The sequence below is a fragment of the Candidatus Gracilibacteria bacterium genome, from assembly GCA_041658685.1.
Taxonomy (GTDB): Bacteria; Patescibacteriota; Gracilibacteria; order UBA1369; family UBA12473; genus JBAZZS01.
The window spans coordinates 115,343-173,013 of sequence record JBAZZS010000002.1; the positions used below are offsets into that span (position 1 = coordinate 115,343).

Annotated in this window: 44 protein-coding genes, 2 tRNA genes and 1 pseudogene (2 of these 47 running past the window's edge); 24 read left to right on the forward strand and 23 right to left on the reverse strand. The window is 43.8% G+C overall.

Translation table 25 applies throughout. The features are described 5' to 3' along the window. The 3 genes from WC882_02985 to WC882_02995 all read left to right on the forward strand — a co-directional run. Positions 1 to 637, forward strand: partial view of a formyltransferase family protein gene (locus tag WC882_02985; GenBank protein ID MFA5842614.1) — the 3' portion only. It extends 485 nt beyond the left edge of the window; only the last 637 of its 1,122 coding nucleotides appear in the window; the start codon falls outside the window, past its left edge; it ends in the stop codon at positions 635 to 637. A 552-nt stretch (positions 638 to 1,189) separates the two neighbouring features. Beyond that, positions 1,190 to 1,999 carry a transketolase gene (locus WC882_02990; protein ID MFA5842615.1) on the forward strand — a complete coding sequence of 270 codons (810 nt, stop codon included), beginning with the start codon at positions 1,190 to 1,192 and terminating at the stop codon, positions 1,997 to 1,999. A gap of 2 nt (positions 2,000 to 2,001) precedes the next feature. Next, a complete protein-coding gene (locus tag WC882_02995; protein ID MFA5842616.1) occupies positions 2,002 to 2,922 on the forward strand; it encodes a transketolase C-terminal domain-containing protein in 921 nt (306 codons plus the stop codon). Positions 2,923 to 2,966: 44 nt separating this feature from the next. Here the strand turns inward: WC882_02995 and WC882_03000 are convergent, their stop codons facing one another. Genes WC882_03000 through WC882_03015 form a run of 4 tightly spaced genes read right to left on the reverse strand, consistent with a single transcriptional unit; the run spans position 2,967 to position 7,725 of the window. Next, positions 2,967 to 4,262, reverse strand: coding sequence for a nucleotide sugar dehydrogenase (locus WC882_03000; protein MFA5842617.1), 1,296 nt, complete (start codon positions 4,260 to 4,262; stop codon positions 2,967 to 2,969). Next, a complete protein-coding gene (locus WC882_03005; protein ID MFA5842618.1) occupies positions 4,246 to 4,638 on the reverse strand; it encodes a hypothetical protein in 393 nt (130 codons plus the stop codon). The genes WC882_03000 and WC882_03005 overlap by 17 nt, the downstream gene beginning before the upstream one ends. After that, on the reverse strand, positions 4,628 to 5,002 hold the full coding sequence (locus tag WC882_03010; protein ID MFA5842619.1) for a hypothetical protein: 375 nt from the start codon (positions 5,000 to 5,002) through the stop codon (positions 4,628 to 4,630). The genes WC882_03005 and WC882_03010 overlap by 11 nt, the downstream gene beginning before the upstream one ends. Positions 5,003 to 5,004: 2 nt before the next feature. Then, positions 5,005 to 7,725, reverse strand: coding sequence for a hypothetical protein (locus WC882_03015; GenBank protein ID MFA5842620.1), 2,721 nt, complete (start codon positions 7,723 to 7,725; stop codon positions 5,005 to 5,007). A 59-nt stretch (positions 7,726 to 7,784) separates the two neighbouring features. Between WC882_03015 and WC882_03020 the strand changes: the two genes are divergently transcribed. Both WC882_03020 and WC882_03025 read left to right on the forward strand, forming a co-directional pair. Continuing rightward, on the forward strand, positions 7,785 to 9,116 hold the full coding sequence (locus WC882_03020) for a DUF2142 domain-containing protein (protein ID MFA5842621.1): 1,332 nt from the start codon (positions 7,785 to 7,787) through the stop codon (positions 9,114 to 9,116). Positions 9,117 to 9,124: 8 nt separating this feature from the next. Then, positions 9,125 to 9,748, forward strand: coding sequence for a hypothetical protein (locus WC882_03025; protein ID MFA5842622.1), 624 nt, complete (start codon positions 9,125 to 9,127; stop codon positions 9,746 to 9,748). Here WC882_03025 and WC882_03030 read toward each other — a convergent pair. From WC882_03030 to WC882_03045, 4 genes are all read right to left on the reverse strand, one after another. Beyond that, positions 9,696 to 10,655 (reverse strand): NAD-dependent epimerase/dehydratase family protein, encoded by a 960-nt coding sequence (locus WC882_03030; GenBank protein MFA5842623.1) that lies wholly within the window; start codon positions 10,653 to 10,655, stop codon positions 9,696 to 9,698. The genes WC882_03025 and WC882_03030 overlap by 53 nt on opposite strands. 8 nt (positions 10,656 to 10,663) lie before the next feature. After that, a complete protein-coding gene (locus tag WC882_03035; GenBank protein ID MFA5842624.1) occupies positions 10,664 to 12,031 on the reverse strand; it encodes a UDP-glucose/GDP-mannose dehydrogenase family protein in 1,368 nt (455 codons plus the stop codon). A 117-nt stretch (positions 12,032 to 12,148) separates the two neighbouring features. Continuing rightward, positions 12,149 to 15,958: an S-layer homology domain-containing protein gene (locus WC882_03040; protein ID MFA5842625.1), complete on the reverse strand. Its 3,810-nt coding sequence runs from the start codon at positions 15,956 to 15,958 to the stop codon at positions 12,149 to 12,151. Positions 15,959 to 16,194: 236 nt separating this feature from the next. After that, positions 16,195 to 16,270: transfer RNA gene (locus tag WC882_03045), tRNA-Glu, on the reverse strand. A gap of 652 nt (positions 16,271 to 16,922) precedes the next feature. Between WC882_03045 and dnaJ the strand changes: the two genes are divergently transcribed. Together dnaJ and WC882_03055 are read left to right on the forward strand one after the other, a co-directional pair. After that, the gene (gene dnaJ / locus WC882_03050; protein MFA5842626.1) at positions 16,923 to 18,062 is read left to right on the forward strand and encodes a molecular chaperone DnaJ; all 1,140 of its coding nucleotides are present in this window, start codon (positions 16,923 to 16,925) and stop codon (positions 18,060 to 18,062) included. Positions 18,063 to 18,094: 32 nt separating this feature from the next. Further along, a complete protein-coding gene (locus WC882_03055) occupies positions 18,095 to 18,652 on the forward strand; it encodes a hypothetical protein (GenBank protein MFA5842627.1) in 558 nt (185 codons plus the stop codon). Between the two features lie 88 nt (positions 18,653 to 18,740). Here the strand turns inward: WC882_03055 and WC882_03060 are convergent. Continuing rightward, a tRNA-Lys gene (locus WC882_03060) sits at positions 18,741 to 18,815 on the reverse strand. Between the two features lie 172 nt (positions 18,816 to 18,987). Between WC882_03060 and WC882_03065 the strand changes: the two genes are divergently transcribed. Both WC882_03065 and WC882_03070 read left to right on the forward strand, forming a co-directional pair. Further along, on the forward strand, positions 18,988 to 19,512 hold the full coding sequence (locus tag WC882_03065; protein MFA5842628.1) for a hypothetical protein: 525 nt from the start codon (positions 18,988 to 18,990) through the stop codon (positions 19,510 to 19,512). 5 nt (positions 19,513 to 19,517) lie between these two features. After that, complete coding sequence (locus tag WC882_03070) at positions 19,518 to 20,225, forward strand: hypothetical protein (GenBank protein MFA5842629.1); 708 nt, start codon at positions 19,518 to 19,520, stop codon at positions 20,223 to 20,225. On the opposite strand, the gene WC882_03075 is transcribed toward WC882_03070, so the two are convergent. Beyond that, positions 20,208 to 22,679 carry a hypothetical protein gene (locus WC882_03075; protein ID MFA5842630.1) on the reverse strand — a complete coding sequence of 824 codons (2,472 nt, stop codon included), beginning with the start codon at positions 22,677 to 22,679 and terminating at the stop codon, positions 20,208 to 20,210. The two genes, WC882_03070 and WC882_03075, sit on opposite strands and share 18 nt — an antisense overlap. 109 nt (positions 22,680 to 22,788) lie before the next feature. Between WC882_03075 and WC882_03080 the strand changes: the two genes are divergently transcribed. Beyond that, entirely contained in the window at positions 22,789 to 23,355 is a 567-nt protein-coding gene (locus WC882_03080) for a sigma-70 family RNA polymerase sigma factor (GenBank protein MFA5842631.1), read from the forward strand. Beyond that, the gene (locus tag WC882_03085) at positions 23,348 to 24,238 is read left to right on the forward strand and encodes an Ig-like domain-containing protein (GenBank protein ID MFA5842632.1); all 891 of its coding nucleotides are present in this window, start codon (positions 23,348 to 23,350) and stop codon (positions 24,236 to 24,238) included. Before WC882_03080 ends, WC882_03085 begins: the two co-directional genes overlap by 8 nt. Here the strand turns inward: WC882_03085 and WC882_03090 are convergent. The 6 genes from WC882_03090 to WC882_03115 all read right to left on the reverse strand — a co-directional run bounded on the left by WC882_03090 (position 24,231) and on the right by WC882_03115 (position 30,000). Continuing rightward, positions 24,231 to 25,493 (reverse strand): DUF4147 domain-containing protein, encoded by a 1,263-nt coding sequence (locus WC882_03090; protein MFA5842633.1) that lies wholly within the window; start codon positions 25,491 to 25,493, stop codon positions 24,231 to 24,233. The two genes, WC882_03085 and WC882_03090, sit on opposite strands and share 8 nt — an antisense overlap. A gap of 4 nt (positions 25,494 to 25,497) precedes the next feature. After that, entirely contained in the window at positions 25,498 to 26,475 is a 978-nt protein-coding gene (locus tag WC882_03095; protein MFA5842634.1) for a D-glycerate dehydrogenase, read from the reverse strand. Between the two features lie 66 nt (positions 26,476 to 26,541). Further along, complete coding sequence (locus WC882_03100; GenBank protein MFA5842635.1) at positions 26,542 to 27,756, reverse strand: pyridoxal phosphate-dependent aminotransferase; 1,215 nt, start codon at positions 27,754 to 27,756, stop codon at positions 26,542 to 26,544. Between the two features lie 72 nt (positions 27,757 to 27,828). Next, complete coding sequence (locus WC882_03105; protein ID MFA5842636.1) at positions 27,829 to 28,779, reverse strand: transketolase family protein; 951 nt, start codon at positions 28,777 to 28,779, stop codon at positions 27,829 to 27,831. 10 nt (positions 28,780 to 28,789) lie between these two features. Then, positions 28,790 to 29,650, reverse strand: a complete 861-nt coding sequence (locus tag WC882_03110) for a transketolase (protein ID MFA5842637.1) — start codon at positions 29,648 to 29,650, stop codon at positions 28,790 to 28,792. A gap of 38 nt (positions 29,651 to 29,688) precedes the next feature. Beyond that, complete coding sequence (locus WC882_03115) at positions 29,689 to 30,000, reverse strand: hypothetical protein (protein MFA5842638.1); 312 nt, start codon at positions 29,998 to 30,000, stop codon at positions 29,689 to 29,691. Here WC882_03115 and WC882_03120 point away from each other — a divergent pair. Further along, entirely contained in the window at positions 29,999 to 31,246 is a 1,248-nt protein-coding gene (locus tag WC882_03120) for a Glu/Leu/Phe/Val dehydrogenase (GenBank protein ID MFA5842639.1), read from the forward strand. The two genes, WC882_03115 and WC882_03120, sit on opposite strands and share 2 nt — an antisense overlap. 148 nt (positions 31,247 to 31,394) lie before the next feature. On the opposite strand, the gene WC882_03125 is transcribed toward WC882_03120, so the two are convergent. Further along, complete coding sequence (locus tag WC882_03125; protein MFA5842640.1) at positions 31,395 to 32,180, reverse strand: hypothetical protein; 786 nt, start codon at positions 32,178 to 32,180, stop codon at positions 31,395 to 31,397. A 106-nt stretch (positions 32,181 to 32,286) separates the two neighbouring features. Between WC882_03125 and ppdK the strand changes: the two genes are divergently transcribed. Then, positions 32,287 to 34,974, forward strand: a complete 2,688-nt coding sequence (ppdK, locus tag WC882_03130) for a pyruvate, phosphate dikinase (protein ID MFA5842641.1) — start codon at positions 32,287 to 32,289, stop codon at positions 34,972 to 34,974. Positions 34,975 to 35,604: 630 nt separating this feature from the next. Here the strand turns inward: ppdK and WC882_03135 are convergent. Then, positions 35,605 to 35,781 (reverse strand): annotated as a pseudogene (locus tag WC882_03135) (helix-turn-helix domain-containing protein). A 159-nt stretch (positions 35,782 to 35,940) separates the two neighbouring features. On the opposite strand from WC882_03135, the gene WC882_03140 reads away from it, so the two are divergent. Next, on the forward strand, positions 35,941 to 37,590 hold the full coding sequence (locus WC882_03140; GenBank protein ID MFA5842642.1) for a hypothetical protein: 1,650 nt from the start codon (positions 35,941 to 35,943) through the stop codon (positions 37,588 to 37,590). A gap of 3 nt (positions 37,591 to 37,593) precedes the next feature. Here WC882_03140 and WC882_03145 read toward each other — a convergent pair whose 3' ends face one another. Beyond that, positions 37,594 to 38,478, reverse strand: a complete 885-nt coding sequence (locus WC882_03145; protein ID MFA5842643.1) for an NAD(+)/NADH kinase — start codon at positions 38,476 to 38,478, stop codon at positions 37,594 to 37,596. A gap of 45 nt (positions 38,479 to 38,523) precedes the next feature. After that, positions 38,524 to 39,756 carry a glycosyltransferase family 1 protein gene (locus WC882_03150; GenBank protein MFA5842644.1) on the reverse strand — a complete coding sequence of 411 codons (1,233 nt, stop codon included), beginning with the start codon at positions 39,754 to 39,756 and terminating at the stop codon, positions 38,524 to 38,526. A 112-nt stretch (positions 39,757 to 39,868) separates the two neighbouring features. On the opposite strand from WC882_03150, the gene WC882_03155 reads away from it, so the two are divergent. The 8 genes from WC882_03155 (at position 39,869) to WC882_03190 (ending at position 53,236) form a co-directional block, all read left to right on the forward strand. Beyond that, positions 39,869 to 40,609 carry a hypothetical protein gene (locus WC882_03155; GenBank protein MFA5842645.1) on the forward strand — a complete coding sequence of 247 codons (741 nt, stop codon included), beginning with the start codon at positions 39,869 to 39,871 and terminating at the stop codon, positions 40,607 to 40,609. A 28-nt stretch (positions 40,610 to 40,637) separates the two neighbouring features. After that, a complete protein-coding gene (locus tag WC882_03160; protein ID MFA5842646.1) occupies positions 40,638 to 40,922 on the forward strand; it encodes a hypothetical protein in 285 nt (94 codons plus the stop codon). Between the two features lie 192 nt (positions 40,923 to 41,114). Further along, positions 41,115 to 42,122, forward strand: a complete 1,008-nt coding sequence (gene recA / locus WC882_03165; GenBank protein ID MFA5842647.1) for a recombinase RecA — start codon at positions 41,115 to 41,117, stop codon at positions 42,120 to 42,122. A 96-nt stretch (positions 42,123 to 42,218) separates the two neighbouring features. After that, entirely contained in the window at positions 42,219 to 42,773 is a 555-nt protein-coding gene (locus WC882_03170) for a regulatory protein RecX (protein ID MFA5842648.1), read from the forward strand. Between the two features lie 74 nt (positions 42,774 to 42,847). Then, on the forward strand, positions 42,848 to 44,158 hold the full coding sequence (nusA, locus tag WC882_03175; GenBank protein ID MFA5842649.1) for a transcription termination factor NusA: 1,311 nt from the start codon (positions 42,848 to 42,850) through the stop codon (positions 44,156 to 44,158). 219 nt (positions 44,159 to 44,377) lie between these two features. After that, the gene (locus WC882_03180) at positions 44,378 to 50,125 is read left to right on the forward strand and encodes a right-handed parallel beta-helix repeat-containing protein (protein ID MFA5842650.1); all 5,748 of its coding nucleotides are present in this window, start codon (positions 44,378 to 44,380) and stop codon (positions 50,123 to 50,125) included. Positions 50,126 to 50,344: 219 nt separating this feature from the next. Further along, the gene (locus tag WC882_03185) at positions 50,345 to 52,228 is read left to right on the forward strand and encodes a GspE/PulE family protein (protein MFA5842651.1); all 1,884 of its coding nucleotides are present in this window, start codon (positions 50,345 to 50,347) and stop codon (positions 52,226 to 52,228) included. 48 nt (positions 52,229 to 52,276) lie between these two features. Then, the gene (locus WC882_03190; protein ID MFA5842652.1) at positions 52,277 to 53,236 is read left to right on the forward strand and encodes a hypothetical protein; all 960 of its coding nucleotides are present in this window, start codon (positions 52,277 to 52,279) and stop codon (positions 53,234 to 53,236) included. Here the strand turns inward: WC882_03190 and dprA are convergent. Continuing rightward, complete coding sequence (dprA, locus tag WC882_03195; GenBank protein MFA5842653.1) at positions 53,233 to 54,123, reverse strand: DNA-processing protein DprA; 891 nt, start codon at positions 54,121 to 54,123, stop codon at positions 53,233 to 53,235. The two genes, WC882_03190 and dprA, sit on opposite strands and share 4 nt — an antisense overlap. Positions 54,124 to 54,397: 274 nt before the next feature. Here dprA and WC882_03200 point away from each other — a divergent pair, with 274 nt between their 5' ends. Continuing rightward, entirely contained in the window at positions 54,398 to 54,859 is a 462-nt protein-coding gene (locus WC882_03200) for a PPC domain-containing DNA-binding protein (protein MFA5842654.1), read from the forward strand. Next, positions 54,820 to 55,725 (forward strand): DMT family transporter, encoded by a 906-nt coding sequence (locus WC882_03205; GenBank protein MFA5842655.1) that lies wholly within the window; start codon positions 54,820 to 54,822, stop codon positions 55,723 to 55,725. The genes WC882_03200 and WC882_03205 overlap by 40 nt, the downstream gene beginning before the upstream one ends. On the opposite strand, the gene purM is transcribed toward WC882_03205, so the two are convergent. Both purM and WC882_03215 read right to left on the reverse strand, forming a co-directional pair. Further along, a complete protein-coding gene (gene purM, locus WC882_03210; protein MFA5842656.1) occupies positions 55,726 to 56,823 on the reverse strand; it encodes a phosphoribosylformylglycinamidine cyclo-ligase in 1,098 nt (365 codons plus the stop codon). 138 nt (positions 56,824 to 56,961) lie between these two features. Continuing rightward, a protein-coding gene (locus tag WC882_03215) for an ATP-binding cassette domain-containing protein (protein MFA5842657.1) crosses the window boundary here: on the reverse strand, positions 56,962 to 57,671 show its 3' portion. Its footprint extends 109 nt past the window's final position; 710 of the gene's 819 nt are visible here — the last part of the coding sequence; its start codon lies beyond the right edge, outside the window; its stop codon occupies positions 56,962 to 56,964.

Below are 57,671 nucleotides of genomic sequence, written 5' to 3' on the forward strand. Positions count from 1 at the left end.
TTACAATGTTCTTCTGGAATTATTTAAAAAAAACTGGCCCCTTATTAAGTCAGGGAAAAATCCACGTCTTTCACAAAAAGGGTTGCCGAGCTCTTTTCATCTCGGGAAGCAAGTGGACACTTTGGATCCCATTGATCTCGATAAGACTTATACCGGTCGAGAATTTCTCAATCGACTTCGTGCCCGCAATTATCCAGGCCGCACGTTTTCTTATTTTGAAGAGAATGGAAAGCGAGTGTATATCCACTTAGATCTTTCTTACGATTCTAAACGCAATTCATGATTAAGACGCGATGTGCTATTTGCGATACGTTTGGGAATGCGACCCTTTTATATCAAGCTCGCTTCCCTCAAGGGGGTGTCGATTCGTCGGTTTATGCTCCTCGAAGAAAACGGGATGGCGTGCATTATCAAATGGTGAAATGTAAAACATGTGGCCTCGTCCGATCAGACCCGATTATGGGAAAAACCCAATTGGCCAAACTTTATTTGAAAAGTGTCTGTGATTATACAGATAAAGACGAAAATAAACCTCTTCGAAGAACCTATGGGTATTATTTGAGCCAGTGGATTAAAAATTATAAAGTCAAAAAAGGCTCCCTTTTGGATATTGGTTGTGCGAATGGCTTTTTTTTAGAAGAAGCGCTAGCGCAGGGATTTAAAAAAGTATCGGGAGTAGAACCCAGTCGAAGTGCGATTCAAAAAGCTCATCCTAACGTGAAATCTTCTATTTTAGAAGGTATGTTTGATGAAAAGACGTTTCCTCCTGAACAGTTTGATGCAGTGACTTTTTTTCAAACATTGGATCATGTCCCGGATCCCAATATTTTTTTGCAAAATTGTTTTAAAGTTTTAAAAAAGGGCGGATTTATTTTTGCGATCAATCACAATATTCAATCTTTCCCAGCGCGCTTGCTTAAAGAACGATGTCCGATCATTGATATTGGGCATGCCTACCTTTATGATTTACATACGATGCGTTTAATTTTTCAAAAAAATGGTTTTTCAGTGCTTGATGTTTTTAGAGCAAAAAATACGGTCAGTTTAAATTATTTTCTTCAACTTTTACCTCTTCCTTTCTTTTTTAAATCGTTCCTGCAAACATGTTCTCGTTGGCTGAATCTCGACGCTCTAACTTTTCCTATTTATCTCGGGAATCTTGGAATCATTGCTCGAAAACCCTCTTCTTATGAAGAATGAAAAACTCTCAATTCGAGCTTGTGCCATTCGAAAACATATTCTTCGAATGGTTTCTTCTGGGCAAAGTTCTCATGTGGGCACTGCCCTTTCTTGTGCGGACATTTTGACGGTTTTGTATTTTTCGATCTTAAATATTGACCCTAAAAACCCTGCAGACCCTGACCGTGATCGATTTATTTTAAGCAAAGGTCATGGGTGCACCGCTCAATATGCTACACTCGCTGAACGAGGATTTTTTAATCCTAAGATCCTAGAAACGTATTACCAAAATGGTGGTTTGTTGGGTCATGCCACCTGCAAAATGGTCCCAGGCATGGAAGTCAGCACCGGATCTTTGGGTCATGGATTGGGCCTAGGAGTGGGAATGGCTTATGCGGCCCACCTCGATGCAAAAAAATATCGTGTTTTTGTGGTGATGGGAGATGGAGAATGCAATGAAGGCAGTGTATGGGAAGCCGCCTTGGCTGCCCCTCAATGGGGCTTGGATAACTTAGTGGCAATAATTGACTACAATCAACTCCAGGGCTGTGGAAAGACCCAAGAAATCCTTAATCTTGAACCCTTTAAAGCCAAATGGGAATCTTTCCGTTGGGCCGTCAAGGAAGTGGATGGGCATGATACGGATGCCTTGTTGAAGGTTTTTCAAAAACTCCCTTTTGAAATAGGGAAACCCAGTCTTGTTATTGCTCATACGACAAAGGGAAAGGGAATTTCTTTTATGGAAAATCGGGTGGAATGGCATTACAAATCCCCCAATTTCGAACAACAAACGCAAGCTCTTAAAGAATTATCTTCCTAATTATGCGTATTTTTTTTACCGAAGAGCTCTTAAAACAGGCCAAACAGAACTCGAATATCATCCTTTTGACCGCCGATCTTGGATTCTCGGTGTTTGAAGAATTTGCAGAGGCTTTACCTAATCAATATTTAAATACGGGATGTTCTGAGGCCAATACCGTGAGTATGGCCGCAGGCCTCGCTTTATCCGGGAAAAAGGTTTTTATTTACTCCATCGTCCCATTCATTACGATGCGATGTTTTGAACAGATTCGAGTGGATGTTTGCATGCACCAAGCGGATGTGACTCTCGTTGGAGTGGGAGGAGGGCTTGCGTATGGTCAACTGGGGCCCACCCATCATGCGATTGAGGATATTGCGATTCTACGTGCGCTTCCGAATATGAAAGTGGTCTGTCCCGGAGATCCAATGGAAAGTCGTTTGGCCACCCGGGCCTTAATTCAAGCCCGTGGACCTGCGTATCTTCGTCTCAATAAGAAAAATGATCCTCGTGTCCATCCCCATGAATTCCATTTTGAAATCGGTAAAGCCATCCTTCTTTGTGAAGGCAAAGACGTTACTTTAATCTCAACGGGGTCCATGCTCCCTCGGGCAATTGCGGTCGCCACTCTTTTAGAAGAAAAAAATATTAAAACGACGGTTCTTAGCATGCCCACGGTAAAGCCTCTCGATACGGGAGCGATTGATCGAGCGATCAAAACTACTTCTGCCATTTTTACACTGGAAGAACACAGCGTAATTGGAGGGTTGGGAGGAGCGGTTGCGGAATACCTCAGCGAATCGCCTATTCGGCCTCGGGTGTTTCATCGTTTCGGGATTCAAGATCGATTCACACGAGAGTGCGGAGATCCTTTATATTTGCATCGAATTCATGGACTCACTGCAGAACAAATCACCGATTCAATTGTGAAATTATATCATTAAAAGTTCTTAAATTTGAATGGCATAAGGGCTGTATTTTTACTGTTTTAAAGACAACAATAGATCATATTTTTCTTATTTTTTAATTGATCTCTCAATATTCCTTTAATATCCATAAATACACAGGCGTTTTTTGCGATTTTTTCAAGGGCTCCAACTTGTTTTAAAATTTCTTTGTGCGGTGAAGCCAGGATGATCCCGTCGTAAATTTTCTCTCCCTGAAGATTTTTTACGGCTTTTACTTTGAAATATTTTTCAATGTCCGAAGCCTTGATGATGGGATCGTATGCATGGACTTCAATCCCATATTTTTTTAAAGCCTGCGCCAAATCCGCCACTTTTGAATTTCGAATGTCCGCCACATTTTCTTTAAAAGTAACACCCAATATTAAAACTTTGCTTTTGGAAATGCATTGATCGCCATGCTTAGCCAAACTTTGGACCAGCCATTCTATGGCTTGTTCCGCCATCCCGTCATTCACGCGGCGCGCGGCGAGAATCACTTGAGGATGATAACCCAACTCTTGAGCTTTATAAGTCAAATAGTAGGGGTCTACTCCAATGCAATGCCCTCCCACCAAGCCGGGACGATAATGATGAAAATTCCATTTGGTTTCCGCGGCTTTTAAAACCTCTTGAGTCTCAATGCCCATGCGGTGAAAAATCATCGATAATTCATTGATCAAGCCGATGTTCAGGTCTCTCTGGATGTTTTCAATAACTTTTGCCGCTTCCGCCACTTTCATGCTGGGGGCTTCATAGATACCGGCCTTGATGATACTCCCGTAGGCTTGGCTTACTATTTTAAGAGTTTTTGCATCGCTTCCTGAAACGATTTTTATAATATTTTCAATGGTGTGCTCTTTATCTCCGGGGTTGATGCGTTCAGGAGAATAACCGAGTGTAAAATCTTTTCCGAATTTCAATCCGGATGTTTTTTCAATGATTGGCGCACAAAACTCCTCGGTCACTCCTGGATAAACCGTGGACTCAAAAACAACGATGGCTCCTTTTTTTAGATTGGCTCCAATGATTTTTGAGGCAGAATCCAAGGGGCTTAAATCCGGAATATTCGCCTCATCCACCGGAGTGGGGATTGCAGCGATGATGATGTCTGCTTTTTTAATGATTGAGGGATGGTCACTGAATTCGATTTGAGTGGCCCCCATTTCTTCTTCGGAAATTTCTCCATTGGGATCAATTCCTTTTTTAAGAAACGCAATTTTCCCTTTATTTAAATCATATCCCAATGTTTTATAAGGGCTTCGGCCAAAAGCCACGGCTAAAGGAAGGCCCACATATCCCAAGCCGACGATGCAGATCGTTCTATTGTTTTTTTTCATGTCTTAGTTTTGAAATAATAAAAATAATAAAATTAAAAAATATCCCGATTAAAACAGGGATGCCAACAGCCATGATAATAAGCCTATCTCCCATACTTTCAAATAAAAATTTTCTTAAAATAGAAGCCGTGATCACGGTTAAGAACATGGAAATTAAGACAGAATAAATGATTCGGATAAAAAGATCTTTTCTGAAAAAGGGAATATTTTGTGTCCATATCCATCCGGGCAACAAAGTCATCAAAGGGATGACGATCAATCCGCGTAATACCGTTAAAATATCCATTTGTGTGAGTGCGCTCATCCCAAGCAATAATAAAAAAAATCCAATGGCACTGTATAAAATTTTCTTTTTTTGCTGTGGATTAATTTTCATTTTCTCCATAAAGAATTAAAATCATAAGAGATAAAAAGAACAAAGCGCATAAAACACCCAAGACTAAACTCGTCATTGAGCTGGTGAGCTCTTGAAATATAAAAAACATCATAAAACCAATCCCCAAAGCAACACTCATCAAGATTTTCAAATCCGATGTTGATTCCATCTTCTCTTCCAAGTGAAAAAGGCTTGAGAAATATTCTTTTTTTAAAACCAGGATACATCCCCCCAAGAAAGCACTTCCAATGCAAACGGCTTGTATAAAAGTGGGTTGCCCCCCTTCAAGGATAAATGCAAGAGTGACGGTTATGCTAAAACTCAACAACCAGTACCCTATATATTTTATTAAAAATGAATTCATGTTTATAAAAATTCAAGGGTTATATTTTTTAATTTCCACCAAAATTCCTTTTCCCCATTGTGAGAAGAGAGAGTCCATTGCAACATGGTATCCCCTCCGATGTCAAAAATTTTACTCAAAATCAAATCCCCTTCTTTTTCTTCTATTTCAATAGACTCTAAGACCGAATCTTCAATTAAAATATACTTCGTGGCCGAGGTAACATGATCGGTGACTTGATTTGAAAAAGGCGATCGCTCCCCTTCCAATGCCTCGGGCTCCGCCCCCTGAAGTTCATCGCTATCAAGAACCCAAAAAGGGCTATTTACGGTTATAGAATTGATCTCGTAAGCTACTGAAACGTTGGAATTAAAATAAGTCACTTCTCCAGGAATTCCTTCTATGACTACCTCGTAAAGGCCTGAGTTTAAATGATCCATTTTAAATGAAAAAGTTTGATTCTGAATTTGGTCATAAAATCCATAATTGATCTCTTCTTGTTCTTGGGTAATTAAATTGCCCGAGGAGTCAAAAAGAGTCATTTGTAAAAATTCCCCTCCTAAAGCGCTGTTGGGAAATTTTTTAATGTGGAGGTCCAGAGAAAAAGTTTCATCCATCACTTCGGTGTAAAATTTATATTTTTGATTCCCTGCGAGAGGGACATCCCATTGGGTTTGATTCCCGGAAGGAATTTCTTCCCCCTCTTCCAAAAAGGAAGTTTTTAAAGAGCTGTTTTGTTGAAGGGAAAAATCGGCAATCGTATTTTCTTCAAAAATATGATTTTTTATAAAAGTTTTAAAATCCGTGTCTTCTGCCGAAGCCGAGAATGTTTTACTGTTTGGGTATCGATAAATCGCCATCCCGTTTTTTTCGTCATGATAAATCAAACTCAATTCATTCAAGCGTGGAATATAAAAAAGGGCATTTTCTTTTTGTGAGGGGTTGCGGTTCAACAGCTGAAAATCTATTTCTTGGCCTGCGTTAAGCGTCATACTGACCTTTACCTGCTGAGTTGGAAAGCTCCCATTTCTGGAATCAAAGGTAATCAAAGCGTCGCTAAAACTTAAAATTTCAGCATCCTTACCCACGTAATAGGCTTGAAGAGCATTCCCGCCTCTATCGGTTAAAGTAATTTCTTGCGCTGTGTCCCATTTGGAAGCGGCCCAATAAAACAGAGTGTCGCTCGTAAAAGTGGCATAAAGTCTGGAAAACGCCCAAAGTACGATAAAAACAACAGGTAAGATTTTTAAGCTCCATAAAATGATTTTCCCAAAAGGTTCTTTGTATTCATTGAATATGTTTGGAATCGGTTTTGATAATAAAAGGCCAAAAAATCCAAGATAAAGCCCTACTAAAGGGATCCACTGCCCTTCTTTTAAGAAGAAAAAAAGATAAAGCCAAAGGATGCCGGACCCCACAAATAATCGTCCTGTCCATTTTGTTAATTCTTCTACATTGTGCTGTAAATATTGCCCTATTGTATTTTTTTGAAAAGGAGCGAGTAAATAAATCCGACCTCTCGCGACTAAAACAAGGCTACTCACCCAGTAAAGCCCAAAATAAATTTTAAAAAGGCTTACAGGAATTCCTTCAATTTTAAGAAAACAAAGAACTTCCATCATCAACCCAAAGCCTAAAAGAATCCAAACACAACTCCATGTGAATTTTTGTGGTTTTTCTTTAATAAAAATTTTTAAGAAAAAAATCACGAGCCCCAGGGAAAAAAGGGGGATCAGTCCTCCCAGAAAAGTCATCCCCTGTGTAAGCGTTATGAAGTCGAATTGTCCCTCCCGTGATGCCTTAGATCCTTGATTATTGATTCCGTTTATATAAATTCCTATTGCTTGACTGTTGCCCAAAGCCATAGTTCTTTCAGCGGATGGGACAAGAAAAAAATCTGGGCTTATAAATAAAATTTTCTGTAGATTTGCATCCTCCCCGAGACAGACCCATTGTTTTACCAAGGCATTTTCACTCTCTCCCGGATAATTATAAAAACTTTCGTTCGTGCAATTCCCAAATTGCGCAATTCCTTTTTCATCATTGATATAAGTGAAATGATCGGGATCTATTAGGGTGAAATTTTCTGGCTTTTCCAGCGTCGACGTGACTTCAAATGCAACATTAAATTCTTGGGCAATGGATTGATTTCCCAAAATGATAAAATTCAACTCTTTATCGATGGCGTTTTGCAAGAGGCCTTCCGACGTTTCGCCCCCGGTATCAAGGGCGGTGACGAGACAAAATGCATTTAAATCAAATTTTTTGTATTCTTTTTTAAGGGTTATATTTTCTTTATTTTCTCCTGTTGAAGGCGTTTGAGTCCATTTCCATTGATAGTTTTGATCGAAAAAAGGAGGTTTTAATATTAAGGTAAAATCATTCCCCTCATTTAGGGTTGCCAGAGGGGTTTCGATTTCATTGTCGTCCTCGGGGATCACGGCAATGACAATCGTTCGATTTTGCATGTCCCCCGCTCCTTCAAATTGAAGCTCAATTTGTTGTAGATCTTCTAGTAAGCCCAAGTCTCCCAAATTGAGTGAATACCATTGATTTTCTTGTACCTCTTTTAGGGTTTCCTCGGTGGATTCACCTAAAACACAAGGATACTCCACCACGTTGAATCCTTGGGCTTGAAAATAAGCCTCAATATTATTTCCTTCTTTTTCAACCCCTTGTGTTGTACAGGGAAAAACAATTAAAAGTCCGATCAACGAAATGATTGTCCCTAAAATCTTTTTCATTTGGCACAAAATGGATTAAAGTTTGTATAATAGATATTGTTTCTCACTTTTTCTATTCTATGACGAATACAGGTAAAATAAAATACTTTCTTGGCTTTTTCTTGGCGCTGGGACTTTTATGGAGTTTTTTGTTGCCCCCTTTCCAAGGCCCGGATGAAGCGTTCCATTTTTCCCAGATTAAACTATGGGAATTTTCCTTGTTGAATGGTTTCCAAGATTCTTCCGAGGCAACAACCCTCTGCTTGGAAGACCTTCATTTACTTTCCGGCCATTATCGTAGCAACGATGTTCGCGCCAACCCTTTAAGCTCTTTTGCGGCTCCGGTTGAACTCAGACATCATTCTCCTGATTATTTTTACGATCCAAGTTGTAAAATTTTTGCAAAGACTCCTCTTTATTATATTCTTAGCGTTCCCCTTGTCTTAATTCCCGGGTTCAATGTGGATGCTCAATTTTATGTGGTGCGTCTTTTTTCGCTTTTTTGCGTTGTTTTTTCTCTTTTTTGTATTTTCAAGATCGCCTCTTTACTTTTTAAACATTCTCCGCAAGCAACCTTACTCCCTGTTCTTATTGCCCTTACTCCAACATTTTTTATTGTAAATGTTTCCATTAGCTATGATTCCCTTATTAATTTATTATTTATTTTTTGTTTTTGGGTCTCCTTTTCTTTTATTTTAAGAGAGGGGCCTTTTTCGTCTCTCCGTCGATTCCTTGCCATCGCCATTCTTGTCAGCCTCGCTGGCTGCTTTATCAAAATCACAGGTGTTTTCTTGCCCATTTTTTTCGCCCTAGCCTTCCTTTTCTCCAAACGAGTTAAATTTCTTTATTCCTTTTTATTTTTACTGACTTTTTCTTCTTTAGCACTGGGAAAGCTTTTATCCATTTTAAGTCTCCCTTCATTGACCTATTTAAAATTGTTTTCCGATCCGTCGTATCTTTATACTTTTTTTATTGAACGTTGGGTTCTCCTTTTTAAAGGATTTTGGGGCGGCAGCGGCGCTGGCTGGATTGACGTTTATATCCCCCCTCTGTTTGTTTATTTTTTCGCCATTTTCACGTTCATTGGCCTTGGGATGAGTGTATGGAAGATTTTAAAATATAAACACGACGCTTTAATTCTTGTTTACTGTTTTCTAACGATTCTCTTCTTTGAATTAGGCTCTTTGATTTATAATGCTCTTTATGTCTCCGATCTTTTGCAATTCGGAGCCCTCCAGGGCCGTTATTATCTAGTCCTCCTTCTTCCTCTTTTTATTTTGATCTTGGAAGGATGGCGCTTTTTAATACCTTTTCGTCTTAATCGTTTCTTTTATGTTTCCGCGATTCTGATTTTTATGTTTATTCATTTTTTCTATCTGGGTAGCGTTTTTGTCCCCCGTTTCTATTTTTAATTTTTCGTATGCGTCGTATCTTTATTATTTTTATTTTCCTTGTCGTTATCGGTCCTTTTTTGGTTAGCGTTTATTTGAATTCCAATATTCTCCAAACCGAACGTTTAAACCTTCAACGCAACCCGGCTTTTTTCTCTGTAACGCCTTTTAATCCCCCTGTTATTATGTTCGAGGCAAAAAAAAATTTCTTGTCAGAAATTCATATTTTCATGCATTGCCCTGACCCCATTTTTCCTTCGAGGGATCATTATATATTTCTTGTTGAGAATAATAAAACCGGAGAAGAATATGCTTCTTTTGACTTGAGCCCCATTGATTTCTGGAATGACATCGCCACACTGAAATTCACCCCCATTCAAGACTCGCAAGGTCAAACGTTTACAATAACCATCCGGGCAGATACCTCCAATACTTCTATGATTCAAATGGCTATTCCAGCAACGGGTTCTTCGGAATTCATTTCCCAGCCTTATTACGAACAAGATACTTCTTTTTTTGAAGCCCTTTATATTGTCCTATGGGAACGACTTTTTTGGCGTATTTTACCTGTTTTCCCTCTGTTTTTCTTTCTTTGGGCCCTTATTCGGAAAATCATTTTACCCCCTTTTGATACCATTCAATCGTCCTCTTAAGCCCTTCCTTAAAGGGAACAATCGGTGTGTAACCAAATGTTTTTTTTGCTTTAGAAATATCAGCTAAAGAAAACGGCATATCTCCGGCGCGTGTTGGAGTGAATTTCTTTTTAATCTCCATTTTTGTGATTGCTTCAATGCTTTCCCAGACCGTCTTAAGGCTAACGGTCTCGTTACAAGCAATATTAAACATCTGTCCCGCCACTTTTTCATTCGGGGCATCCCCAGCCAATAGATTGGCATGCACCACATTATCAATATAAGTGAAATCTCGGCTTTGAGTACCGTCTCCGTGAATTTCCGCTTCCGTATGGTTCAATGCCGCGGCAATAAATTTAGGGATAACTGCTGCGTATTCCGAGGCGGGATCTTGTTTGGGGCCAAACACATTGAAATAACGCAAACTCACGGTTGTAAGTCCATAAATTTCATGAAAAATACGACAATATTCTTCCGCTGTATACTTACTTAAGGCATACGGGGAAAGGGGTTTTGCCGGAAGCGTTTCAACGCGAGCCTCTTGCCCTTCCTGTGCCCCGTAAGACGATGAAGAACTGGCATAAACTACTTTCTCAACGTCGCAATCTCGTGCCGCGACAAGGACATTCAATGTGCCTAAAATATTGGTTTGAGCGGAACCGATTGGATCTTTAATGGATCGAGGGATCGACCGCATGGCAGCTTCGTGAAAAATACATTTTACGTCTTGAAAAGTTTTTTTTAATAATTCTAAATTTTCAATGGATCCATTTACAATTTCGATATGATCTTTCATGTTTTTTAAGTTTTCACTGCTCCCTGTTGAAAAATCATCAACGACCACCACTATTTCCCCTCGTTTTACGAGTGCCTCCACGATGTTAGATCCTATAAATCCAGCCCCTCCGGTTACAATATATTTTTTCATATATTTTTTTATAAAATAAAATCGTTTCCTATCCCGACATAATCAATCCCTTCTCTTTTTACTTTTACTTTATCATAAAAATTCCTCGCATCAATCAGCACCGGATTTTTCATTTGTTTTTTCAATGTGTTTAAAGGAATTTTCTTAAAGGCGTCCCACTCGGTCAAGACCAACAAGGCATCCGCGCCCTTGAGGGCTTCTTCCGGAGTTCGCATATAAAAAATATTTTTTGAAGAAACTGTTTTTCTTAATTTTTCCATTCCCTTGGGGTCAAAAACGCGAACTTCGGCTCCCTCTTCCAACAGACGAGAAAGGATCTGAAGCCCGGGAGCCTCCCTCAAGTCATCGGTTTCGGGTTTAAACGTCACTCCCCAAATCGCGATTTTAAGACCTTTTAAAATCGGATAAACCCCTTTTATTTTTTGAATCAAACGTAAAGGTTGTGCGATATTGATCGCATCCACAGCTTTCAAGAGCTTAAATTCGTATTTCTTATTTTCCCCTTGCTGAATGAGGCTGCGCACATCCTTGGGCAGACAACTCCCTCCATATCCAATCCCGGCCTTTAAATAATTTTGGCCAATGCGAGGATCCCATTTCATCCCTTTTTCAACTTCTCGAATATCGGCTCCCGAGAGTTCGCAAAAATTGGCCATTTCATTGATAAAAGAAACTTTGGTGGCCAAAAAAGCGTTGGACGCGTACTTGATCATTTCCGCGGTGCGAAGATCTGTGAAAAGAATGGGATAACCTTTTTTTAAAATCGGCTCATATAATTTTTTCATTTTGAGGCGTGCACTCGACGCATTGACTCCCACTACAATTCGATACGGTTTTAAAAAATCTTCAATGGCCGTGCCTTCGCGTAAAAATTCCGGGTTATGAACAATGGAAAAAAGTTTGGAGGCGTTTAAGTTGCTGATCCCGCGTTTCTTTAATGTTTCCCGGATGAGCCCTTCCATGACCTCCGTGGTCCCGACCGGGACCGTTGATTTGTTCACAAAAAGAGTCTTCTTGGACACGAATTTACCGAATTCAAGCGCCACATCATAAATGGCGTTCAAATCAATTTGAGGGCCATTTAAATTTAAAATTTCCGGAGTCCCCACCGCATTGATAACCATCTCTCCAAATTCCATTCCTTTTTTAAAGTCGGTTTCAAAATGAAGTTTCCCTTTTTTTTGATTACGATTCACTAATTCTTTTAATTCGGGTTCGTAAATGGGGATTTCTCCTTTTTTTAAAATTTCTATTTTTTTAGTATCCTTATCTATACCCAAAACTTCATGACCTATTTCAGCCAAACAAGCGGCGGTCACAATCCCCACATATCCTGTCCCGATGACGGTGATTTTCATGCGGGCATTGTATCGCATGGAAGGATTCGGATACAAATAAAAAGCCGTATACGCAAAAAGAGGACCCCCCTTTCGGGGAGCCCTCTTTAGGGTGAAGATCACTTTAATGTGTCTTCCTCGTAATTGATCAATCTACTACTCAGCAGATCTCAAAGTTGTGGTCGGTAACGTCTCGAGCTTGTAAGCATTGGTCCAGTCCGTAGTTAACGTTGTATGACTGGCAGCTGAGCGATCAGACCAAACAACCTTCCCTGTGATACTGGCAGCAGCGACGTTTGCTTCGTAAGCCGTATCTTGTTTGAGAGATACACTCAAGCTTGAAGTATCCGTGCTGTCCGTATAGGTGATCGGGGCTTGAACCACATAGTATGCGGTTTGGCCTTCAGCGATCACTTCTTCAGCGGTGAAAGTGATGGCCACGGCATTGGTAGCCCATGTCCCACTTCCGAGCGAAGAACCAATCAAACCGGAAGAATCGTATTCCGTGATGGTCCAACCATTCGTAACTCCGAGTTGGCCCGCGGCGGTCCCTGTATTCAAGAGATTCGCGCTGGCATCGAAGTTAAGTTTATAAAGAGCAACTGCTCCGCCGGTAGCGGTGACACTGAAGCAGTAAACTTTATCCGAGGTTGTCCCACTCAAAGATCCGGAACATTGAGCTGTGCTGGAATGATAGGCAAAGGTCGGCAACGCTTGGTAAAGCGCGATTTCATTTGCATCCACATCCGCAGCCATTCCAAGTCCGCTTGAAGAGGCGTCCGTGATGGTGGTTTGAGAACCAGCTCCAATGGCTTTGAAGCCCGGAGTGCTGGAGTCAAAATCAAAATCCATTTCGAGTTGAGATCCGGAAGAAAATGCTCCTGTAGAACTGAGTTCATTTGTGACAACGTAGACTTCTACATTGATGGCATTTTCATCGGTGTTGCTGGATTTTGGAACGGCGATGTTGAGCCCTGTAAATGAGGCGACTCCGTCGAGCAAAGTCACTTCAGAACTTCCACTCAAAGTATCTGAATCGGTAAGTGATTCCGGGTACTTCAAGATGACAGTGGAAATGGCATCGCTGTCTTCATAGGTATTATCAGCACCTGAATCGTTCTTGAATTTCATTTCCGTTACAGTGAAAGCTTCGTTGTTAGCATAGATCTTATAACGAGCCACCAAGAGAGGATCCGTGTTTGAATCATTCCCTGCAATGGCCGCGTCGTCTAAGACCGGGCTGAGTGAAGAAGCAACTGTGACCGTTCCCACATTTTGAACGGTTATCACTGTATTGGGGGACGTGCCTCCATTCTTAGCATCTCCTGTTGCGGTCACCGTATGACCATCTTCGTCTTCACAAGAGATATCGGCGGATACGTCAGTAAGGTCTAAAGCAATGGTTTCGACCGTGCTGTTGTAATACGCGCTGGAGCTGATATCGATGACCGGAACCAATCTTGCGGTGGTTCCTTTGGCAATGAGCCAATCAAGACTTGAGAACGTGACTGTTCCGGAAGAATTGAATACACCCGATGTGGTGGTGATTAAAGTCCCATTTCCATCATAAAGTGTAATGGATTCAACGACCTCATCGATGCTAACGCTGTTGCTGGTTGCGCCATAAGCATAAGAGATTCCGGTTCCATCTTCATCCACATACCCTGTAAGTTTGATGCTGGAAACCGTGATGTCACTGGCGGATCCCGCTGTTAAAGCGAATCCAACAGCTTCGACATCATCGTTCCCCTTCACTACGGTTTGATCGCCCGGAGCGGAAGAGAGAGAAACGGCAAGGCTGGGAGATTTAACAGACATGGTATTTCCGGTCAATGCGGATGACGGAACGATGTCGGTGACATAGTCTCCAGTATCCACATCTCGAATTCCTTCGCTGGTACTGACAGCACTCATTGTGACGTAGACTGTCTGTCCGGCTAAAGCGGAATTGTTTGCAATATCCAATTTAACAGCAAGATTACGGATTTCTCCGGCATCGATGCTGAAAGTATCGGTGTAATTGAAAGTTTGAGCCGTATCACTGCCGGTGATGGAAACATCTTGAGTGGATCCTACGATCGTTCCCGTATCCATATCCACGATCTTGATGTCCGTGAAGTTGGCGGTGGCGGCATCCTCGATAAGACCTGTGTCTCTGGCGACTTCAGCGGTCGAAGCCGTCAATGTGAAGGTCAATTTTCGAACTTCAACATCCGCCTGTGCGGCCATTGAAAATTCAAACATGGACACATCTTTTTCATTGACTCCAACATCGCTGGCGGTTGGGCCATTGAAGGAAACGGTCACTTGACCCCCTTCAACGGTGGTACAAGAAGCATCTTCCCAAGTTACAGTCGTACAGAGGGTGGACGAAGCTCCATCTGTATTTCCATCGTAGCTGGTGGAAGTAACTCCGGAACCAAATCCGTAGACTTCTCCGATGGCAACGACATCCGCATTCTCATCGAGGTCGACAAGAATGGTATCTGCAGCATCGGCGGAACCGATATCGGCTTTCACAGTGAAAGTTTCGGTGTCTCCGCTTGCAATCTCAATCGGAGTGTCCAAAACAAACACCATAAGATCACTGCTGTTCAAGCTTTCAGTTGATGCAACTTCATCACTTCCATTATAGAGGACGAAATTTCCAATGAGTGAGCCTGAAATGCCTCCTCGAACACGAAGAGAAATTTGGTTGAGCCAAGTGTCTTCCGTGGCGGCGGTGATTTGGAATTTAGCAATTTCAGCGCCTTGTTCTCCAACGGTGACATTGGAAAGACTTCCATATTTTGCAATAGTGACTGTTCCCGCATCTTGTCCGGCGATAGAGAATTCTTCGCTGGAAAGAGGGAAATCTCCTTCTGTCGCAACTCCATTATGCGTGACCGCATCGGCGCTTTCGACTTGGAAGTAATCACTGTTGGCAGAATGCCCATCGGCATAGTCCACCACCAAAGTTAAAGTAACTGTTTCCCCTGCCGCAACATCCACATCCAAGCTGGAGAATGTGACTGTATTGGTTGAAGTGCTGATCGTGCGACCTGTGGTCAAGCGATCCGCTCCGTCGTAGAGGTAAAGACTTGTAAAATCCGCAGCAGAACCGACACCCTTACGAGCGACAACAAGGTCGGTCACTGTGATGTCTTCATCGCTACCCGTAAAGTCCACATTCATGATTTCAACATGAGTGGCTTGTTGGGGAACGGAAGTTCCTGTGATTTCATCTCCAAGGGCAACCGTTAAGGTTCCGGTGGAAGTTACGACCGGGTCAACAACCGGGTCGACAACTGGGTCGACGACTGGGTCAACGACTGGGTCGACAACCGGGTCGACAGCGACCGGGTTCTTGGCCTTATAAAGCATAACGGACACTTCGCAACGAGAAACATTTTGGCTTGGGAGATAAGTCCCGTCTCCTTGACCGACAACCACACTATTTTCATAGAGAGTCTCGATGTAAGGAGCATACCAAGCGTCAACGTCGGCCACATCGGAGAATACATCTCCTGTGGGGGTGACCAATTCAAACCCGGCGGCTAAAGCAACCATTTTGGCAGCTTCGGCGCGATTGACGTAAGCGCTCGGGCGAACGGTTCCGGTGAGATCCCCATTGGCATCCGTGTCTCCGGTCATGACCCCGTTTTGGGCCAATACATTAATATATACTGCATACCAAGCACCGGCCACGACGTCGGAGAATCCCGCGTCATAATCGGTACTGTCGCCTAAGCCGAAAGCTTCAGCAACCATTTTGGCAAAATCGGCGCGTTGAGAGCTCTCGTTGCAGCGAAACGTATCCGCCACATCGACAACCCCATCCGCAACGAGCTGTTCAACAGCCGCGTATGCCCAATGGTCTTCTGAAACATCGGAAAAAGTTGCAGCCTGAGCAACCGCACTGAAGCCAAAAGAGGCAATCAACGCAGCCAAACTCACGCTTGCAATAAGCTTGCGTAGCTTTTCCATGTTAAAAGAGGTTAAAAAAATGAATAAAAAAAGAGAGTAAATAACATAAAAACAGAAACAAAATCACAAATTATTCGGGACAAACCCGACGAATCGGCCCTGTCCAACACTTAATCCCTATTTTTCAAGGAGCCTCATAACTCATCTATTATCGTACAACACTTGATAACGCGAATGTTTCACATTTGTTTCAAACTTATCCGTGACAAACCTTGTTTTTATTTTCTTACCTTTTCTGGTAGTCCCAACGGGAGTCGAACCCGTGTCTCCACCGTGAGAGGGTGGTGTCCTGGGCCGCTAGACGATGAGACCATAACTTGCGAAACCTTATAGTATTCTGAAATTTGATGCAATACCTTTTTCGCAGAAGAAAGCCAAAACTAGCCCCTAAAAACGTTTTTTTATGACTGGTTAATTAACCAACATATTATTTTACGACTAACCAAATATCTAAATTTGTTTATTTTAAGCCATTTATCATCGCTACACTTTAACACCCCATTTAAAATCGACTTATCAACAAGTTATCTACATTTTTTACACATTTGTTGACTACCCAACACATAACATCCTCACCCATCCCTCGACTAATCAAATCTCTATTTCTCTTTTATTTAAGACTATTTTCCACCTATTCATTTTCTACTTATTTGACTAATCAATTTGAATTGTTGCGAAATATACTTTCGGTTCGCCTATTCATTCCAAATGATCAACTAATCAACGCTGTTTTCCGACTACCCAAAGCGTTTTTTTGCTCTTTTATACCTTAATAAATGCATTTTTATTCTTCTTTTTTATTTTTTCGGGTACTCAACACTCTTTTTTACTCTTAAATAAGGCAATAATCCTATCTTTAAATTATTTTTTAAGTTTTATTTACAATCTTCTATTATTATTTTATTGTATATATCTTCCCAAATGCACTGGTTGTTTTTACTCTTTCTGATAAAATACGACCATTATGGAAAAAGATTTGTATGCCATTTTAGGAATTCCCAAGACCGCAACAGATTCGGAAATCAAGCGTGCCTATCGAAAATTGGCCCAAAAACATCATCCGGATATGAATAAAGGAAATGCCGAATCGGAACAAAAATTCAAAGGGATCAATGTGGCGTACGAAATTCTTTCGGATAAGAAAAAACGGGCTCAATACGATCAATTTGGGATTGCGGGAGGACCGGCGGGTGGGCAAGGAGGATTTGAAGGGTTTTCCGGGTTTGATCCTTCTAACTTCGGCGGTGGATTTTCAGATATTTTTGAAACTTTTTTTGGGGGAGGATTTTCAGGCGGAGGACGGACTTCCAAAAAACAAGGCCCTGTTCCCGGAAACGATATTGAAAGCGTTCTCTCTTTAACGTTGGAGGAATCCGCGTTTGGGGCTGAAAAAATATTGGAAATCAATAAATCCGATACCTGCGCACGATGTAAAGGAGAAGGAGCCGAGCCCGGGACTCAAGTTGTAACCTGTTCGGAATGCCACGGCACCGGACAAGTACGCACCGTTCGACAAACCATTTTAGGACAAATCCAGGCGGTTCGAACCTGTTCCAAATGCCATGGGGAAGGCCGTATCCCGGAAAAGCCCTGTTCCGAATGCCATGGACAAATGAGAACGCGCCAACGGAGCAAGCTCACGGTTAAAATCCCTTCCGGGATTGAAAATGGCGCCACGATTCGTTTGCGTGAAAAAGGAGAAGCCGGAGTTAAAGGAGGAAGGCATGGAGATCTTTATCTCCATATTCAGGTTATGCCACATTCCGAATTTCAACGACAAGGTTATGATATTTATTCTTTGGTTAAATTGCATGTTTTAGAGGCAATCTTGGGAACAACCTTATCCGTAAAGACCCTACACGGCTCCATGAAGCTTAAAATTCCAAGCGGGACTCAACATGATCAGGTGTTTAAGATCAAAAATCATGGTGTGCCTCATATTAGAGGAGAAGAAAAAGGAGACCATTATGTAAAAGTCCAGATTGAAACCCCTAAACGCCTGAGTCGAAAAGAACGAGAGCTGTATCAGGAAATTGCCAAAGAAAGCGGGCTGAACATTGATGAGGACGGAGGATTGCTGTCTAAGTTGAAGTTTTGAAATTAGACATTTCCAATAACTCATTATACGATATACACATGAATATTACGTTGTCGTGGGATCTTTTTATCTTCGTTTTCTTCTGCATCATCATTGCGTACAGTTTTATTGTGGGCCGAAATCAGACCCTTAAGATCATTATTGGAACTTATATTGCAGCCCTGACCGCGGATGGAGTGGCCAATTTGGTTGAAAAATATCTTGGAGGGGAAACCGCTCCTCTTAAAATCTTGGCGGGACCGGACAGTGAACAAGTCCTTATTATTATGAAAATTGTGATTTTTATTGTGGCTGTGGTGGTATTGGCGGTAAAAGGTGGATTTGAGGTTGGGATGCTCACCGAACAACAGACGGTGATGCGTATTTTGACCACTTTCCTGTTTGGAGTATTGAATGCCGGATTGATTGTGAGCACGCTTCTTTTATACGTGTCCGGCCTTTCCTTGATTGGTTCAGATCAAATCCAAGCCGCCTCCATGGTTGGGAGTGACTCTACGATGGTGCAATTGATGATTGAAAATTATAATCTGTGGTTTTCATTGCCTGCGATTGCGCTCGTGGTACTGAGTTTTTCGCAAAAGCCGGATCCTCAATAAAGGGAGGATTTATCAGATTGGGAATACGGAAAGGAAAAAAAATGCGAAATACAAAATACAAGAAAGAAAAAACGCAAAGCGTTTTTTCTGGTGGGTCAGGTGGGTATCGAACCCACGGCCATCGGCTTAAAAGGCCGCTGCTCTACCACTGAGCTACTGACCCGCACGGACATTATACGGATAACTTTTATTTCGCCAAGTCTTTTTTAATATTTTCAATAAAGAACGACTGATAACCCTTTTTTTGGCTTACACATTTGATAAATCGAGTCTTGATTAGTCGCGCTACATACGGTATAAATCGTGTTGAGTAATCAACATTTTGGTTAATCAACATGACTTCCGGCCAATACATAAGCCTTAAAGACGCCTCTCTGCTCACGGATCGTTCTCCCCAAACGATTCGCCGGCTTATCAAATCCAATCAAATCCGTTATCGCAAATACAAAACGCCACAAGGTTTTTCATATTTGGTTGAAAAAACCAGCCTTCTCGATCATTTTCGAGATGAAGAGGTGCGTGAAGAAGAATTTGATCAAGAACTGGTTGAATTGGGCGAAACCGAAGCTGAACTCATTGAAGAATTCACTCCGAATCCGTCTTTTCAATCTCGTGCCTCGGCAAAAGTAACTCAAACTCATATCGAATCGGAATCACCACTTCCTCCTCCACCACCCCCATCCCCTGCGTTCCCTACCATTATCAATGAATTGATCCGCCAACATCGCGAAGATAAAGATCGCCTATTCGAACTCTTGGAAACCTTTCAAAAACGAATTTTGACGCTCGAAGACCACATCCGACAGATTGAAGCGCCGAAACAAGCGAAACGAAAGTGGTATCAAATCTTTAAAAGATAATAATTATGTCTGAGACGGCATCATCCTCTTCTTATTTAGAAACCCCAAAAGGCCAAATAGGGCACCGAGCTGTTCAAGAGGCCCTAAAAGCCTATGGCCTACCCCCCAATGCGGATCCTTTTCTTGTGGAAGCAACATTTGGGCCACTCGTATTGGGTGTTACGATCGCAGTTGATAATCTCTTTTTAGATCTTCAAGAGCACCTAGACGGTCCTCAATATGAATTCCCGGATTCAGTTGATTCATTTGATCTATCTGGAATCTTAAGTGGTGCGGATTTAGATGCGCTCTCGAGAGAAGAAGTTGTGGCACAATTAACTCGATTTACCAACTCTGATTCTCTTATCGTTGAACTTTCTCCGGTTTCAGGCCAATTGGTTATTCGCGAACCCGACTCTGAGAGAGGTTTTGTTTTATTGAAACTCTCTTGTGTCCCCCTTAGATATTCTCCCGCCTCTCAAATGGCTCTTCAAGAAATCGAAGCAAAATACCCAATTTTAAAAGAGCTTATGGCACAAATCGATCAATGGCGAAACGAAAAACGTCCCATAGCCCTCAACGGGACAAATCCACTTACAATGGTAGTAAATCACGAAGGACAATTGCCTAAACCTGTTCTCCCACCTGTTGACATTGACATAGCCTTTCCGGAATACACTCCTTTATCTCGATTAAAGGCTCGATTCTTGGACTTATTATCTAAAATGTATTAAAACGTTTTTTAATTCGCTTTGAACATTCCCATAATGCTTTCCCATAGGCCCATCGTAATCTTTATTCGTAAATTCAGTATTGAAAATCTTTTTTAGAACGGAGTTGATGGGTTCATAAGCGGCTCTTTGTTCAGGATAATTTCCTTCATTCGTTAAATACTGTGGCCCTAATTGATCGAGGATGACTCGGCAGAGATACTTTTTCTCCGGAGTATTTAGGTTTACGCCATCAATATAAGTTTTTGCCCTACCATCCACGCTGATTTTAGGGAGATCACTGAAGGAAACCGTTGGAATTTTTTCTCTTGTGTAAAAAACCGCTAAACATTGGGGATCCAGTCCATCCAATAACTCGGCAAAAGCATAAACTTGAGGATAACCCTTTTCTCTTTTGTCCGAAGGATCAATCCCCGATCGTTTAAGAGTGTTATGCGTTAAAAACTCGGTAATTCCTTCTCCGAGATTATATGAAAAAATAGAAGTTGAATTTGGGCCCTCAATTAAGACATGCATCAACTCATGAATAGAAGTGTTTTGAAATTGCTCATAGGTAGATAAATTGTCGCTCAACTCATAGCGCCTATCATAAGCCGTTCCTCCAACTCCCTTTTTCTGTGGGCGAATATCAATACTTGGGAAAGTATTTACTCTAAGGAGGCGAGAGGACATTCTTTGTACATTTGCCTTGTCTTCCCCTAACAAAAACGGCAGTGAATCCAAAATACGAGGAAGATCTTTTCCTACATAATCCTGCATCCATTTTAAATATTGTGTTTCGTTTGAAGTTAAACCCTCTTCTCTTGCGTCATATCTCTCTTGAGCTGACCGCACTTGTTGTTGAGCGGATTGTAAAATGGCTTCTTTTCTCTTTTTATAGGCTTGTAATGCATCAATGGATTGCAAACGGTGATCTAGGGAGGCTTGCCCAAGGGTTTTAGAAAGCTCGCCTAAACGCAATACGCCAAAATCTCTTGAACTCGCTGTTTTCCCTAATAAGGTTAAAAAGTCGGGGTTTTGTTCGATCAATGCACCTAGTTTTGGATCTCCTGTGTTCTCGTATGTATTTTCAAACCCATAATGACGGGCTATAGGTCTTCTTATATTCATAAATCCCCTGCTTTGATATCGGTCTACTGCCAATTCTTCAACAAAAAGTTTTGCATTTTCTTTTAAGAAATCATAATCCACCCCGTCGATTTGATATTGAGGGCCTGCTGCGGCATAGGCAAAAAGGTCTGTGGCTTCTTGAGCTAAAGCGTCAGTCCATGCGTTAAAAGTGCTTTCTCCTCTTAATCCTTCTAATTCTTTAGATCTTTGTACTCCCCTGGAAAGATCCCTTTCTTCCCATGAAGAACCTAATGTCGAGTTTGTGCCGGTGTCTTCGTATACTTCCATACGAGCCGCGAAATCCTTTGCGGATTTTTCGTCCAACTCCCCCTCTAATTCCAATCGAGTCGGGGGCGTGTTTTTTTGTTTGGCTTCCTCCATCCAGCGATTAAAAATAGCCTCTTTGTTGATCCCTAAGACGACCATGGCGATTTCCCAATTCTTTTTATCTTCTTCTTGCGTTGGGGCTTCCCACTTATCAATCCCCATTTCACGGCAATCTAATTTTATTGCCTTTAAAAGATTCCTATCTTCTTTTACAAGGCTTATTAAAAATTCTTGAACTTGTTGTTGATCTCCGGCTGCGCTTAAACTTGATATGACTTTTTCAGCGCTGTATTTTAACGGTTTTAATAAATTTTCCGCTTGCGGGTATTTTTTATAATACGTTTTTGCTCTCTCAAAATAAGTCTTCGCACCGGCCGGATCTCCTAATGTTTCTCTTGCTTTTGGAGGCCATAACCCAAAAAGTCTATTGATAAACCCTCCCTTATTTTCCAATGCATTTAACGATTCCACTGTGGGTAAAACATGCTCCCATAAATCATTTTCCGATGGTTTAAGCTCTATTCTTGCATCTACCCCCCGAACTGTTCGGTAAACCTGATTATTGAATTCATTTAAGAAGTCTCCCGGTTTATCTTTATAGGATGTCCCTTTAATTAAAAACTTTAAATCTCCGCGATCTATAGAAGAGGGCGATGTGCAATAAAAATAAAGCATTAAAGCTGGCTTCAATGCTTGAGTATCCTCCTTTTTAAGAGCCAACAGATTATCTACAATTGGATTCAAATCATCCCAGCCTTTAATCGCGGCGATCCGTTCTAAAAAAATATCCACCTGAAAATCATAAACTTCATATGTTAACATGGCTCGATTGCTCTTTTGTCCTTCTTTAATGGCTGCGACCCGACGATCTCTTAAAATGTCCAATCTCTTTTTTAAATCCGGATTATTTTGTAACACTTCTTTCTCTAATTCATTTATACGTTTAATCGCCTCACGCCGAGTATCAACTTGATTTAAGTCCGTGGTGCCTTCCGGGTTTGGTGCTTTTTCTTTTGTCATTTTTATTTTTTATATCTTTTTTTATATCTGTAGATTATACACTTTTTTCGTAATATTTGAAAGCCTTCTTTGTTGTAATGGGTAGCTCCTTTAAAATTTGGCTTTTCCTTTGGCGTACCTTATAATCACGGGCGTGACCCTTGATGAAGAAAACAAACTGGTGCGTGAGGCGCAGAAAAACAGAGCAAGTTTTGACCAACTTTATGCGCTTTATTTACCTAAGGTTTATGGCTTTGTGATGGGAAAAATCAAGAATCGAGAAGCGGCCGAGGATTTGACGGGTGAAATTTTTCTAAAAATTTTGGAAGGATTGCCCAACTATCAATTCCGGGGACTTCCGTTTGGGGCTTGGGTGTTCCAAATCGCGCGCAATCATCTTTCCAACTATTACTCGATCTCTCATCGAAAAGCGTGTGAATCTCTTGAAAACCCCGAACGCTTTAAAGATGAATCCGAAGAATCGAATCCCGCCACTCTGGCCCGAAGGAAAAGCACAAAACAATCGCTCCTCAACCATTTCCATGTTTTAACCTCACAAGAATCGGAAGTGGTGCGTCTTAAATATTTTGCCGAACTTTCCAATCAGGAAATCGCGGCAACGCTTGGTATTCATCCCAATCATGTGGGAGTGCTCCTGTTCAGAGCCCTTAAAAAACTTAAAACCGATTATGTTTAAATCTCTCCTCCCCCTTCTCGAACATTTCCTCACCCCTCGAAAAAAGAATTTTTCTCTCGAGGAATTTGGTGCGCTCGAAAAACAACTTCAAAAAGAACAACCCAAACCTCGAAAAGCGTTTGAAGAGGCGTTGAAGAAAAGGCTTCACCAACGTTATGCGGAATTGCAAGAAAAACGAGAAACCCAATCGGACGAAAGCTTTCAATTGTTTGGCTCTTGGATGCGACAATGGACGCTTATTCCTGTGGCTCTCATGCTTCTAATGGTGATTGCCGGAACAGGCGTTTACGTGACTTCTCCCACTCCCGCGACGTCCATTTCTTCTTTTGGAATCCTTAATGCCTCAGTTCAACCTGCTTTCGCTCCCGTAATGATTGCGTTTGATACGCCCATGTTGGAATCTTCGGTGGAAGAGGCGTTTTCCATTACCCCCTCTGTTGAGGGTCGATTCATTTGGAATGAAGAAGGAACCACTTTGTATTTTCTCCCTAAAACAGTGCTTGCCAAAGACACCACTTATCAAGTCACGCTTACGGAACAAGCTAAAAGTCGATATTTTAAACCCCTTGCATCCCTGTATGAACGAACGTTTACCTCGGAATGGATTGCGCTTACCGAACCTCCTCCAATGATTGCCTCCGGCTCCGTTCCTCCCTTATCTCCCCCGCTTGAACCTTCCGTTCAATCTGCGGGTGCCGAGCTCCTTTCCATGGAAGAAAAAGAGGACGATGTGCTTTTAATCGATGATAAAATAAAACCGATTCCAGACAAAAAACTCGATCCTTTCGCTCCGTTTCGAATTGAAAAAGGCCCCTTGACCGCTCAAGAACTGGCTCAATTCGAGGCCGCCGTAGCTCTGATGGAAGAAAATATGGCTAAATAAGGATGAGCACCAAATCGCCCAAGTTAGTTCCTGTGGGGCCGGTTTTGATCAAGCCCTTTGTTTTTTTAAAAAATCCGTAGGAATCGTTTTGATTTAAATGTTTTTCGATGTCGAGGCCTTTTTTTAATGTTTCTTGAGTGGCAATGGCTCCGGCGATATTTTCAGGGCAAAAGCCGTCTACGCCGTCGGTTCCGAGGGAAAGAAGGGTGAAGGGAGACTGCTTTTGCTTTTTGAAAAACTCTTTTAAACACGCGAGCACAAATTGTTGATTGCGGCCGCCATGACCATGGCCAATGACTTTTACCGTGGTTTCGCCGGCGAGAATGAAAAGGCCTTTTTGGTTCCCAATGGTTTTGATGACTTTACGGGCGGTTTTGTTGCAATCTCCAGCCATATGTTTATCTAAAATTTTCACACTGAAAGTGGTGCCCAATACTGTTTTTGCTATTTTTTCAGCCACCTTTGCCGTGGTCTCATGGTTGGCGAGGATTTTTGAAGTTACTTTTTTAAAGATTTTATTGCCGGGTTTTGGCGTTTCCTCTCCTTTTTTAAGGCATTGAATCACGAAATGCGGGATTTTTTTTAAAATTTTATATTTTTCAAAAATCTTTAGCGCTTGCTGGCATGTGGTTGAATCCGGAGAAACCGGGCCCGAGGCAATGGCACTCAAATCATCGCCCAAGACATCTGAAATCACGAGATTAAGGCATTGGGCAGGATAAATCGCCTCCATAAGTCTGCCTCCTTTGATTTGAGAAAGGTGCTTGCGAACCGTGTTGATTTCATTGATGTTGGCTCCGCATTTGAGAAGCAAACAAGTGGTTTTGATTTTTTCCTCGAGCGTGATGCCTTCCATGGGGTAGGGCATGAGCGCTGAGCCCCCGCCGGAGATGAGTGTGATCACCAAATCTTTTTTTGAGGCTTTTTGAGCAATTTTTAAAATTTCTTTGGCGCCTTTCAATCCGTTTTTATCCGGCAACGGATGGGAGCCGCGAATGCATTTGATTTTCTTTAAATGCGGAGTGGGATCACCTTTTGGAATAATGATAAAACCTTCGGTTATTTTTGTGCCAAAATGTTTTTCCGTAGCTTTCGCCATTTTTGAAGCGCCTTTTCCTGCGCCTAACACAAAAATTTTCTCGTATTTTGAGGGATCGATTTTCTTGAGTTCGTTCAAAACCAGAGAATAAGGGTTTATTTCCTCCAAGGTTTGCAGGGCGATTTTTAAGAGCAACGCGGACGCGGCTTTAGCCATACGATTATAAAGAAAAAGCTTCTTTATTCACGAGAAATTCCGGGGTTCTTCCTTGCAATGCATTGATTAAGTTTTGAGCGGCAATCTCCGCCATTTTGGATCGGGTTTCAATTGTGGCAGAGCCCAAATGCGGGACAATGACCGTGTTTTTGCATTCCGCGAGTCCGGGTTTCATGGCCGGCTCATCCTCAAAAACGTCTAATCCCGCTCCAAAAATTTTGCCTTCTTTTAAAGTTTTTACCAACGCCACTTCATCAATGACCGGCCCGCGTGACGTGTTTACAAGAATGGTGGAAGGACGCATGCAATTCAACATTTTCTCGTCGATTAAATGATGTGTGGCTTGGGAATAAGTCACGTGAATCGAAATGTAATCGCTTTCTTGGCAAAGTTGTTCGAGTGTCACTTTTTGTGCGCCCACTTCTTTTTCGAGAAATTCATTTCCGGAAAGGTCTGTGTATAAAATCTTCATTCCAAAGCCTTTGGCCATTTTAATCGCCACATTTTCACCGATACGACCCGCACCAACAATCCCGAGTGTCTTTCTTGTCATTTCTTGACCGAGAAGAAGCATGGGGCCCCATCCTTGAAATTGTCCGCTCCTCATATACACATCACTTTCCGCCATTCGACGAGCCACGGCAAACATAAAGGCAATGGCCATATCCGCAGTGGTGTCCGTGAGAACTCCCGGGGTATTTGTGACCATGATTTTTCGCTTGCTGGCCGCGGCGACATCGATGTTGTTATACCCCACGGCATAATTGGAGATGATTTTACATTGAGGCCCTGCGGCTTCCATGACTTCATCGTCAATTTTATCCGTAAGCAAGGGAATAAATCCGTCGCGCCCTTTTACTTTTTCCAACAATTCCTCACGGGTTAAAACGCGATCGTCCGGATTCATTTCGAATTTTCCGAACGCTTTTTCAAGCATTTGAAGTCCGGCTTCGGGGATGCGACGTGTAACGTAGATGTTCATTGGGGTGAAAGTATTTAGTATATAGAAGTTAGGAGGAAGAAGAAAAATATGGGGAAGCTCACTTCGCTACGCTTCGTGAGTGGCCATGACCTTAGTGAGATACGTTTTGATGCGAGCTAGGCCTTCTACAATCATTTCTTCCGTGGAAACGTAGGAGAATCGGACGAAATCGTCGCCAAAAAGTCCAAACACGGTGCCCGGAAGAATGAGGACATTGGCTTCTTTCATGACGCGATCGCACAATTCAGCGGCGGTGATACCGAGTTTGTCCATGATTTGGCGCACATTGACCATGAGATAAAAAGCGCCTTTGGGAGAATGGCATTTCATGCCCGGAACTTCGTTCACCAATTTGACCATGAGGTCTCGGCGTTTCTTGTATTCAATCAACATTTTCTTAACCTCTTCTTGAGGTCCGGCAACGGCTTCGATGGCAGCGTATTGAGCCATAGTGTTCACGCAAGAGATATCATTGCAAGCGAGTTGCTCCAAGGCTTTTGCCATTTCCGGATTTTTGGTCACGCCCCAACCCACTCGATAACCGGTCATGGCGTAAGTCTTTGAACATCCGTTCAAAATCACGGTGCGTTCCGCCATCCCGGGCATTCCGGCAATGGAAACGTGCTCGCCTTCGTGCACCATTTCATTGTAAATTTCATCGGAAAGAACCCAGAGGTCATGCTTGACCGCAATCGCGGCGATCTTTTCCAAAAGGTCTCGTGTATAGACTCCTCCGGTTGGGTTTTGAGGAGAATTGACCATGATTAATTTGGTCTTTGGTGTAATTTTGGATTCCAATTCCTCGGCACTAAAGTTGAAATTGGTTTCTTCTTTCAATTGAATCGGAACCACAACCCCTCCCAAATATTCGGTCACAGATCCGTAAATCGGGTACGCGGGATTGGGGATGATGACTTCATCTCCTTCATCGATCAACGCGTTGATCATGTAAAACATGATGGGTTTTCCTCCTGCCACCACGACCACATCTTCGGCTTTGTAATCCACTCCCGTGTATTTGCCGGTGGACTTGGCGATCGCTTCTCTCAATGCAGGGATCCCCGGAGTGGCGGTGTAGTGAGTTTGATTCTCGCGAATGGCTTTGATCGCGGCTTCATTGATGTTGGCAGGGGTATTGAATCCGGGTTCTCCAATTTGTAAATAAACCAATTTTTTTCCTTGCGGTTCGAGCACTTCTTTTTCGAATTTTTTGGCTTTTCCGATCACAGAGAAAGCGTTTTCCGTACCCAGGCGCGGCATGCGTTTTGAGAAAGATTTCATGGGAGTAAAAGTTTTAAAAAATAAATTTTAAATTATAAAAAAACAGAAAGAAAAAATGCAGGGGTAAAAAAATTAAATGCTTTTCTTCCGAGCGACCACTTTTAAGGCTTTTTCGAAAATTTCCTTGGAGGTTATTCCGTATTTTTCCATCAATTCGCGAGGTTGGCCCGACTCCCCAAAGGTATCTGCAATCCCGACCATTTCCATGGGGACCTGGAAATTTTGAACCAAAACTTCGGCCACGGCACTGCCCATTCCTCCAAACAATTGATGTTCTTCTGCGGTGACCACGCATCCGGTTTTTCGGGCTGAGGCGATGAGGGCTTCTTTATCAATAGGCTTAATGGTGTGCAAATTAATGACTTCAGCGGAAATGCCTTTTTGGACCAAGGCTTCGGCCGCATCGAGGGCTTCGGCCACCATGGCTCCGCACGCCACAAAAGTAACATCTTTCCCTTCTTGTAGGGTGATCGCTTTTCCGATTTTAAACGGCATGTCTGCACTCGTGACCACCGGGACTTTTTCACGACCAAAACGGATGTAAACCGGACCATTGATTTCCACGGAAGCCAACACGGCTTTTTTGGTTTCGTAATAATCGGAAGGCACAAGAACGGTCATATTGGGAATCACACGCATGATTGCGATTTCTTCAAGCGCCTGGTGAGTGGCCCCATCGGGTCCCACGGAAAGACCTCCGTGCGCGCCTCCAAATTTTACATTCAATTGCCCGTAACAAATGCTGGTTCGAATTTGTTCCCAAGCACGACCGGAAACAAACACGCCATACGTGGAAACAAAAGGAACGAGTCCGGTTAAAGACATTCCTCCGGCTACATTGATCATGTTTTGTTCCGCAATACCCATGTCAAAAAATCGATCCGGGAATTTATCTTTAAATAAACACGTTAATGTCGATTTTGCGAGATCGGCGTCCAATACAACAACGCGCGGATCTTTGGTCCCGAGTTCGATGAGGGCGTCGGCCCAACCCTGTCTGGTGAGTAACATTTCGCGTGCCATGACGTACGGTTTAAAAATAATTAGATGACGATTTGGCTTCCTGTTCATCGAGCTCTTTCAATGCGAGTTCCAGTTCGCCTTTATTTGGAGCTTTTCCGTGCCAGCCGGATTGATTTTCCATGAATGAAATGCCTTTGCCCTTAACGGTGTTGCCGATGATGACGGAAGGGCGACCCTTGAACACCAATGCTTTTTTAATGGCCTCGTGAATTTGCGTGAAATCATGGCCATCGATCACTTGCACATTCCAATTGAAACTCTTGAATTTTTCATCCAGCGGATGAATTCCCATCACATCTTCCACGTGACCGTCGATTTGAAGTTTGTTGTAATCCACAAAAAGGATGAGGTTGTCGAGTTCGTAATGCGCGGCAGACATAATGGCTTCCCAACTTTGGCCTTCTTGAAGATCGCCTTCGCTGGACAAGCCGTAAACACGGTTGGATTTGCCTTGTGCTTTGAGGCCCAACGCCACGCCGGTGGTGATGGAAAGATTTTGCCCCAACGATCCGCCGGACATTTCCATACCTCTGGGGTGAAAACGAGAAGGATGGCCTTGAAGTTGAGATCCCAGTTTGCGGAACGTTAAAAGCATGGCCGGATCAAAATAACCGGTTCGTGCCAAAATTGAATAAATTGCAGGCGTGATATGGCATTTGCAAAAAATCATACGATCGCGTTCTTCCCATTTCGTATTGTCGGAATCGTGTTTTAAGAATTCGAAAAATAAAGTCACCAAAAATTCAACGGAAGACAAAGACCCACCGGGATGGCCCGAGCCTGCGGCCTCAAGCATCTCCACAATGTCGCGCCTCATCCGAATGGCTTTTAACAAACGCTCCTTTTGGGAAAGGCTAATGGGGTACTTCATGGCTTCAGTAAAGTATATTGTGCGACTTTTTGCAAATCTTATTGAGTAAATGCGGTTGCTTGACCCTGGAAAGTGTTTCAAAAGTTTTTTTCAAAATAGCAACTTGATTTGGAAGACAGCATACTTTTGGCCACCGCGGTCCGGTCGCTCCTCCCCGCAACGCGGGGTATGCCTCACGCCAATCGTTTCGCTTTGCGAAAACCAAGCCGATTGGCGTTGCGAAATTGTCCAAAAGCACGCTGCCTTCAAATCAATCAACCTAAAAAAATTATAAGCCCTTTATTTTTCATCACGCGATGATTATCATGCGACCGTTGTTCGATTTTTTTATTTTTTAATTTTTCTACCATGTCTCTCTTTGAGAACACGCTCGCTCAGCTCAAAAAAGCGTCGACGATCATGAAACTCGATGCACACATTGCGGATTACTTAAGTTACCCGCAACGCATTTTGGAAGTGAATATTTCCGTAAAAATGGACGACGGTTCAGCCAAAATGTTCAAAGGATTTCGTGTGCAACACAACAATGCAAGAGGGCCCTATAAAGGAGGGATTCGCTATCACCCCCAAGTGGACATGGAAGAAGTAAAGGCTCTTGCCACGTGGATGAGTATGAAATGTTCGGTCGTCGGAATTCCATATGGTGGAGGCAAGGGAGGCATTATTGTGGATCCTCATACCTTGAGCAAACAAGAATTGGAGAATTTGACGCGTGCCTATACGCGTGCCATTGAACCTATTATCGGACCGGAAAAAGATATCCCGGCTCCGGATGTGTACACCACGCCTGAAATCATGGCCTGGGTGGCGGATGAATATTCCATGTTGCATCGCCGAAATCTTATCGGCGTAGTCACCGGAAAACCTCTCTGTCTCGGAGGATCTGAAGGCCGCGGTGAAGCAACCTCTCAAGGAGGCGTGTACGTGCTTACGGAAATGATGAAAAAGAATGGAATGAAGCCCGAAACCACTCGTGTGGTGGTGCAAGGGTTCGGGAATGCAGGTGCGAATCTGGCGAAATTACTCGATCGTGCCGGGTTCAAAGTGGTTGGCGTTTCCGATTCTCGTGGAGGGTTGGCGTGCGCCGAAGGCATTGCCGTGGAAGAAGTCCTTGCTTACAAAGAAGCCAAAGGAACCCTTGAAGGTTGTGCCAAAACCGCGAAAGGCTCCTGCAAATACATCACGAATGAAGAGCTCCTTGAACTCGACTGCGATGTTCTTTCCTTGGCTGCCATTGAAAATCAAGTTACGAAAGACAATGCGCCTCGGCTCAAATGCAAATTGATTCTTGAGTTGGCGAATGGCCCCACCACGCCGGAAGCGGATGAAATTTTAACCCAACGTGGAATCCCCGTGATCCCGGATATTCTCGCGAATGCCGGAGGCGTGACCGTGAGTTACTTTGAATGGGTCCAAAATCAAATGGCCCTTTATTGGTCTGCGGAAGAAGTTCAAAAACGACTCCAGGACATCATGATCCCTTCCACCCGTGCGGTGGTTGAGACCGCGGATGCCTACAAATGCACGCTTCGTGAAGCCGCGTTCATTGTGGCCATCAAGAGAATTGCGGATGCTATGAAGGCGAGAGGTTGGTAACACTCACGAAGCGAAGCGGAGTGAGCTTTCCCCTCCCCGTATTCTCTTCGTCTCGAACCATACATCCATGCAAATGTAAAAAGCCCTTCGAAAGAGGGGCTTTTTTAAGCGACACGCTCGACTCAAAGGATGCGAGGGATTTGATGGATTAAGAGGGCCGAGAAGATGTTTCCGGGGCCTCTTCTTGCACAGTAATGTTATGTTGTTCGGCCAACGCAACCTTGACGGCTGCGACCAATTTTTGATTTTGAATATCCTCTTCGCGTGAATGCTTCGAAAGCGTACCATTAAATTCCCGCGAGGTAATGAAAATTTGGGCTGCTTCTTCTGCTTTTATTGCATCCAATCCATCTAATAAAGAACTTGATGTAGAACTGCTTATCCCATCATCACCCCTTATACAACTTAAAGCCACTGCCCACATTCTCTTCTTGCTCTCCCCTTTTTTAATAGCCTCGGCCATGAGCGCGGCGATGTGGGTCACCCCAGCTTCAAGACGACCGGGTTCATCTAATTTTAAGGCTTGAGTGATTTGTATATTTTCTCTTTTTAAATGTTCTGCTTCTTGAGTCGCCTTCGCGCCTCTACTCTGTTCCAATACATCAATCCAAGCCATGCCAGGGTATCCTGCTCGGGCATGCAATCTGCGCGTAGCCTGATCTTTTGCATCAAGGAAAAAGTTTAACGCGTCTGTGGAGCGCAAAAAAGTACTTACCGGTATCGAATTATCAATTCGTTTTCTTACCCCTTCCCGAACCTCTAAAAAAGCCCTTCGGGCCGCACTTGAAGACGGAGCAAATAGCTGATCTTGCGCCCACTCGATTGCACCACAAACTTCTTGCGAAATTTTCCCAGAAGCTCGTTGAACCAGAGCCAATGCATTCCCTCGATCGAGAGTTGGAGGTTGGGAAGACTCAGGGGTTTGTTCTGCCATGTTTTACGTTGCTAGTGAATAAAAATTTCTATAAATTGGCTTTTGTGAGGCTAATTTGGGTGGGGCTCAAAATAAACTACTTTAATTCTTTTTGTCAAATTCATTTATGAAATATATCTATGCGTTTGCAGAGGGATCGGCAAAAATGAAGGACCTTTTGGGTGGAAAGGGTGCGAATTTGGCGGAAATGACTAATCTTGGTTTGCCGGTGCCGCCGGGTTTTACGATCACGACTGAAACGTGCAATTATTTTTTGCAAAATAAAGGGTACCCGGATGGATTTTCAGAAGAATTGAAGGAAAAATTGGCGGAATTGGAGACGAACATGAAAAAAAATCTGGGAGATGTTGAAAATCCGTTGTTGGTTTCGGTACGATCCGGAGCGAAATTTTCCATGCCCGGAATGATGGACACGATTCTCAATCTCGGGCTGAATGATCAGACCGTGCAAGGATTGATTCGCAAAACCGGAAATGAACGTTTTTGCTATGACGCGTACCGCCGTTTCACGCAGATGTTTGGGGATGTGGTATTGGGAGTGGAACATGAATTATTTGAAGAAGCGCTCGCGCTTTTAAAAGAAGAACGTGGGGTCAATCTCGACACCGAACTTTCCGCACAAGATTTAAAAGGACTTGTTGCGACTTATAAAGGCATCATCAAAGAACAAACCAAAGAGCCTTTTCCCGAAGACCCGGCTCAACAATTGCAACTCGCGATTGAGGCGGTTTTTCACTCGTGGGACAACAAACGGGCGTGCACGTATCGCGCGTTGCATGGGATTCCGCACAACATTGGAACTGCGGTCAATATTCAATCCATGGTGTTTGGAAATATGGGAGAGGATTCCGGAACCGGGGTCGCTTTCACGCGCAGTCCGTCCAATGGAGACAAGGTTTTTTATGGAGAATATTTGATGAATGCGCAAGGAGAAGACGTGGTGGCCGGGATTCGCACACCGCAACACATTGAAGAGCTCAAAAAAAATCATCCTGCGCTTTATAATGAATTATTTGAAATCAAGGAACAGCTTGAAAAACATTATCGCGACATGCAGGATCTTGAATTCACAATTGAAAAAGGGCGGTTATTCATTTTGCAAACGCGTAATGGAAAACGCACCGCGCATGCGGCGGTGAAAATTGCGGTGGACATGGTCGGGGAAGGGTTGATCACAAAAAAAGAAGCGCTCATGCGCGTGGAACCGAATCAATTGAAACAATTGTTGCACCCGTCGATTGATCCAAAAGCGAAATTTATAGTTTTAACCAAGGGGTTGCCGGCGTCCCCCGGGGCAGCCACGGGAAAAGTTGTTTTTACCGCGGATGAAGCGCACGAATGGGCCGGAAATGGTGAAAAAGTGATTTTGGTTCGAAAGGAAACGAGTCCGGAAGACATTCATGGCATGTTTGCGGCACAAGGAATTCTCACCTCCACCGGAGGGAATACAAGCCATGCGGCGGTGGTGTGTCGCGGCATGGGAAAATGCTGTGTGGCCGGAGCCGGAGAAGTGATTGTGAATCGAAAAGAAAAGAAGTTTTCCGTGGGAGATGTGGTGGTAAAAGAAGGCGATATCATTACGTTGAACGGGACCGTCGGAGAAGTGATTGTGGGGGAAGTGGCCATGACCGAACCAGCGCTTTCGGGTTCCTTTGGCACGCTCATGCAATGGGCGGATGAAGTGCGCACGCTCAAGATTCGCACGAATGCGGACACACCATTGGATTCAAAAGTGGCTCGCGATTTTGGGGCCGAAGGGATCGGGCTTTGCCGCACGGAGCACATGTTTTTTGGCGAAGACCGAATCGCGGTGATGAGAGAAATGATTTTATCCAAAGACAATCCCGAAACCCGCGGCAAAGCCCTGGCCAAACTTTTGCCCATTCAAAAACAAGATTTTATTGAAATTTTTACAGCCATGGATGGCTATCCGGTCACGGTTCGTTTGCTTGATCCCCCGCTTCATGAATTTCTCCCCAACTCCGAACAACACTCCAAGACTGAAGCGCTTGCGCAAGAGCTCGGGACTACGTTTGAGCAACTTAGAAACGTGATTGAAAATTTACATGAAGTGAACCCCATGCTCGGCCACCGCGGGTGCCGCCTCGGGATCACTTATCCCGAACTTTATGGCATGCAAGTCCGCGCCATTCTGCTGGCTGCGATCGAATGCCACACACAAGGCGTTAAGGTTTTTCCCGAGATCGAAGTCCCTCTCGTTGGCGATGTTCGCGAATTGATTGAAGTTAAAAAAACGATTCAAATCATCGTTGACGAACTTAAAGATCAAATTCAATTTAAATATAAAATCGGGACCATGATCGAGTTGCCACGCGCGTGTCTCACGGCCAATGAAATTGCGAAAGAAGCGGAATTTTTCTCATTTGGAACCAATGACCTCACTCAAATGACGTATGGATTCAGTCGCGATGATGTGGGGCACTTTTTGCCTTATTATTTGGAATCCGGACTCTTAGCCGAAGACCCGACCGCCACGATTGACCGCGCCGGGGTTGGCGAACTCATGAAACTTTGCGTGAAGTTGGGCCGCACTACTAAACCCGACCTCGAAATTGGGATCTGCGGCGAACATGGCGGAGACCCGCGCACCGTAGAATTTTGTCATGAAATCGGACTCAACTATGTGAGTTGTTCTCCGTATCGTGTGCCGTTGGCAAGGCTCGCGGCGGCACAGGCGGCGATTCGATGACACTTTAGGCAATCGGGAAGGAAGAATTTTTGTTCGCATGGGAGTCGGACACTCGGATCATGATTCTCGTGTCCTCTTCCTTAAAAATGCTCACAAAAATTTTCCTCTCCCTCTTGCCTCAGAATATCCTCACCTCACCACAAACGTCGTGGCTCCCAGCCACGCCAAATTAAAAGCCGCGCGTTGCGTTTTGGCGTACAACGGACTCTCGATGATCATGCCCATGAGCTCCTGTGGATTGAGAGAGATAAGCGACACCCGATTTTCGTAAATGTTGATTTCGTATTCAAACGGGAATTGATCCGGGTTGATGAAAAAAATTTCCACCAATTCCGTATCAAAATTTTTGGGATAATATTTTTTCAAATGATTCAATCCCGACTTGGACAACGGAGAAAGCATGCGTGTTTTGATCCGTTTTTCAATTTTCCGTCGCGCGTATTCTTTTAAATAACTTTCTGAAATAATAAGAGGAATTTTGGCCAAATTGGTATACCCCACCATTTCTTTTTGAGCGCTCAGCGTGTCTTCAAAAATATTTTTAACCCCTTCCGCGCCTTCGTAATATTGGATCTTAGGCTTGTACGCGAGCGAATTGGTCATGGACAACAATTCGGGAAGGATGCGACGCGCCTGCTTTAATTTTTCCTCCTGCTGTTGCACTAAGATCTTGGGACTTTCCACGGCAAAACATTGAATCCCGTTTTTATTGAATCGACTGACCAATCCTTTTTGCACCAAATCTTCGAGGATTTTATAACTATTGACTCTGTGCACCTTAGCTTTTTTAGCAATCGCACTCACAAAAGTGCCGCCCAATTCCAACACCGCGAGGTAGATGCGAGCCTCTTCATCTTTGAGTCCCAAATCTTGCAATTCGGTCAAAAGCATACATGTTGTAGTAAAATTACTACAGCCAGTTTAGCACATAAAAATGCCTATTTTCAAGATTAAATTTTGCAAATTTAGTTTTTGATTATTTTTGGTAGTATTGACTTTATTACAATTCATTATAAAATTGCGTCTTGAATTTATTTTAAAAAAATCATTATGAAAATCTGCACCCAATGCCATCAATCTTTTTCTCCGGCCCCGGCGGAAATTGAATTCCTGAAAAGGATCAACCTGCCCCTTCCCACTCTTTGCCCAACCTGCCGTCGTCAGGGGCGCTTTGCATGGCGCAACGATCGGACTCTCTATCATCGCACTTGTTCTCTTACGGGGAGACAAATTATTTCCATTTATTCTCCGCATTCTCCTTACAAGGTCTATGACCAAAACGAATGGCACACAGACAAATGGGATGCCATGGAATATGGACGCGACTTTGATTTCAATCGACCTTTTTTCGAACAATTCAATGAGCTCATGCTCGACACCCCAAAAACTTCCATGTTCTCTTCCCGCAATGAAAACAGTGATTACACCAATGGCGCGCAACAGGACAAAAATTGCTACATGATTTTTGTGAGCGATCACAATCAGGATTGCTACTACTCGTATGCCATCGACAGTTGCACGGATTGCACCGAGTGTCTCAATTGTTATCGAAGTACTTTATGTATGGAATGCGTGGATTGCTCCAGTTCCTACAACTTGGTTTATTGCGAAAAAACGCACAACTCCCGCGACAGCTACCTTCTTTACGATTGCAAAAATTGTGAAAATTGTTTTGCGTGTTTTGGATTGCGCGCGAAAAAATATTGCATCCTCAACCAACAATATTCCCAAGTCGATTATGAACAAAAAATTAAAAAATTCGACCTGGGCAGTCATCAATTCATGCAACTCATGCGCGAGGATGTGAAACGCCGCCGCCAAGCCCAACAAATTCATCAATATTATGATGGAAACAACAACGACCATGTCACCGGCGATCATATTGTGAATTGCAAAAATTGCATCGAATGTTACGACAGCGGCACTCTCGAAGATTGTGGGTATCTTATTTTTAGCTTCAATTCCAAAGATTGTTTTGATGGGCATGTGGTGGTGGACCATTGCGAGCTTTGCTATGGAACGCTCGGAACCATCAACCAATACAACACTCAATTTACCTTCATGAGTTTTTACTCCAAAAATTCCATGTACTTGGATCACAGTCAGTACTGCCAAGATTGTTTTGGATGCAGTGCCTTAAAACGCGCTCAATATTGCATTCTCAATAAACAATATTCCAAAGAAGCGTATGAAAAAATGCGCGATCGCATCATTGCTCACATGAAAAAAACCGGAGAATGGGGCATGCCGTTGCCCCCGGCGCTCTCTCCGTTTGGCTACAATGAAACCGTGGCGCAGGAATATTTCCCCTTGGACCAAAAAGAGGCGCTTAAAAACGGATGGAAATGGAACGAAGAAGAAAAACAAAGTCGGGCGGTGTATCAAGGTCCGCAACTTTCCATGCCGGATCATATTCGACAAACCCCCAAAGAAATCACGGAAAAAGTTTTTCAATGCGAAACGTGTAAAAAACCGTACAAAATCATCCCGCAAGAAATTCGATTGTACCAGGCCCATGGACTGCCGCTTTATCATCAATGTTTTGACGATCGACATCTTGCTCGCATCCGCCAACGCAACCCGCGCCAACTCTGGAAACGCCATTGCCAAAAATGTAAAAAACCGGTGGAGACCACGTACGCGCCAACCCGTCCGGAAATCATTTATTGCGAAGAATGCTATTTAAATTCCGTGTACTAGGATTTAGTCTCCCCACCCGAGTCGATCTCGTAGCATTCGATAATATTTGGTATTCACAATCCTCGCAAACACAAAATGGCGAGAGGAACGGCGAATTTTGATTTGATCTCCGTATTCAAGGCGAGTTGTGATTTGGCCATCAATGGTTAAAGCCACAAACGTATCTCTGTATTTGCGTTGAGTCTGAACCGTGAGAGTGAGCTGTCGGCTGTTGGGGACCACGATCGGACGAATAGAAAGAGTGGCCGGACAAATCGGAGTGATGATGAGTGCGTTCAATCGAGGGTGCACGATCGGTCCTCCGGCAGACAATGAATGCCCGGTCGATCCCGTGGGTGTGGCCACAATCACTCCATCGGTTTTGAAATGAATCATGCGGCGCTGGTTGATTTCTGCGTCGAGTTCGATGAGCCGTGCAAAACTTCCTTGATTGATGACCGCTTCATTCAAGGCCAAAAAGGTTTCGTGTTTTTCTCCATTCCGATACACGGTCACACGCAAAAGATCTCGATCGTCCAAGACGTATTTTTTATTTAAAACTTTCTGAACCGCGGCCACCGCTTTACTCGTATCTTGAAGGTCGGTTAAAAATCCCACATTCCCGAAATTAATTCCAAAAATGGGAACGGTTTTATCCGAGGTGTAGCGCGCCAATTTGAGGATGGTTCCATCCCCTCCCAAGGAAATAACCAAATCCGCCTCTCGCATGATGTTGGCCGGAGAGGTTTCGGTTTTTTTGAGGTAAATGGCGGCGTTTTTTTGGTAAAGTATTTCGATTTTTTTCTGCTTCAATAAGCGTTCAATTTTTTTCAAAATCGTCAAACCGGGGCGCTCCAGGTGCGCATTGGTGACAAGGCCGACGACTTTAACGGTGCTGGGTTTTTTCATGAGAAAATTATATAGATTGCCGGAGGAAAAGGCTATGGTTCTTCGCTATGCCGAGCGTAAGGGCTCACTGAATTTGCGCGTAGTGTATTGGATGGCCAAAAATAAAAATGGCTTATTTAAGCCAAAGATTGAGACAAAAAGTGTGCCCGGGCACAAGTATTTTTCTCAATAGGCACTTCACTTCGCTACGTGCCCATTAAAAACTTTCAGCATTTTTTTTGCGCTATCTTCCCATTGAAATTTTTTCGCTTGAATAAATCCTTTTTCAATTAAATCATGTGCAAGGCCGGGATCGGAAAGAATTTGATCCATGGCTTTTGCGATTTCATCCACCGAATACGGGTTCACTTGAAGTGCGGCTTCGCCCACAACCTCAGGCAACGATGATCGATCCGATGTGATGACCGGACAACCGCACGCCATGGCTTCGAGCGGTGGCATTCCAAACCCTTCGTACAACGACGGGTAAGCAAATAATTTAGCCTTGTTGTAGAGTGCAACAACCTCTTCCCCTTCCACATACCCAATGAAATGCACTCGATCCTTGGCGATTTTCGCTCGTTCCAAAAGCACATCCCATTTCCATCCTTTTTCGCCCACAATCACCAAATGTACGTTGGGGTGGCGGTCACTGATTTTAGCATACGCTTCAATGAGTCGGTCGAAATTTTTTCGCGGAGAAAGGGTGCCCACGCCCAAAATAAACTGCTCCGGGACGTTGAATTTTTCACAAATAGCCCCTGTCTCATTGAGTTGCAAAGGATGAAAAATTTTACTCACTCCGCACGGCACAACCTCGATTTTTTCTCGAGCAACATCAAACTCGCGCTCCACATCTTTTTCCGTATTGTTCGACACCGTGAAAATCGTATGCGCTTTTTTGACCGCGCGCGGAACCGTGAATCGCTCGAGGAGAACGGCTTTTTTATTGTGTGTGAGAGGGAATAAAAAGGCGATGAGATCGTGAATTGTGATCATGCTCACAATCGTTTTGGGTAAAAAGGCGGGGATGATGTAACTGGTAGGAGCCCAAAAAAGAGTGGGGGGATTTTTCTTAAGATCGCGCAACACCGCGAAATGCCAAAATAAACCGCGACGAGAAATCACGCGCTGTGTGGCGTTTTCGTATTTATCAAACTTTGGATTGTGAGTTTGCGTATAAAGAATGTAGGAATTTTTTGTGTCGTTTTTTAGGAGATTTTTCACCATCACAAACGTGTACCAACCTTTCCCGGTTTTTTGACCTGTGGCTTCGCGAATGTCGATGGCGATGCGCATGAGTCCAAAATAGCATATTTTTAAAAATTTCAGTCATATTTTTGTTTTCCTCGCTTGTTTTTTCCGAACCTCCATAGTATGCTCGGAATGGCTTTCTTCTAACCCTTTCGTTATGTCTTTCAATCGATTTAAAACCGCTTTGGCCAGCCTTGAAGTCACTCGCAAATGGGTGCTCTTGAGCAGTGCCGTGATCGCGGTGAGTTCTTTTCTTCCTTGGTATAAAGATTTGGATGCATTTGGGGCCGGGGACCTTTATTTGGGTGTTTCCGGACCGTTGTTTCTTGTGGGGCTTATGGTGTTGGGGACCTCCCTCCTTATTGGGGCTTGGATTGTTCTCCCCGCGTTGGGAAAACGACTCCCCCGCTTTCCTTTCAAAGAAAGTGAAATGTTTATGTTTTTGGGAGTGCAAGATTTACTATTTCTTTTTGTTGCAAATTCTGTTTTTTTCCATCCCAAATTCGGACTGAATGTTTTACAAAAAGAAACCGGTTTTGGAATGATTGTTGCTTTTATCGGGGTGTTTTTACTCTTATGGAGTGGATACAATTTACATCGAAAAGAAAAACATTATGAGATCCCCAGAGAAGGGCGCGTACCGGAACCGTTGATCAAATTCCCGGAACCGAAACAAGAACCGCGAGTCCAGCAAGAACGACCCACGGGTCCGTATTTGGGAAATTCTCCCGTGATTTCCAGACCCGGAATCAATCGCCCTTTGCATTTTGGCACCGCCAAACATGACCCCTCAAATCCGAGCGGATTCCATCGTGAAACGCCAAAACCGACGGTTGCTCCGCGTGAAACTTCCACAACTGAGTCCTCCGGGCCACAACCTCTCCGAATGGATCTTTAGAAATTTTAGATTTTAAATTCAAGACATTATGATTCCTCCCGTAAAAAATCTGACCGGTCTGGCCTCGAGTATTGTTTTTTATTGTAAAGATTGCCATAAAGTCGCGGAAGTAAAACGTATTGGCAAACGTTACGCGTACACGTGTTCCGCGTGCGGGACTAAAAATGTGGCGTTTGGAACGGTTCGCAGTATTTCACAATATTTTGGAGTGGAAGAACCTGTTGTAGCAGGCACCCCGGTCGCTCCTGCCGAAACCTCAAATGTGGCTCCGGCTGTAGCGGCTCAACCCACCCCGGAGATTGTGAAATCCTAGTGGAAATTAAAATAAAATCGTTGCGAGATCTTGTCTGGTTCATTTTTTTGTTAAAATTTTTTAATAATCATTGTGCTATAACGGAGTTGAAGTTTTTCGAAAAATTTTCCCTCCCAAAAAAATCTATTGACGGTGAGTTTTTACTCACCTATAGTGAGTACGTGCTCACCTTTATCCATAATCTTTATATTTATGACGAACGACGATAAGAAAAAAGCCATTGAGCTCGCTTTGGCTCAAATTGAAAAAAACTTTGGCAAAGGATCAATTATGCGTATGGGGGAAACCAAGGCGGTTGAAATTGAAACCATTCCAACCGGCTCTCTTTCTTTAGACCTTGCTTTGGGTGGAGGCATCCCAAAAGGTCGTGTTGTGGAGATTTACGGACCTGAATCTTCGGGAAAAACCACCCTCGCGCTCCATGTGATTGCCGAAGCGCAAAAACAAGGAGGGCAAGCCGCATTCATCGATGCGGAACATGCTCTCGATCCCCTTTATGCTCAAAAAATCGGGGTTGATCTCAAAAACTTACTCATTTCTCAACCTGATAACGGAGAACAAGCGCTTGAAATCACCGAAACACTCGTACGATCCAATGCCGTCGATATCATCGTCGTGGATTCCGTGGCTGCGCTCACGCCTCGCGCCGAAATTGAGGGAGAAATGGGGGATGCGCACATGGGCTTGCAAGCTCGCCTTATGAGTCAGGCCCTACGCAAACTCACCGCCGCGATCAGTAAATCAAAAGTGTCTGTGATTTTCATCAACCAAATCCGCATGAAAATCGGAGTCATGTATGGAAATCCGGAAACCACGCCTGGAGGAAATGCCCTTAAATTTTATGCGTCGGTACGCATGGACATTCGCCGCGTGAGCCAAATCGAAGGATCCACGGAACAAGGAAAAGAACTCACCGGCAATCATGTGCGTGTAAAAATCGTAAAAAACAAGATTGCACCTCCTTTCAAAACCGCGGAATTCGACATCATGTATTCCACCGGAATTTCCACCAGCGGGGACCTATTGGATTTGGGCGCGACCTATGAATTCGTGCACCGCTCCGGAGCGTTTTACACGTACGGAGAACTCAAATTGGGCCAAGGCCGGGAAAATGCTAAAAAATTCCTTGAGGAAAACCCAAAAGTCATGAAGGAACTTGATAAAAGCATTCGAGGGAAGGTCAAAGCAATGGTGGCTTAACACACCCGCAGTCCCGCAACGCGGGACGGAGGGTCGCATTTTTCCCCGCATTTCCGACTCGTATTTTCACATTTCTTCTTTCTTCTTTTTGAATCTATGAATTCCGATCCATTAAATCCAAAACATGCGATTCTTTTGACTGAATATTCGTTAAGACTTCTCTCTCGACGATCGTATACCATGTATGAAATGGAGAAAAAACTTCGACAACGATTTAAGAAATTTTTTAACCCTGGGGAGGGTATAAAGACGGGAGTTGAGGGGGCGGAGCTCGGGCAAGATCCCGTTCCCTCTATTCTCTCCCGATTGCAAACATTGGGCTACCTCAATGACCCTCAATTTTGTGAACGTTGGGTGGAAGAACGTTGCCGATTACGTCCTCGAGGAAAATATGCCCTTACTCAAGAATTGCGCAAAAAAGGGATTCCTAAAGAAGTCTTGGATTCTTATTGGGAGGGCCGAGAAAAATCAAACAATGTACTGGATGAATTGCCTCTGGCTTCCCGCCTTATTGAAAAAAAACGCTCGCTTTTGGAAAAACGTTACGAACCTTATCAAGTAAAACAAAAGCTTTCTTTTTATCTCGCATCACGCGGATTTTCTCCTGATACCATCCATCGAGCGCTTGACAAAACAATCAGCTCCCGTTAATTTATATTTAGATCATGCAGGATTTCAATTTATCCTGCGGATTTTTTCGTACCTTATCTTTTTATTTTCTTCCTATGCAATCTCAATTCCTCGCCGCCATCAATGAGCTGTGCGAAAGCAAAAATCTTCCCAAAGATGTCATTATCGAAACCGTAAAGGCTGCCTTGCGCGCCGCATATCGCAAGGACTATGGAACCCGCGAACAAAATATTGATGTTGAGCTCACGGATTCGGGAAATTTTGCCACGATTTACATCATTAAAGAGGTGGTAAAAAAAGTCGAAGACGATGAGATTGAAATCACGGTTAAGGATGCCAAGGCTTATAAAAAAGACGCCAAAGTTGGCGATCAAATTCGAATCGATGTGACCCCGGCAAGCTATGGCCGTATCGCGGCCCAATCCGCCAAACAGGTCATTCTTCAACGCCTGCAAGAAGCCGAGCGCGACATGATGTACGAAGCGTTTAAGGATCGTGAAAACGAACTTATCAATGCGCTCATCCATCGCGTCGAAGATCGCAACGTGTATGTGGATCTTGGAAACATCACGACGTTTCTTCCGTATGACCAACAAATGCCGAATGAACGCTACTACGGCGGACAACGAATCAAACTTTATCTCGACAAAGTCATCAAAACCACCAAAGGCCCTCAACTGCTCATTTCCCGAACGCACCCCAATTTGGTGCGAAAACTCATGGAGCTTGAAATCCCCGAGATTCGTGAAGGAGTAGTGGAAGTCAAAGGCGTTTCTCGCGAACCCGGGATCCGTTGCAAAGTGGCCGTGAGCTCCAAAGATAAAAAAGTGGACCCGATCGGCGCTTGTGTGGGTCAAAAAGGCGTGCGCGTCACCGCGGTTATGGACGAACTCAACGGCGAACGCATCGACATCATCGAATTCTGCGAAGAACCTTCTAAATTCATTGCCGCAGCCCTTTCTCCGGCCAAAATCACGCATATCAAATTGGACCAAAACGCCAAACGCGCGAGTGTTTTTGTGGCACAGGATCAACGTCCTCTCGCCATTGGGAAAAACGGCCAAAATGTAAGACTTGCTTCACAACTTACGGGTTGGGAAATCGATATTTTAGATGCTGTGGCCTTGAGTGAAACGGATAAAGCCGCTCCTGCACCGGGACGCAACGGCACCGCAGTTGAAAGCGCCAAGACTCCTGCCGGCGAACCCGTTGTAGTTGGGCCCAAAGTGCTTAAAATCACAGACCTCGAAGGCATTTCCCCTGAAATCGTTGAAAAACTGGCAGCGGTTAACCTTATTGAGCTCGAACAAATCAAGGGCTTGTCTGTCAAAGACTTCATGTCCATCGAAGGGATCAATGAAGAGGTGGCGAACATCTTGGTGGAAGAACTCAAAAAGGTGAAATAATACCAATTCACAACAAAAAGCCTCTCAAGTAGAAGTTTTTTGTATGATTTCCCAATCTTATTTGTGCTTTTTCAAGTCGACTTGCTCCGATTTATATTAATTTTGTAATACAAATTACGATAGCCTGTTTTTGCTTATTAGGATATTATGTTGCGCCAGATTGACAATTAATCATTAAATGTCAAAATTAATTCTTTTATCTTTTTAATTTACTCAGCCATGAAATTGCTTAAATCGTTATTTTTCACTTCCCTTTTTCTGGGATCTTTTTTTGTGTTTGGGTTTGCGCAGGCCAAAGCCCTTACTTACTACGTCGACAACTCATCGACGAGAGAATATGATCCTTTCAATTTAGGGGAAGAATCCGAAATTGTTTTCCACCCAAACTGGGGATCTGCGGAAAAACCTTATAAAAACATTGATGATGTCCTTACTCGATTCTTGGATCGCCAAGACTATGAGCTTGCTTCTTATTTTGATTCGGGACTAGACATCCGCGTATGCGGTACCGGCACTTATGGTCTTCTGGTTAAATATAACTCCGAACATCTTTCCTCTACCGAGATGGAGCATAGTTCCTCTATCTTGTTTAACATCCTTCCGTGGACCGGCCCTCTGTCCCCTTGCGGAAGAACCAATAACATCCAAGCTTCTATTACTATTCCCGACAACGATGCTTCCTTTGCTTGGATTACCCTAAAAGGATTCAATTTTCTAGCTGGTTCTGGGATCAGGATTCAAGATGATGCCAATCAGATTTCAATCCAAAACAATACTTTTAGTGGAAGTACTTCTATCCAAGTTCCGTCCCCATCTTCCGGCTATTATGTTTCGGAAGGTGGAGGGGTCTATATCGAAAACAATACTTTTTCCACCACGGCGCCCGCAGCCATTTCCATTGATTATGTTCCAACTCGGATAATAAACAATGTTTTCAATAATGGGAAAGTCGCATTGAATTTCAACACTCTTAGTTCCTCTTTTTCCGGGAATACTTTTAACGGCGGTTCCATTTCATTTAATAATGTCAGCGGTTTCGGAATTGATGATAATCATTTTTTGAGCGGAGCCACGGTAACCCTTCTTAATAACTCTTCTTTTGGGGAAATGTCCGGAAATGAATTTGTGTCCCCCTCTTCCACGTCTTATGTGTTACAAGTTAAGGAAGGTTCCACTATTTTTACGTTAGAAAATAATACATTTAGAGCTCCTAATGGCGCTTTTTTTGACGCGGATTCGGCGATTTACGAGATTTCAAATAATAATTTTTCTTCAGGCTTGGGAATGCCGGGAGGTACCGGGATTTTCATCGAATCGGAAAATAAAGCCGGAGATATTACTTCTAGCGGTTTGGTTGTTTTTTCTTCAAATATTTTTGTCCTTTATGAAGATGCCGTAAACCTTGCATCCTCCATTCAAAGAGTCGAAGACAATCAATTCCAGGGCTGTGAAGATGGTTATCATTTAGGAACCGATGACGCCAATTTAGTGTCGGTAAGCGGTGATATTTTTAGTGGGGTGGATTATCCGTTCCATGTCGTGCTCGGGACATTGGCGCTTTCCGCGGTTGAACTTGACGCCATCGAGGCAACCGGTGGTATTGCGGTCTTTCTTCTTGAAAATGGCGCATCTGTTAAAACCATTCAAAATGCACATGCCACGGGATTTGACATTGGGGTTTTAAGTCGCCAACTCACTACACCGCTTTTGGTTTCCGGAAATGATTTCAATAATATTTACACCGGAGTTCTTGTTGAATCCAAGCCCGGAGAATACATAGGAATTCAATCCGGAGAAATGGCCGAATCAGGAACTACCGCCCTTGTTCAAATCTGGAGCAACCACTTTACCAATGATGAAGAAATGGATGATTATGACACCCTTGGAATTGCCGGAGCTTCGTCTAATTTAGATATTTTCTACAATGTTTTTTCCGGTTTCAACCAAATTGTTTCCGCTTATGACAGCTATATTGATAAAATTACATTTAATGAATATGAAGGCTCTGATTTTTATATTGAAAAGCCTGCCATTCATCTTGTTTTAGTCGAAGGCAATTCTTCTCATAATCCGGTTCTTTATGCCAACAACCATTCCCATTCCAAATATCCTTATGAACTTTATTTAGACAACTCTGTTTTTGGCTCTTCCGTTTATGATATCCACCATATTAAAATTAAAGTGGCCCAAGAAACTCTTTCTTCAAGCGAAGCCGATATTTACGCTCAAAATGACAGTTCTTTTTCGGGGACATTTAGCATTCAAACAGAGGAAGTTTCACTGAATGGCCCCAGGGGTATCGTCAGTGTAGGACAAGGTACGGATTTAGACATCCAAGGGACTCAATTCAATAATTCACTTTACGGCATTTCTTTCACCGATGAATCCGGAGGATCCTATTCAGCCGATATCAATATCAATGATTCCCGGTTTTTAAATTGCCAAAACGCCATTTACGGATTGGGTACAGGGGACAGCCTTATTATAAACAGTATAAGTAATAATATTTTTAATGAGGTCAATTTCCCTATTTATTTGGACGGGATGGCGTCCATCAATACTATTTCCAAAAACACCATTGGGGAAGCAGGGATGGGGATGACGTTTATGAACAGTACGTTGGATGGTTCTATTTTCAGTAATAAACTCACCAATACTTCTCTCACAGGAATTTCTTTTTCCGGATCGACTCTGAATGGAAATATTTACGGGAATACTCTTTCGGGAAGCGCAAACGGGATTTATCTTGAAGGGAACACTTTGGGTGGTTCTATTTTCAACAATGTCATCACTCATACTTCGGGATCCGGGGTGGCTTTTGACGGAAACTATCTTGGAAAGCCTGAATTTTACATTTTAAACAACAGCTTTGACCAAAACGTTCACGATTTATCATTCCTCAATGGGGACACTGCGGCCAAAACCATGATTTACAATAATTTATTTTCTTTTTCCGTCGATGGGCCGATTACGGCTGAAGACAACAGCCTCGACAATGCTTGGGTTGACTCCAACCTATTCCAAATTTCCACTGAAACGCAGCCTGTGGCCGATTTAAATGGGACTTCTTACTCTCTGAATGCCTTCAATAATCACATGAGCACAATCATGGAAGAAACCCCGGATAATTTTTACGACTGGCTTCATTCTTCTCCTTACTACAATGCAACGGGAGGAAATTACAACTTAAAACCTGCTTCCTTTGCCGTGGATGCCGGAGATGATTTTGGAATCGTTTCCGCCGATATTTCCGGAGCGGCTCGTGTTTCAGGCGGAGGAATGGATTTGGGAGCTTTCGAGTTTATTGTTTCCAGCGATACGGACGGCGATAAATTATGGGATGAATCCGAGGAATCCTGGGGCGCCGATCCTTCTGTTGCGGATAGCGATGAAGATGGACTGGCTGATGGAGAAGAAACGACGCTTTATCGCACCAGCCCGGTGGAGGCGGACAGTGATGCAGATGCTGCTTCCGATGGCGATGAAATTATGGCCGGGAGCGATCCTTTGAATTCTTCGAGTACGCCAATTTATGATGATACGGACGGCGATGGACTCTACGATTATGAAGAAACAGGGGAATATGGCACAGATCCCAATGATTCCGACAGCGATGATGATGGATTAAATGACGGAGAAGAAGTAAACGGGACGCGCGGGTATGTCACGGATCCTCTGTTGGCGGATACGGATTCAGACACACTGAATGATGGAGAGGAATACGAGCATGGGACGAATCCTACCGACCCCGATTCCGATGACGATAGCGTCAATGACGGCCTTGATCTCTGCCTTTCAACCCCCATCGGGGAAGCGGTCAACTCCGTGGGTTGCGCGGCCTCGGAACGAGATTCCGATGGCGATGGCGTTTATGATGATGCCGATGCCTTCCCGAGTGATTCTACCGAATGGGCTGATGCCGATAACGACGGCATGGGCGATAATGCCGATGCCTGCGATGCCACCCCTTCCGGTTCAACCATTGATTCAAATGGTTGCGCGGCTTCGGAACGAGATACAGATAATGATGGTGTGAATGATAGCTTTGACCTGTGCCCTGCAACCCCTGTGGGGGCTGAGGTTAATAGCGTAGGTTGCTCTACTTCGGAACGAGATTCCGATGGAGATGGCGTTTATGATGATGCCGATGCCTTCCCGAGTGATTCTACCGAATGGGCTGATGCCGATAACGACGGCATGGGCGATAATGCCGATGCTTGCGATGCCACCCCTTCCGGTTCAACGATTGATTCAAATGGTTGTGCGGCTTCGGAACGAGATACGGATAATGATGGTGTGAATGACAGCTTTGATCTCTGTCCTGCAACCCCAACCGGTGTAGCGGTTAATAGCGTTGGTTGCGCGGCTTCCGAACGTGATACGGACGGCGATGGCGTTAATGACGATACCGACGTGTTCCCGAGTGATTCTACCGAATGGGCTGATGCCGATAACGACGGCATGGGAGATAATGCCGATGCTTGCGATGCCACCCCCTCCGGGTCAACGATTGACTCGAATGGTTGCGCGACTTCTGAACTAGATACGGATGGGGATGGGTCTATGGACGATGTCGATGCCTGTCCTACTGTTGCCTTTGTCTCCGGCTATGACACCAACCTTGATGGGTGTACCGATAACTCCGACAACGATGACTTTACGGATGATCTCGATGCCTGTCCCGCCGAAGATTCTCGTGGCTTTGACTCTAATTCCGATGGTTGCATCGACGATACTGACGGCGATGGGGTAAAAGACGATGTCGATCTTTGTCCCGCGACCACCGAGACTACGGGCCTTGATGCCTATGGCTGTTCTGATATGGACCGCCGCACCGATTCCGATGGCGATGGAGTTTATGACGACTCCGATGCCTTCCCGACAGACCCAACCGAATGGAGCGATTCCGATGACGATGGTTATGGCGATAATGAAGCTGACGCCTTCCCGAGTGATGGTTCCGAATGGGCCGATTCCGATGGCGATGGCATGGGCGATAATGCTGATGCTTGCGATGCCACCCCCTCCGGGTCAACAATCGATTCAAGTGGTTGCGCGGCTTCGGAGCGAGATACGGATGGCGATGGAGTTTATGATAGCCTCGATCTCTGCCCTTCCACTCCAACCGGAGAATCTGCGGACGCGAATGGTTGTTCCGCTTCACAACGAGACACCGATGGCGACGGATACATGGATGATGTTGACGTTTGCGTAAGTGAAGACTCCCGTGGCTATGACGACGGGACCGGATGTATTGCCGATACCGATAACGATGGGGTAAAGGACAATGTCGATGTTTGCGCCAGTACTCCAACGGGTGAAACAGCGGACAGCACCGGTTGTTCCGCTTCGCAACGAGACACCGATGGCGATGGAATGGACGATGCTTGGGAAACGCTGTATGGACTTGATCCTTCAAATCCAAGCGATGCAGCCCTCGATGAAGAAGGAGATGGTCTCACCAATCTTAAGGAATACAATTATGAGACTGACCCGACTGCGTTTGATTCTTCGGTGTATTATAGCGATACTGGCGATTTTGGGGTGACGTACGGAACCGGAGCAAATGCGGCCTTAGGTAAAACAGTAACTCCAGATATAACAGCCTATGGCTATCATTCAACCAATTTAGTAGATGGGAATATTTCTTCTCTCGCTTACCCTGCGAGCACTACATTTGATTATGAAATTGATCTGGGCGAAGCCGAACCATTGGAAAGCGTTTTGTTATACTGGGGTTATTTTGGGGGGCCGATTTACATCTCGGATTGGGCGTTAAGCGGGACTTTATCGGATGGAACGGAAGTGATCTTGGCTCAAGCCCCTTTTAGCCCGAATACCTACCAAACATTAGTCATGCTGGATCCCGGATTACAAGGTCTTGAGTTCACCAAACTTGAGATTTTCGCTTCCAGCGATGTCGGAAACTGGATCGGCATGTTTGAATTGTTCGCCTATGAGTTGTAATTGAGGATTGTAAAAAAAATTGATTTAAAAAAGAGGGCCTAATCCAGGGTTCTCTTTTTTAATTAAAATATGTTGTAACTCAATAGATTAAAATCCTTCCTAGGAAGGATTTTACAGATACGATTCCATCCCACGCGATCAAGGTTACATCTTTTGTCAAGGGCCCTGGGTTTCAAAAATCCAATTTTTACGGTATAATATATAGATAACTTAAACCTTATGGCAGATTCTACCCCTCAATCGGCGACGGCAAATGTAACCAATGGAGCCTCGGCAACAACCCCACCGACGGTCGCTGTAACGACCCCAACAATACAACAAATCGCCCCGACTTTTTCGGTCATGCAGCCGTCTCAACCAGCGGCAACACCCTCTGCGATCACCTCAGTCGGAATGTCGTCAAGCGCGGCTGTGGCGCCTCAACCAACGGCGAACTCCTCTGCGGCACAATCAACCGCGGGGACAAGCGCTGTGTCCGACAACCTTTTCAAAATCAATCGAGACCTCAAAGAAAAGGCGGTAAAAGAACAAGCCGCGCGATTTGGATATGGCTACATCGATATTGAAAAAATCCCGATCAATCCGGACCTCGCTTCTGTTTTCTATGAATCCGAGGCAATCAAAGCTCTTTGTATCCCCTTTTTTCGTGTGGGAAAAAAATTACGCGTTGCGCTTTTTGATCCTAAAAAAGAAGAAACCGTTCAGCTGCTCGAAAGCCTCAAACAAAAAGGATATCTCCTTAACATCAATTTGGCTTCGGATGAGGGGATTAAATCCATTATCGATCGTTTGTATGCCGCCACGCGCAAATACGCGGCGCAGGAAATTGTGACGCAAGTTTCCGAAGCTGATATTCAGGCGTATGAAAAAGAAATCCAAAATCTTGGCGAACTCAAAAATAAATTGCAAACCATCACGTCCGAAGAGGCGCTGAATCTCATTAATGTGGGGGCCATTAAAACCGGCGCTTCCGACATCCACATCCAACCCGAAGAGAAAAATGCCATTTTGCGTTTTCGCATTGATGGAGTTTTGCAAAAAATCTTTGAAATGGATCTTAAGATTTTTGCCAACATTACAAACCAACTCAAATACAAATCCGGAATGAAGCTCAACATCACGAATGTTCCGCAAGATGGACGTTTTTATTTCGTGATTAATCAACGAAAAATCGACGTTCGTGTTTCCGCTCTTCCTACAGAATTCGGAGAAACGTTTGTGCTCCGGTTGCTCGACAGCGGGAAAGGATTTTTGGCATTTGATCAATGCGGATTCATTGGGCGAAATCTGGAGCTGATGAACAAGTCGGTGCAAATTTCACACGGCATGATCTTGGCCACCGGGCCCACGGGCTCCGGAAAAACGACCACCTTGTATTCGTTGCTCAATCAATTCAATTCACCACAAGTCAAAATCATCACTCTCGAAGATCCGATCGAATATCACCTCCCCGGAATTTCGCAAAGCCAGATCAATGAAAAACGCGGGTATAATTTTGCCGATGGCTTGCGATCCATTCTTCGACAAGATCCGGACATCGTTATGGTGGGTGAAATCCGTGACCGAGAAACCGCAGAAACTGCCGCCCAAGCGGCATTGACCGGACACATTTTGCTTTCAACTTTACATACCAATAGCGCGATTGAAACCATTCCGCGATTGATCAATATCGGGCTGGTTCCGTTCATGGTGGCGCCCTCGTTGCACATGGTGATTGCTCAACGTTTGGTTCGAAAATTATGCCTCTCTTGTCGCAAAAAAAGTCCGATCACGGAGGTTGAGAGAAAAGAACTCGAAGAGACATGTTCTATGGTTTTAAAACTGCAACCGGGTGCGTCTTGTACCGTTCCCGCCGAGCTTTGGCATGCGGGTGAATGCGATAAATGCAGCCACACGGGCTATTCCGGACAAATGGGAATTCATGAAATTTTAGTCGTGGATGATCCCATTCGCGAACTCATTTTGCAAAATGCGCCCTCAAATGCGATTTTCATGAAAGCGCGTGAGCAGGGCATGACCACGATGCGTGAAGATGGACTCATGAAAGTGATGCAGGAAATCACGACGCTGGAAGAAGTCCAAAGAGTGACGCAGCTGTTGTAATGCTATAAATTATAAATTGTAAGGAAAAGCATTTAACAATCACTCAACATGCCCCTGGAGACAAAACGATCCCACAAAACAGGACGTATTCTTGTTTGTATTGCCTTGATTTACTTTATGGTTCTCCCTGCAATTATTGTATGGTTTTTTAGGCCTACGCACCTCTGGTCCCCAGAAACTTTTTATGAATATACGCAAACTTATTATGTATGGTTTGCTACTGTCCATCCGTGGATCCTTGTTTTGTTCCCATTCCTAATTGTAATCCTCAACTACAATCAGTATATATCCATTTCCTTAAATGCGTTGCTGCTTGTCATTTCACTTTCCGCTGTTTTATCTTTGATTTTTAAAATTTTACTTAAAAAGATTAAAAGATTTGATATCGGATATTCGTGGGCATTCATTCTTTTTCTAATTCTATCAATCCTTTCATCCTTTCTATTCAATCGTTTTACGTATAAATACCCTGCCACGGACTGGTATTCCTGGTCGTTGGACGCGGCCTCAACCAATAATCCGAATTTATGTCTAGAAAAAGTGGAATCCCCTCTTCAAGAAGGCTACAACCAAAATTTATGCTTATTAAATGCGGCCTCCATAAGCGGAAACGTTGAATTTTGCTATAAAACATCGGATAAGGATTGCTTTATGCAATTAAAAGTTATTTCTAATTTTTCAAAAAAAGTTTGTGATAGCGATTATTCTTACCAATGCGTTGATGATGCTTGCGCAAACTCGGCTGACAGCTCATCTTGTTACGAAGACCTTAGGGAAGGTTCCTTCGACTCTCATATAAAAATTCTGGTCAAAGAAACTTCGGATACAAGTTTGTGTGAAATCCTTGCCGACACATCAGGTATTTATGAACCTGACGACTGCTATGCAAGCTTTTTCACGGACAAAGCGATGAAAACTTCCGATCCTTCCTGGTGTGATCAAATCAGTGACGATTCCATCTATAAACCAACTTGTTACGAATATGTAAATAATGCCGACATAAATTAAGTTTTACAATACCTCCCAAACCCCATGTTTTTGACGTAGCCTTTGAGTTCCAAATACGACAACGCGATGGTCATTTCGGAGATGGTGAGTTGCGTTTTTTCCAAAATTTCTTCGTTGGAAATGGGATGTCCGGACACATGTTGCCACACGAGTTTTTGAGCACGGGTGGTGAGTGGCGGTTCGCGTTTTTGGCGAACAGACGAGATCTCGCGTTGCAAAGGCAAAAATGGCTGTTCTCTCAATGCAGCCACCACGTCCTCGGGTGTCCGGACAAGGCGCGCCATATCATTGGCAATAAGATTCAAATTCCCTTTAAACGTTTCACGGAAAAGATCTCCGGGCGCGGCAAAAACATCTCGATTTTGCTCAAACGCAAACTTAGCAGTAATCAGGGCTCCTGATTTTTCCGGTGCCTCAACAATGAGCGTGCCCAACGAAAGTCCGCTGATGATTCGATTCCTCTGCGGGAAATGATGTTTTTGGCCCGGCATATTGGGGGGATATTCACTCACGATTGCCCCGCCTTTTTCAAGGATTTCTTGAGCTAAATCCATGTGTTCGGTTGGGTAAATTTCCGTGATTCCATTGCCCAATACCGCGATGGTTTTCCCATTATTTTTAAGCGTTGCCCGGTGCGCGATGGCATCAATCCCAAACGCCAAACCGCTCACAATGGTAAAGCCATAGCTCACCAATCCTTCCACAAAATAGTCGGTCAAACTTTTTCCATAGGGCGTATAGGCGCGCGTTCCCACGATGGCGATACATGCGCTTTTGAGTAAAAAAAGATCCCCGCGACCATACAATTGTTCCGGAGAATTTCGGATTTCTTTTAATAAAGGAGGGTAATCCGAATCGTTTTTTGGGATGATTGAATAATTCGTCATGCCCACACGCTAGCATGCGGAAGATGAACGATTTGTTAAAATAAAATGAATAAAAATGCGCGGTGATGCGTTTAGCGGGAGGTGCGGAGATTTTGAGGATATTTCCCATCCAAAAAGGGGATCATGATCCCCTTTTTGTCGTGAAGCGCGTACATGTTAGCGCGAACGATTTGATGGGCATATCCGAAAAAAATTCGCACCTCCCGCTTTAATAAGCGTCCACGAAAATGATATTTTATGCTACCATTCCCCCGTCAAAAATTAACTTTCCCCTATGCAATCCCAAAAAATCGGCAACGGCTACATGATTCGGCTTGAAAAAGGCGAAGAAATCGCAGAATCCCTCAAGCGTTTTTGCCAAGAAAAAGGCATTAAATCCGGTTCAATTTCCGGCATTGGGGCCACGGATAATATTTCCATCAAATATTACGATTTGGAACAAAAAAAATATGATTCCAAGCATTTTGGAGGAGAAAACTACGAGATTCTTTCCCTCAACGGCAATGTCTCCTTACTGAACAACGAGCCTTTCACGCATCTTCACATCACATTGGCCGATTCGCATCATCATGCGTTTGGTGGCCACCTCGAATCCGCAGTAATTTCCGTGACTTGCGAAATCGCGCTTCAAATGACGGATGCTCTCGTGCTCCGAAAACGCAACGAAGAATTTCAACTCAATTTCCTGGAGCTTTCATGAAAAAACAAGAAAAAATCGGAATTATTTTTATTCTAATCAGTGCGGCTTTAGTTGGGTTATTCCCGGTGGTGGTTAATCGAGTGACACAAACCGTTCCACCCATTACGTTTGCCGCGCTCTCTGCTCTTTTTGCCGCAGTGGGCTTATTTATTTATTCCGCATTGACCGGAAAACTTCACGAATTGAAACAAAAAAAAGCTTATTTCCCAGTGCTTATGGTAACGATTTTAATCGTCATTATTCCCTATACTTTATTCTCGATCGGGGCCAGCCAAACCTCGGGGATCAATTCGTCGATTCTTCCGCTCTCCGAAATTATATTCACCCTGATCGTCACTCCTTTTTTCGGAGAAAAAACAACGTTTAAGAAAATTTTTGGCGCCCTCGGAATTTTCGTGGGAGCTTTTTTCCTTTTATATAATGGAAGTTTTCAATTCAATCATGGAGATTTTTTAATCATTGCCAGTACAATCACCTATCCTTTTGGTAGTTTTTACACCAAAAAAGCCCTCAATTTGATTTCTCCGAGCATTATTCTTTGTGTGCGCTTTGCTTTGGGAGGACTTTTTATGCTCATGCTTGCACGTGTTTTTGAACCTGCCACCGATCTTACGGAAGTGTTTTCTTTGCATTGGGGTTCCCTTTTATTAACAGGTTTTGTTTTTCTTGGAATTGCCAAAATCATCAGCCATGAAGCCCTTAAACGACTGGATATTTCCAAGACAATTTCTCTCTTAATGACCTCCCCTCTGTTCAGCTTGATCATCTTAATTGTATTTTTTAAAGAGATCCCCTCTGCGTTTCAATGGATTGGAATTGGAGTGATGGCGATTGGGGTTTATTTTTCCATCAAAAGACCGTCTGTGGATCCGGCACTCACTAAATACGGCCCCGCTGTTTAATTAAAACTCCAGCGTTCTTCCCCGTTTAAAGTACGCCTGGCTCACCAACTCCACGCCGGGTTTATCCGTCACTTCGCCGATCACTTGTGCCGGGATGCTGTGTTTTCGTGCGATGGCAATGACCTCATTGGCCTCGGATTCATCCACAATGATCATCATGCCTACCCCCATATTCCAAGTTGTGTAAGCTTCTTCATCGTCCACATTTCCCAGTTTTTGAAGGGTTAACATGGCTTGATGCGCCGGGAATGGAGTGTCGATTTTTGCTCCGCGTTTCACTTTATTCAAAACCCTCATTAAACTCACGGGCAACCCGCCTCCGGTCACGTGCGCAATTCCTTTTACATGCACTCGCGTCTCCCCTTTTCGGAATCGACCGATCATATCCAAAATACATGCATGATAAATACCGGAAGGGATAAGAATCACCTCGCCCCACGAATTTCCTTCATTGAATTTGTAACGCGTCCAATGTTCGCCGTGCGTCTTTTTTAAAATATAACGCGCTAAAGAAATTCCACTGGCATGAAATCCGCGACTTTGAAGACCTACAATTTTGTCGTGCGGTTTGATTTGCATACCTGTGATCCATTTTTGCTTTTCAATAGCTCCGATAACTGAAGCGTTCCATACCATTCCTTTCACTTGATCCTTTAATTCCGAAATATCGCCCCCGGAAATCACAATGCTTTGCTCGCGACACGCCGCAGCCAAGCCTTCCATCAGGCGCGTGATGGCCATTTGATCAATGGTTTTAACATCCAACGTGCTGTTGACGGACAAAACCTCGGCCCCGGCTGAAACCGCGTCATTCGCCACCATAGCTAACAAATCCCAACCCAGTGTTTCGTAGCGATTCATGAGTTCCGCGATTTGCATTTTACTGCCAACTCCGTCGCTGTTGTGAACGAGTAAAAAATCACCGCAATCCAAAACTCCGGTGAATCCATCTTCTATGCGAATCGGCGCGCCGAACATGCCTTTTCGAGAAACGTGCGTGGACATTGCGAGCTCGTAAGCTTTTTTGGAAGCTGCAATTCCGGTTTCGATGTCGACGCCGGCTTTTTTATATGTGGTGCGAGGGCCTTGATATTTCATGGAATATTCATTAGGACGATCGCTCGGAAGAAAATTTTATTCGAATGGGAGCGAAACGCCTCAGATCATGAGTCGCTGGCGTTTCTTCCTTGAAAATTCTCATAAAACTTCCTTCTCTCGCAATCGTCTTATTAAGTATTAATGTCTGATTTCCGTAATCTCAATGTCCCCCACCTCTTTTTCGCTACTCTCGGCATGATCCGATTTGGGGTGCGCCTTGGTCGCAGGATGAATAAAGGCTTCGTGGTGCCGAATCCCGAGAGCCCATTCATCGGTGTGGTCTAATTCATACCCACTATTTTCTTTATCCGAAATGATGACGCCCTGATTCAAAATCAAAACCCGACGATGCATTTCATCCACCACCTCACGATTGTGGGTGGCCATGAGCACCGTGGTTCCGCTTTCATTCACTTTTTTTAAAATATCCAAAATCTGCTTGGTGTTCCAATAATCAAGATTGCCGGTGGGTTCGTCTGCGATGAGCAGTTTGGGACGATGCACCAAAGCGCGTGCAATCGCGGTGCGCTGACCTTCTCCTCCGGCAAGTTGATGCGGAAATTTATCCGAATGATCGATCATGCCCACCAAATCCAAAACTTCATACGTTCGTTCTTCGATGTCCCCGTCTTTCCATCCGCACACTTCTAACGCAAAGGCCGCGTTTTCGTACACAGTTTTATTTTCCAATAATTTATAATCCTGAAAAATCATACCCACTTTTCGACGGTATTCTTGCAAGGCCGAAGGCTTGAATTCCGTGATCTCATAGCCATCCACCGTGATGGATCCGCTGTCCATTCGGATACCCCCAATGAGTGCGTACAACAACGTCGATTTGCCTGCGC